This window comes from Acetobacter sp. UBA5411, assembly GCF_002409645.1.
GTDB lineage: Bacteria > Pseudomonadota > Alphaproteobacteria > Acetobacterales > Acetobacteraceae > Acetobacter.
Genome location: NZ_DHNR01000005.1, coordinates 195,070 through 252,740 on the forward strand (window position 1 = coordinate 195,070; position 57,671 = coordinate 252,740).

Sequence of the window (57,671 nt, forward strand, 5' to 3'; positions counted from 1 at the left end):
ACCGCAAAGGATATCATGACGAAGGATATGCCGACCGCAACACCCGATGACAGTATTTACGATATTGCCTGCCGCATGACGTATTCCCGTAATCGGCATGTACCCGTTCTGGAGAACGGAAAACTCGTCGGACTGGTCAGCATTGGCGATATTGTCAAACTCCGCGCTGAAAATGCCGAACAGGAAGCACGTGAACTTCAGGATTACGTGACCGGCAGTGACCATGCAGCCGTCAAGCCTCCCCATGAAGAGTTACCGATGCAGTGCGGAGAAAAGCAAAGCTGATTGCGTGTTTCGACAGATGATATGAAGTGCGGATACCTCCCCGTGGGGGACATGGTGGCATACGTCAGATATCGGACACCCACCTCCTTCCATTAGGATCGAGTGACCGAAAATCGCGCCGATAAAGCAACCTGATCTTCAAACCGGCTAAGCGCGACAGAAACATGCGGTCAACAAAGATCTATTTTGCTTTTGGCCCCTCCTGCGGTCCCCAGCCACCTCCCATGGCCCGCACAAGATCCACGCCACTTATGAGACGGCGCGTATTGACCGTAATCAGGTCTTCCCGCGCCTGGAGTTCAGCCGTCTGGGCAATGACAACCTGTAGGTAGTCAACGGCCCCTTCGCGATACTGAATACTGGCCAGATGGTCGGTGCGCGTCGCCGCCGTCACTCCTTCTTCCTGCCGCGCGGCGGCATCAGCCAGATGATTGAGAAGCGCCAACTGGTCCTCAACCTCCCGAAAAGCCGTCAGTGCTGTCTGCCGGTAACTGGCTGCGGCCTGAGCATATTCCGCGTGTGTAAGGGCCAGATTGGCGAACCTCCGTCCACCATCAAATATGGCCAGTGTGGACAACGCCGGACCAAGCGCCCACACACCGGTCCCGGCCGAAGCCAGCATACGGGTCGTGGTTTCCGAACCACCCATCGCCCCAAGCGTGATGTTGGGAAAAAAGGCTGCCCTCGCTACCCCGATCCGCGCATTGGCTGCCGCCATGTGCCGCTCCGCCGACGCGACATCCGGCCTACGTTCCAGCAGGTGGGCAGGCGCGGTGATGGGAATGACCGGCACGGGCGTCAGCTCATCTCTCGGCGGAATGGAAAAGGTGGAAGGCTGCTCACCGATCAGTACGGCAATGGCATGTTCCACCAGTGCGCGGTCCGCCACCTGCTGCTCCAGTTGGGATTGCGTCGTCGTCAACTGGGTGCGTGCGCGGCCTACATCCAGTTCATTCGACGCCCCGCCAACAAAGCGCTTTGTGGTCAGGTCCAGCGCCGCGGAATAGGCCGCTATGGTCTTTCGTAGCAGACTGACACGGGCATCCAGACCACGAAGCTGGAAATAATCGTCGCCCAGTTCGCCTTCCAGACTGAGGCGGAGTGACGCCAGATCGGCCGCACTTGCCTGTGCATTGGCCCGCGCCGCCCTGACCAGATTACGGATGCGCCCCCAGATATCCGGCTCCCATGAAACGGTGCCGCCGGATTCATAGTCGCGATATTCGTAATAATTTCCGGTGGCGGCAAAGAGCCCGCGTTCACGCTGTGCGCTGGCTGATGCATCGATCTGGGGAAAAAAGTCGGCACGCGCCCGCCTGACCAGCGCCCGCGCCTCATCATAGCGCGCCACGGCGGCGGCCAGTTGCGGGTTACCATGTTCAACCCTGTCCTCCAGCCGGTTCAGATCCTCATCTCCCATGACCGACCACCACGCCCCTCGTTGCGCGGTATCGGCGGGCTGCGCCGGTGTCCACGGCCCGGTTTCCCGAAATGTGGCGGGTATGTCGGGCAATGTGGGCTTGTGGTACCGGGGGGACAGGTCGCAGCCGCACAGCAGGGCGAGGAGGAACAGGATCGTCCAGCCCCGCTCAGCCATTATGCCCACCCTCACGCGGCTTGACTGGATCCCCATCTCCAATATCATCCGGCGGGTTGGTTATGATCCTGTCCTGTGGTGTGAGTCCCGTCACTTCAAGTTCGGTGCCGAAATCGATCAGGATCGAGACGGGCTGTATTTTGGCATGGTCATGTCCGTCCACCAGCGCCACAGTTGTCCCGTCCTTGCGGAAAAGCAGGCTGCTGGCGGGAATGCGCACGGTGGGAGGTGCCTGTGGCTCCGGACCGTGAAATGTAAAGGCAATCTGGGCATAGGCACCCGGTTTGAGAAGATTTTCCCCGTTATCATAAACAAGCTGCACCAGCATCGTTCCCGACTGGGAATCAACCGCATCCGCAGAACGGAGCAGATGGGCGTCAAACTGCCGGTTACGGTAATCGGGCACTGTAAAATGCGCCACAAAGCCCTCCTGCATCCGTGCGGCATAAGCCTGAGGCACACGCACATAAAGCCGCAGGCGGGTTACGTCCGAGACGGTAAAAAGCGGTTGGCTGGCAGCCGTACCGGCGACGATCAGCGCACCGATATCGGTCGCACGACTGGTCACCACACCGGTAAAAGGCGCAATGATACGCTTGAAGGCGGAAAGCGTTTCAAGCCGTTCCACCTCCGCCGCCGCTTCATGCCGCGTGGCCTCGCTGGCTGCCAGATTGCCCCGGCGTTCGTCAGTTTCCTGCTGGGATACGGCGTTTTCAGCATTCAGCCGGTCCCAGCGGCGTGATGTAATCCGCGCCAGATCCCGTTGTGCGGTCCGTGTGCCCAAGGCGGCTCTTGCGCCGGCAAGTTGTAGATCAACATCGGGCGTATCGATTTCCGCCAGAAGCTGACCTGATTCCACTTTCTGTCCGATATCGACATACCATTTCCGAAGATAGCCGTTGGTGCGGGCATAGACCGGAGCGCTGTACCATGCCTGCAGGATACCGGGCAGAACCAGCGTATCAACAGCGTGACCACCCGGATGTACGACCGTCACACTGGGCACCAGTGCCGCAACATTTATCGCATGAAGCTGATGGCGATCATGGATGTGCACGATCGTTCCCACGGCGAGAATGATCCCGAAAACGCATGCCGCTACAGGAATGATCCAGCGCAGACGTGGTTTGGGTCCGGAGGGCGTGACATGGGTTTCAGCCATGAGCATGCGCCCCGTCGGACCCATGGCGCGCCCGCCTGTCGTAGATAACGGCGAAGAGTGAAGGCACAAAAAACAGGGAGGCGCAGGTGGCAAAGATCAGGCCGCCAATGACAGCGCGCCCCAGCGGTGCATTCTGTTCCCCGCCTTCACCTAGCCCCAGCGCCATGGGCAGCATACCGATGACCATAGCCAACGCCGTCATGATGACAGGCCGCAGGCGGGTGCTGCCCGCAGTCAGGGCTGCCTTGAGCGCATCTCCATGCTCCGCCAGTTGGTCGCGGCAGAAGGTGATGACAAGGATGGAGTTGGCCGTCGCCACCCCCATGCACATGATCGCTCCCGTCAAAGCGGGCACGGAAAGCGGGGTGTGCGTTGCAAACAGCATCCAGCATATCCCCGCCAGAGCGCCCGGCAACGCCAGCACAACAATGCACGGATCAGTCCAGCTCTGAAAATTGATGACAATAAGAAGATAGATCAGAACGATCGCACCCAGAAGACCAAACCCCATGCCGGAAAAAGCGATGGTCATGGCCTGATACTGCCCTCGCAGCGTAACCGTGACGGTCTCGGGGCGGTCATGCTCCAAACGATGCAGGGCCGCCTGCACGTCCGAGGCGATAGCCCCCAGATCGCGTCCATCACCGCCTGCGAAAACATCGATCAGCGAGCGGATGTTATACTGCGCCTCGACCGGTGATGTCGTGCCACGCGTGATCGCGCCAAGAGCTCCGAGCACCTGAAGCTGGGGGGTTGAAACTCCGGTTACGGGCAGGCCGATGATATCCGCCAGAGAACTTATCCGGTATTCAGGCATCTGCACCGCAATGGGGTAAGTGACCATGCTGTGCGGATCCAGCCAGTAAAGCGGAGCAGTCTGCACGGTTCCGGCAATGGAGGTCGCGATGGCGTTGGTGATATCCCCTTCCGTCAGACCAAGCTGGTTGATGCGGGTGCGATCTGCCTCAAAACGCAGTTCGGGATAATGGCCGGGCTGCTGGATGCGGGCGTCGACCAGACCGTCAATGGGGCGTATGGCGCGCAATATGCGCTCTGCAAACTGCCGCGTCTCATCAGGGTTGGGACCGGATATCTGAATGTCGATTGGTGCCGGTGCGCCGAAATTGAGGATCTGGGTCGTGATGTCCGACGGCAGGAAGGCAAAGCTGGCCTCGGGGAATGCTTTGGGCAATTCACGGCGTAGAAGGCGGATGTACCGCTCGGTCGGGTGATGATTTTCCTTGAGGGCGACAAGGATGTCCCCATCCTGCGGTCCGATGGTGCCCGATGCATTATAGGCGACATTGATGGCGCTGGTGGGCAAGCCGATATTGTCGGCAATGGAGTCAATTTCGTCGGCCGGAACCTGTTGGCGGATCTCCTTCTCGATACGCTGGAACAGGGCCGATGTTTCCTCGATCCGCATGCCTATGGGGCCACGCACATGCAGGGTCATCGTGCCCGCATCGACCTGCGGAAAGAAGTTGCGTCCAAGAAATGGCAGCAGGCCCATGCTGAGAGCGGCAAAGCACAGGAAACCGGCCACAAACCGGCCACGATAGTCCAGAATACTTCCCAGAAGCGCACTATAGCGGGCACGCAGCGCCTCAAAACGCCGCTCGAATCCCTGCTGGAAGCGTGTGAAGATATTCTGCCTGGGCTGCTTTTCGTCCTCATGCGGGCGCAGCAGGAACATGGCCATGGTCGGCACAAGCGTGCGTGACAGGATGAAGGACATGGTCATGGCGAACATGACCGACAACGCCATCGGCACAAACAGGAAGCCCGCCACTCCCGGCAGGTAAAACATCGGCACAAACACGATGCAGATGCATACGAGCGAGAGAAAGGCCGGGACGATGATCTCTCCCGATCCATCCACGATGGCGGTATGGACGTCCTTGCCCATTTCCAGATGACGCTCGATATTCTCGATCGTGACCGTCGCCTCATCCACCAGAATGCCCACGGCCAGCGCAAGGCCGCCCAGTGTCATGACATTCAGCGTCTCGCCCAGCATGGATAGGGCCACGACCGCCCCCATGACCGATAACGGGATGGAGGTCGCCACGATCAGCGTGGATCGCCATGAACCAAGGAACAGAAGGATCATGAGGCTGGTCAGACCAGCCGCGATTGCCCCTTCGCGCATGACTCCATCCACGGCTGCACGGACAAAAAGAGACTGATCGTTGACGGGCCTGAGTTTAAGTTGCTTGGGCAAGCCACGTGTCGCATCTGGGATCATCGCCTTGATTCCCTCCACAATGGCGATGGTAGAAGTAGCGCCCGATTTCAGCACGGTCAGGAGTGCTGAGCGCTGGCCATCCACATGCACCACGTTCTGCTGGGGCGTGGAACCGTCCCGCACATGGGCCACATCACGCACACGCACCACGGCGCCGTTGATCGTTCGTACAGGCAGCATGTTGAGCAATTCGACCGAAAGAGGCGCATTGTTCAGTCTGAAATTATACTGGTATTCCCCGATTTTTACGAAACCGGCAGGCGTGATCTGTGTCTGGGTGGTCAGGGCGTTGCCCACATCCTGAGCCGATACGCCACGGGACTGTAACTTGCCGGGGTCAAGATCCATCTGGATCTGGCGCACACGACCGCCATAAGGATAAGGCAGGGCCGCGCCCGGCACCGTCACCAGCCGATTGCGGATAAAATTGAAGCCGTAATCATAAAGTTGTTGTTCGGTCATGCCCTCACCCGACAGGGCAAGCTGCACGATCGGCACGGTGGAAGCATTGTAATTCAGGATCAGCGGCGGGGTGGTGCCTACCGGTAACTGGCGCAGGATGGTCTGGGCAATGGCCGTGACCTGTGCGTTCGAGATGCGGATATCGGTGCCGGGCTGGAAAAAGATCTTGATCACCCCGATGCCTGTCAGCGACTGTCCCTCGATATGCTCGATATTGTTGACCGTCGTGGTCAGCGTGCGCTGGAACGGCAAGACAATGCGCCCGGACATGTCCTGCGGGGAGAGGTTACTGTAGGTCCATGCCACCGCAATGACGGGAATACCGATCTCAGGAAAGATATCTTGCGGCGTGCGAATGGCGGAAAGCACACCGGTTATGGCGATAAGGATGGCCATCACGACAAACGTATAGGGACGGGCAAGTGCCAGTAGAACAATTGCATTCATACTACTTGCCTATTTTCTATCGACGATGATGCCCTGTTGTTTAGAGATTATCGGCTTTCAGAGAACGCCCACCGCGCTGACTGGTTTGTCGGTAAGGGCGATAATTTTGAAACACGGATCGCTGTCTGACTTAACTGACAGACGCCCATGGTGGGCACGGAACAGAAAACGGGAAAACTTTTTCTGTTTTCCTGCTTTGTCTGCGAAACAGGACTCACATCGTAAGTGAGACGAGATTGTATGCACAGCACAAGACGGGAGGATGAATTATGCCACGTGGAGACAAATCCGCCTATACAAACAAGCAAAAGAGACAGGCTGAACATATCGAAGAAGGCTATGAAAAGCGTGGTGTTAGCAAGGATGAAGCGGAACGCCGTGCATGGGCTACGGTCAACAAGGAAACCGGCGGTGGCAAGAAGAGTGGATCGGGAAGAGGTCACCCCGTAACACACGAACCGTCACAGAAGGGTGGTAAAGCGGGTGGAGCAGCCTCTGCTCACAGGACAGCGGAAGAACGTTCTGCTTCAGCGAAAAAAGCCTCTGAAACACGTAGTAAAAATACGAAATAGCAGGATGTCGGAGCTCAGTCGGGACGGCCGAATACGCGGCGGAGTTCTTTTTTGGCTCTGTCCAAAATTTGGCGTCTCTATGGGGCAAGCGAGAGACCTACACGATTGATACAGAAAAGAAATAGAAAACCAATATCGATATGGCTCCTGCACGACATACTGAAGGTTTTTTACCAGGCAGAAAAAGCGTATATCAGTCGCGTCACGTCTGCCGGACGGATGGGATGAATCAACCGGTAGACAAGCTGTTTTCTGGTGCGGAATCAGCGTTATACGTAATCGGGCGATGGCCTGATTCGTAAAACCCACTCGACCACACTGCCTTTGCACCAGCGGCGTAGTCGTCTGTGGTGTTATTCCTATTCCAAATCGGGCTGTTCCGCGATCAATACCCTGAAGCCGTATCCGCCCTCGTCACGATGGAAGAAGCGCCTACAGTTTTGCGGAATTCAGCAACGGAGTTCTCGGCCGCCTGAGCAAGCAGGCGAACATCATTGGACACCGTGACCAGATCGGCACCCCAGGAAACGCCCTTTGCGGCATAGGATGCCGTGCCGTTATGCAGCCCCATGCGAATGCCGGCGCCATGGGCCGCAGCAATGACGCGCTGGATCGCTTCGACCATTTCAGGCTCTTCCCGATCGAACCCGGTCCGATATCGGCGTCCGGTCAGGCCCAGCGTCAGATCGGCCGGCCCCACGTAAACGCCATCCAGTCCGGGCGTTCTGACAATCTCATCGAGGTTGGCCATGGCCTGTGCTGTCTCGATCATCGCGAAGCACACGACTTCATTATCAGCAAAGGCGGCATAGTCGCTGCCAAGGGCGAAGTTCGCTCGTGTCGGTCCAAAGCTGCGCGTGCCATTCGGCGGATACCGCACATAGGAAACCAGCCGTTCTGCTTCTGCGCGCGTATTGATCATGGGACAGATAATGCCCCACGCCCCAGCGTCGAGGATTTTCATGATTGAGCTTGGATCCAGCCAGCTTGCCCGCGCCATAGTCGCCACACCGGAGGCACGCACCGCCTGAAGCATGGGGAGCATGCCGGTATAATCGACGGCTCCATGCTGAATGTCGATGGTCACGGAATCATAGCCGGCGGAGGCCATGATCTCGGCCGAAAACGGACTGGATATGGAAAGCCAGCCATTCAATACGGCCCGACCTTCTGCCCAGATGCGACGTATGGGGTTTCTGGGGATAATACTCATCATCCTGTCTCCATCGGTGCCTGTCAGAACTGTGTCCGGGTTTAGTAGATCACGGGTTCTGAGACCTGCTCGCCGAAATTGGTTTGCAGGAAGTCAAAGTCGCATCCCTTGTCGGCCTGCATGATGTGGTGGGCCGCCATCCAGCCATAGCCTCGTTCATAACGCGGCGGGGGCGCTTTCCATTCGGCCCGGCGTCGTGCCATCTCTTCCTCGGAGACTTCCATGGAAATCGAACGGGCTTCCACATCTACAGAGATGATGTCACCCGTTTTCAGAAGTGCCAGTGGACCGCCGACATAGGCTTCCGGTGCAACATGAAGAACGCATGCACCATAGCTGGTACCGCTCATCCGTGCGTCGGAAAGACGCAGCATGTCACGCACCCCCTGTTTAATAAGTTTCTTTGGAATCGGTAACATTCCCCATTCTGGCATGCCGGGACCTCCCAAAGGTCCTGCATTGCGCAGAACGAGAACATGGTTTTCGGTTACGTCCAGATCCTCGTCTTCAATAGCTTTCTTCATCGAAGGATAGTCGTCAAAGACAAGTGCTGGTCCACTATGCTTATGGAATTTCCTGTCACAGCAGGCGGGTTTCATGACACACCCATCAGGCGCAATATTGCCGCGCAGGACGGTCAAAGCCCCTCCAGCCTCGCCGGTAAAGACGGGATTATCCAACGGGCGAATAACATCGTCGTTATAGACATGGGCCTTCTCAATGTTTTCGCCAACGGTTTTACCGGTAACCGTGAGGCAGGACAGGTCAAGAAAGCTCGAAATACGCTTCATCAGGGCCGCAATACCACCCGAGTAATAGAAGTCTTCCATCAGATAGGTCGTGCCTGTGGGGCGCACATTGGCGATGACCGGCACTTCGCGACTGAGACGATCGAAATCGTCGAGACCGATATCGACTCCAGCCCGTCGTGCCATGGCGATGACGTGGATGATCGCATTGGTCGAGCAGCCCATAGCCATGGCAACGGCGATGGCGTTCAGGAATGAGGCGCGAGTTGTTATTTTTGAAGGTTTCAGATCCTCACGCACCATATCTACTATCCGTCGTCCGGAGCTTTTCGCCATGCGGATATGATTGGAATCAACGGCTGGAATGGAACTGGCGCCAGGTAATGACAGGCCGATCGCTTCGGCGATGGCTGTCATGGTGCTGGCTGTGCCCATGGTCATGCAGGTGCCGGCGCTGCGGGCGATCCCTTCCTCAACACCGCGCCAGTCTTCCTGAGTTATCTTTCCAGCCCTCAGCTCATCCCAATATTTCCATGAGTCCGCCCCTGATCCCAACGTTTTTCCATGCCAGTTGCCGCGCAACATGGGGCCGGCGGGCACAAAGATCGCCGGAATATTCATGCTGGTTGCCCCAAGCAGCAGTCCCGGGGTGGTCTTGTCGCAGCCGCCCATCAGCACTGCACCGTCCGCCGGATAGGCGCGAAGCAGTTCCTCAGCCTCCATGGCGAGCATGTTGCGGTACAACATTGTTGTAGGTTTCATAAAGTTTTCAGAGAGCGAGATCGAGGGAAACTCCATCGGGAAGCCTCCCGCTTCGAGCACGCCCCGCTTCACATCCTCTATCCGCTGCTTGAAGTGCATATGACAGGGATTGATATCTGACCAGGTATTGAGGATGGCAATGACCGGCTTGCCTTCCCAGTCTTTCGGATCGTAACCCATCTGCATCGCACGTGAACGATGCCCGAAACTGCGCAGATCAGCCGGACCAAACCAGCGCTCACTCCGTAGTCTGGTTTTGGCGGTGTTTTCTGGGCCAGCGGTCGAGGCGCGCTCTGCGGCGTCTTCAGTCATATATTATTCTCCCTCGTCCATCCCGATACGTGTGCTTGTCGCGTGACGGGTGTTTGTCACCTCAGTTAGGGCGCGACAGACTCAGGCTGTCCAGATTAGATACGGTATGGTTTGAGACAGGATTGATATTGATGCTTCAGCTCACTCAGGTCCGCTGTTTCGTCGCCGTCGCGGAAGAACTCCACTTTGGACGGGCAGCCGCCCGCCTGAACATGACGCAGCCGCCGTTAAGTCGGCAGATTCAGCTTCTCGAACATGTGCTGGGCGTCGAACTGCTGGAGCGTACCAGCCGTGTCGTGCGTCTGACGCAGGCCGGGGCCGTTTTTCTGGCGGAAGGACGACGCCTGCTGCAAAATGCTGAAGATGCGACGCTCGCCGCACGACGGGCAGGACGTGGAGCGCTGGGCCAGATCGCGATCGGATTCACGCCGGGGTGCAGTTACGATTTTCTGCCGCGTCTGATTTCAGCGCTACGCAGTCATTATCCCGACGTGGATCTGATTCTTGAAGAAATGATTACGCGTGATCAGCTCTCGGCTCTGGCTTCGAGTCGATTGGACATCGGTTTTATCCGGCCGCATTTTGATGCGCCAGACATTGAGCTGCGCAGGATCATCAAGGAGCCCATGCTCGCAGCCATTCCGGAAGATCACCCCATGGCCCGGCTGGAAGTCGTGATGCCTTCGGACCTCGATGGGCAGGAGCTCATCATGTATTCCGTACTTGGTGGCGGATATTTTCACGATCTTGTGCATAGGTTGTTGATCAGTTCGGACATTCGGCCGAAGCTTGTTCACCATCTGACCCAGATTCATGCGTTGCTTGCGCTTGTGAAGGCCGGAATGGGGGTGGCCCTGATACCCCAGTCGGCCTCACGTCTTGGCATAAGCAATGTTGTTTACCGCAGTCTTGGCTTTGGAACGGATATTTGCGCCGAACTGTTCATGGCCTATCGGGCTGATAATCCAAGCCTGGTTTTGGGCAATGTGACGAATGTGATCGCTCGTTTCATCGAGGAAAGGGAGCCTTCAGACTAAGCGATATCAGTTTTGAATTGATTCATTTACAGATTGATTTTGATCTTATGACACCCAGAGCGTTGTGTCTTGCGCAGTGATCGTGGAGTTCCAGTGGCTCGTTCGCCAGCAGCAGTCCAGCGTGTTCCAGATCCCGCATCAAGGGAGACACAGGGTGAATATAATAAAAGGGTCATCAGAAACCCCAACCGCCACATTCCCGTCAGAAACCGTAAGCTCCGAACGGCGAACGATGATCCGATACTTCGTTCTCGCGTTCCTGTTTACCATAACAGCAATCAATTACGGTGATCGCGCGACTCTCGGAATTGCACGATCGAGCATATCCCACGATCTCGGGTTAAGCCCGGTTTCCATGGGATATATCTTTTCGGCATTCGGGTGGGCCTATGTGCTGAATCAGGTGCCTGGAGGGTGGTTGCTGGACCGCTACGGCTCCATACGCGTGTATGGCGTAAGCCTCTTCGCGTGGTCGCTGTGTACGTTGGCAATCTCTGGCGCCGGTTATGTTCCGCAGACGCTGGCTTTTCCGGTGCTGTTCCTCCTCTGGGCCGGACTTGGTCTGGTGGAAGCACCAGCTTTCCCAGCCAACAGTCGTATCACCTCAAGCTGGTTTCCCATCGGCGAAAGAGGTCTGGCGACATCCATCTTCAACTCGGCGCAATATGTTGCGGTCGCTTTCTTTGCGCCTCTGATGGGCTGGGTCACGCAACAGCTCGGTTGGGAATACATCTTCGCCATGATGGGACTGCTGGGCGTGCTGCTCGCCGTGCTGTGGCTGGTGACAATGCGTCCTCCCGCCCAGCATCCGAGCGTCAGTGCCGCAGAACTGGCCTATATTCGTGAAGGGGGCGCTCTCGTCGATATCGACGACAAAAGCAAGCAGACGAAACACAGGCTCAACCGCAAGCAGATACAGTTCATGCTCACGGACCGGACTTTGTTGGGCGTCTATGGTGGGCAGTACTGTATCAATGTCATTCTTTATTTCTTCCTGACCTGGTTTCCGTCCTACCTCCATCAGGCGCGCGGGCTGTCACTCACACAGACGGGCTTTGCCGCCAGCGTGCCAGCACTCTGCGGTCTTTTTGGTGCCATTGTCGGTGGAGCGCTGTCTGACAGGCTGCTTCGCTCCGGTCGTTCAGCGAGCTTTGCGCGCAAGACGCCCTTCATTGTCGGAATGGGGCTCGCTTCAACTCTTTGCCTCTGCAATTTCGTGCAGTCACCACTGCTCATTGTCGCCATCATGTCGTTGGCTTTCTTCGGCAAAGGAGTGGCCGCAATCGGATGGGCTGTCATTTCCGACATTGCCCCAAAAGAAGTTCCTGGTCTGGCAGCCGGCATTTTTAACGGCATTGGCAATGTTGCCGGAATCGTAACGCCCATCGCAGTTGGTTACATCGTGTCGCTGACGGCTTCCTACGACGGTGCATTACTGTTCGTCGCTGTGCACTGTCTTGCTGCTATCCTGCTTTATCTCTTTGTCGTCGGAAAGATCCGGCGTCTCGCTCTGCCTGTCTGAGGTAACCTGCGAGCCTTTTCTTCTGAACATGAAAGAAGAAAGGCGCGTCCTGTCAAAAAAATAAAAATACAAGGACGTTGTCATGAATAGTCAAGAATTCGCGTGTTGCGCGGAAAAGCATTATCGCCTTCCTCGCGCATCTTCTTTTCCCCGTGCGGTCTACGCTTCCTCTTTCTGGCTTGTCACCGGAAGTCTTTGCGCTCTTGGGGCAGGAAGAGTCATGGCGCAGACAACCGTGCCCACGGCTCAAGATCGTCCGGTGACAGCAAGGCATGTCGCTGTTCGGAAATCCCAAAGTGCTATCAAGGCAACGACGCAGACATCTGCTGCCCATGCAAAGATGGGAACTGCACCATCGGATGCTGCGTCCACGGGCAATTCCTCTACTGCCGCTCCCGCAAAACTGAGCCGGACCCAGCTTCTGCCACCATTGACGTCCCGTCCTGAACTCTACGGACAGCCTCAGTCTCTCGGTTTGCATCAGCTGCCGGGCGCATTACTGCATCAGGGACCTTGGGGCGTTTTCAACACCAATTCAGGCGCAGCCGCGGGCTTTGGAACCGTTGCGTATTATGCCGTAGCCCGGTGGGCCGAAGACTGGTCGAATCTGCGTGACAAACGCAATCATCTCGACCCGATGGATGCGCTCAAATATATCCCACTTAATAACGAGGGGGATATTTACCTCAGCCTTAGCGGCAACTTCCGTCACCATGGTTTTTATGACCAGAATGCCGGTCTTGGTGCGACGAAACGCTCGCCCTCCTATCGGTCTAACCTGCGTTTCAATATTGGCGCAGACCTGCATCTGACAGAGCATGTTCGTCTATATGGCGAATTGATGAGCGGTGAAGCAGGCGGCATCAATTACTATGGTTATACTGGGCGCTGGCGCAGCAAAATTGACCTGCATCAGGCTTTTCTTGAAATAAAAGGGAATATTCTGGGTGCAAAAACCGGGGTTATGATCGGTCGCTATAAATTTCTGGATGCTCCTGCTTACTTCACCGGCGGAAGTGTCTATCCATCAATCCCATTTTCCTGGAATGGTGTGCGTGGCTACGCATTCTGGAAGCGCTTTCGCGTTGATATCTTCGATTTAACGCAGACGAACGAGCTTCCGCTCAAGCCTTTTGCTGACACAGTCGGATGGCGAAACAGACTTTTCGGAGCCTATACGTCCTATGCTGTTCCGGAATTTAAATTTCTTGGTCAAAAGAGCCAGATTTTCGCTGATACGTTCTACCTCGGCTTCATCGTGGACGATAGTTCGCTTGCTGCCATGCATGGAAATACAACCGGTTCAACGCATCGCGATACACCCGGCACCCGCATCTGGGGCAATGCTGGTCCGATCGAGTTTTCTGTTGGCGGTATGTGGCAAGGGGGTACGTTTCAACAGGCAAAGAACGGTCCTTCCCGGAAAGTGGATGCGTGGGCTGTCAATGCCCAGGCATCATGGCGTTTCAGTCATTGGTGGGGGCGACCTTCGCTTGGACTTCAGTTCGACGATGTGTCGGGCGGTGATTACAGGACCAGTTCGACCAGCACATGGGGCGGGTTTCTGTCGCCTTACTCACCCTCGGCCTCTTATCTCGATCTGAGTACCTATTTCAACATGCAGAATCTGATCAGTATTGGTCCACTTGTAACGCTTACACCAACAAGCAACACGTCATTACAACTGAAATCCCCTGTTATGTGGCGTAACAGTACGCATGATGGGATATATCCCCAGTCTACAGTTGCTTTTCCCTATCGCCCTCGTGGTCATTATACAGGGGTCCTGCCGCAGGCCAGTTTCAACTGGCGACCAACCCGGCATATCAGCTTCAGCCTTGAGGGTGAATATGTCTTTCTGGGCCGTAATGTTTTGCGGTCAGGCGCTGCTCAGGGTGCCTATGTTCAGACAAATCTGGAACTGACATTTTGATATAATAGTAACTTTTCATAACACTTGTGAATTTGGAATTTGTCTCTGCAATAATCAGTGAGGTGTGACAGAAAACTGTTTTTTCTATGCTTTTATAAATGAATTTTGTCAGCCAATGTGATGTTAGTCCGTATGAAAAGCCGATAGAACATCGGCCTTTTTTTTTCGAAACTATATTGTTTCGGAAGAGATTTTTTCTGGAGTTTTCTTGTTTTGCGAAGAAGAAATCATTTTGAAAATCATCAAAAACAGAATGAGGCAGGCTACAGCTGGTACAAGCATGGGGAGATCCGCGCTTCCACTCCAATAGCGCGCCCAAGCTACCAGATTTTGGCCAAGGAATGCTCCAAAGCCTCCGATAGATGTAATGGTTGCGATGCCGACGGCGGCCTTGGCGTCTTTAAGAAATCTGGATGGCAATACCCATAGGCAAGGCAGTAAGACGTAGATGCATGGCCCACCAAGACAGAGCAGAAGAAAGCGGGATGAATTGTCATGCATGAAGACAGAAAGTCCAAAGCAAAAAGCCCCAAGCGCGGAAGCCGCGAGCATTGCGTAAAGCGGGCGGTCTCCTTTTCTTACAGTAGGAACTAAAAAAATCAGAGCCAATGTACCCAAGAGATAAGGAATGGCATTCAGAAATCCGTTGGTTGTGTAGCCTACTGCAAATTCGTTCACCAGAGAAGGAAGCCAGTAGCTCAATCCATAACTGGCTATTGAAATCAGCATGAAGCAAGCAGCGAGTTCCATTACACGGATATCAAAAACAGCACTGAGAGGATTGGCATATCGTGTATCATGTTGAAAAACGTGCTGTCGTTCTGATTCCAATGTGTCGATCAGCCATTTTTTCTCGGTATTGTTTAGAAAAGTCTGGGTTTCTGGGCGTTCTGGAAGAAAGAAAAATACCAGGATCACTAGAATTGTTGGAAAAATTCCTGTTGTCAGAAAGATGATTTGCCATCCCGCCAGAGACGCGAAACCATGCTGACTCAAAAGCCAGCCGCAGAGTGGGCCGCTCAACATGTTGCCAATACTGCTGGCTAATGTAAAATATCCCATCATACGAACACGATGCTGGGCTGGAAACCATAATGATAAATAGTATATTATTCCGAGATATAAGCCTGCTTCTGCTGTCCCTAGAAGAAATCTTAAAATGTAAAACATTAAAACGCTTTTATTAATGCCATTAGTATTGTAATAATTCCCCACGATAATCCAATTCTGGCAATCCATCGTGAAGCGCCGAATTTGTGGAGAAGCATATTGCTTGGCACTTCGAAAATCATATAGCCAATAAAAAATAGTGAAGCACCCGATGCAAATATTGTTTCACTAATATGCAAATCAGCCGCCATCTGCAGTTTTGCAAAACCAATATTCTGACGATCTATATACGCTCCAAGATAGCACAAAGTGGCTAGAGGCAGGATTCGCCATGCAATCCTGTTTATGGTCTGCGTTTCGTTTTCAGGAGTGTCTGACATGTTCTCCACTCTTTTTGTTTGTTGTTTTTGAGGGACTTATTACACGACAACACATAAGCGCTATTTTTCGATGTTAGTTCCTTCTGCATTGGTGTATAAACAAAATTTTGAAAACTCCTTTTTATTTCTAAGTGTATAAACTTTTTATCTGGTTTTAGGGAGCCCTTTCTGATAGGATTAATTAAATTAACAATAACTACTTATTCGTTTTGGAAATTTTTAGAAATAATTTTCGTCAAAGTTGAATTGTTGAATGCCTCTTTGCGTAACTTCTTAAGGTTTAGATAACAGAAAGAAAAATAAAACAATAAAATAAGATTTTTGAAGTTTATGCGTTGTGACGATTCTGGAGTTTTAGCCATAACATGACAGTTAGTCTGATATGGATGAGAGCGTGAAACCTCTTGTTTTCATTTAAGGTTCCATATTAAATTTTAAAACTGGCATCTATAATAAAAAGCGCCATCTGATCGAAAACATGTTCGTAAAACTGAAAGGCTAGCGACGTATTGCAACAAGATACGATCGCTGCGCTTATACATTCATGTCCGCAATCCACATCGCAGCAAGCTGCATCCTTTAGTATGTTTCAATATTGATTTTTTCGAGAGATGCCGTTCAGGGCCATTTCGATTAGTGGCCAGTTTCCACTTCTTGCGGTAGCAGCGACGTAACCATCGGGTCTTACCAGCCAGATACCATTTTCATCCGGTGGCAGATATACTTCAGGCATCAGCAAGGATGAGTGACGAGCGATCATAGCTCGCGCATCCGCACTGTCTCTTGCAGCGATTACAAAGCGGGGAGTATCGCAATGCCCGGAATTTCCTCCTGTAATCAGTCGTTGCCCAGGTCCGGGACCACGCAGTCCGCGGGCAGACCCCACGTTGAGAGGACTGTCAGGATAATCAATCATGATTCCGGACAGTCGGTCAGCCATGGCGCGACGGATCACCGAAATGCTGAAAATCCATTTCACAGCAAAGTTGCGTACTCTCTGCGCCAGATGACGTTTGAGCAGAACAACTGTGGTCATACGTCCGGAATCAGCCAGTATCTGCCGTGCAACACGGCTGCGTTCGATATTGTAGCTGTCCAGCAGGGAGGGATTGGCTTTCTGTCGCTCGACCAACGCCAGCTTCCAGGCAAGATTGAAGGCATCCTGCATGCCCACGTTCATGCCCTGACCGCCGGCTGGACTGTGGATATGGGCCGCATCGCCGGCCAGAAAAACGTGACCCTTGCGGTAATCTTGGACTATACGTTCGTTGACCCCGAAATCCGATAACCACACTGGATCGGAAAGGATAATGCCGCCCGGTCCGCGCCGGTCGACAATTGTCTGTATTTCCTTAAGGCTCGGCGTATGCAATGGCGCAGACCCAAGATCGGCGATGATACGGTAATGGCTCCGTGATATTGGAAAGAACATCACAGCGCCGTCCGGGTGCCAGAATATCGCTGGTTCATCAGGTGGAATGGCAAGACCGGTCACATGCACATCGGCGAGGACAAACCCTGTGGGTAATGTTTCTCCACCGAATGTCAGGCCCAACCTGTTACGAACAAAGGAATGCGCACCATCGCAACCGATGAGCCAACCCGCTTCCAAAACTTCGATCCTGCCTTCCCCATGCATGAGCGTGCATGAAACACCGGCATCCCTGTTAACGAAGTCCCTCAGTTCAGTTCCGCGTTCGACAGTAATGCCAAAAGTCCTGAGATGGTCTTCCAGCAACCGTTCGGTTTCCGATTGCGGAATCATCAGCAGGTAATTGAAGGAAGAAGCAATCGTCCCGAACGGGATGCGGGCGAGTGTCCTGTTGCCTACGTGGATACTGACGGTCTTTGCATGCAACCCGGCAGCCACAAACAAATCCGCACAGCCCGCAGCATCAAGCAGTTCCATTGTCCGGGGCCAGATGGCCAGTGCCCGGGACTGGTTCGTACAGGTCGGTGACTTGTCGATAATCCTGACAGGTACGCCGTACCGGGCCAGTTCGGCAGCCATAATCAGACCGACAGGTCCGGCACCTGTAACGAGAACGGGCTTCGACATGGTTTTTGTCCAAAGGAAAAGAACTGTCCGGTCACATGGACAGTCACAGCATGTTAACGCGAGACGTGCCCTGACTGTTTCTGTCTGCCCAGATGCAATGAAACGCTTGATTGAGATGTCGGCTTTTCAGATCGCGGTCTGATACAGCAGCCCTAAGCGGCTGCACGCGGATACCCAACTCGTTCCGAACGAAGCACGCATCATCACGTCCGAGTGAACATTGCCAATCCAGTCGTCTTGCTTGATGCGGATCAATACTCCCTCGTCTTTTTAGACATAGTTTGTCATACTTCTCATCAGGCAGGAGGCAGACCAGTGAGCGATCTTCCATGGGTTGATTCAAAACCTGAAGCGCCGGAACCCATTCGTGACGGACGGGGCGCGAGTATTCTGGGGCCACGGAATCTTGCACGGGAACGGGAGGTTCCGGATCTTCTGGCTTCGCCGGATACGGATGCCGGGACCATCCCGAATCTGAAATTCTCTTATGCTGACGCCCGAAATCGTCTTGGCTCGGGTGGCTGGGCGCGGGAGATCACCATTCGGGAACTGCCAGTTGCCACGACGCTGGCGGGCGTGAACATGCGGCTCAAGCCGGGCGGATACCGAGAGTTGCATTATCATAAAGAGGCTGAATGGGGCTTCATGATTGCGGGGAAGGCACGGGTGACCGCGCTGGATACAAGCGGGCATCCGTTTGTGGATGATGTCGAAGCCGGAGATATCTGGAACTTTCCAGCGGGAATTCCGCATTCCATTCAAGGACTTGGCAACGAGGGTTGTGAATTTCTGCTTGTTTTCGATGACGCCAACTTCTCCGAGAACGAGACTTTTTTGATCAGCGACTGGTTCGCGCATACTCCGCGGCATATTCTGGCGAAGAATTTCGGAGTGCCGGAATCGGCTTTTGCCAATCTGCCGACGGATGTTGAAAAATCCCGTTGGATCTTCAATGGAACTGAACCGACGGTGGCGAAGGAGGATGCAATCAAGTGTCCGCAGGGACCTTCCTCGATCCGCTATACGCACAAGTTTCTGAAGCAGGAGCCTGCGAAAGCAGCCGGTGGGACCGTAAGGGTTGTGGATTCACGCAATTTTCCGGCCGCCTCGACCATTGCGGCGGCGATCAATGTTGTTGAGCCGGGGCGGATGCGCGAACTGCACTGGCATCCGAACAATGACGAGTGGCAGTATTTCGTTCGCGGCCGGGCACGGATGACGGTTTTCGCTTCCGGCGGGAAAGCGCGGACGTTTGATTACTGCGCAGGCGATGTGGGGTATGTGCCGCTCGGGATGGGACATTATCTGGAGAATATCGGTGATGAGCCGATGGTTTTTCTGGAAGCGTTCAAAAGCGATCACTTTGCCGACTTCTCGGCCAATCAGTGGCTAGGCCTGTCACCGCGTCAGATGGTGAAGGAGCACCTGAATCTGGATGATGAGACGCTATCGAAGCTGCGTCAGGACAAGCCGCTGATCGTGTGATGGCTCCTCTTACCCGTTCTGCTCTGTGTGTTCTCTCGCTGGGACTGATTGCCGGGTATGTGGATGCCGTGGGGTATGTTGAACTCCACGGCATTTTCACGGCTGCGATGACAGGAAATTCCACCACGTTTGGGATTGCTCTGGCGGACGGAGACTGGGTCAGGACGGCGGCTGTCGGCACTGTTCTGGGGTTGTTTTTCTGCGGAGCCTTGGGGGCGAGCCTGCTGCGGCGGGCTTTACCGGCTTACCGGCATGAATGGCTGTGGATGGCGGGGCTGCTGATTGTGGCTCAGGGTGTTCACTGGTCTCATGCGGCGGGGAGCAGTTCCCGCGTGGAAACGCTGCTGCTGGCTGTCGCGATGGCGATGCAGGGCGAGGCGCTGTCGCGTTTTTCCGGCGTGTCGGTCCAGACAATTGTTGTGACCAACAATATTGTGAAATTTTCTGATAATATTGCGGGATTTCTCTTCGGACTCTGGCGGGGAAAGCCGGGGTTTACGCTGGCTTCAGTGTTGCCGGGGCTTGGCTGGGGAGGATGTATTGCCGGAGCCTTTCTGTCGGTTTTTGCGCGGGAAGCGACTTCGGGTTTTTTCCTGGTGCCGGTTCCGTTGCTGACAGGGCTGTTTTTTCTGTGGCCTGACGAGGGGTGATACGGGTTGATGGGTGGTGCTGAAGCGGGAGATTTCTTTTGTGCTGTGAGGATGACTTCAGGAATGCTTGAGGCCCTGCAAGCACTAATGTGAGATTATACCAGTAATGAAAGCAACCGCCGTCTGTCTGGTCCATCTGTTCCTGTTGATTACAACGAAAACCGTTTGCCGGCCTCGACATTAAACTTGCGAGACGAGAACGTCTCGTATATTTACCGTATCAACGAGCATCAGGAAAAATTCATGCCGGACAGAGACGAAAGAAAGAAGGTTTCAGGTCGGCCTGATGGTCGAGTATCCGAGGAACTGGATATTCTCATCCTGAAGACTGCCAGCCGATTGTTTGGAGAACAGGGTTACGCGGCCACATCTGTCGAGCAGATTGCGGCAGTAGCTCAGGTGGGTAAGCAGACCATCTATCGGCGGCACCCTTCCAAGGAAAGTCTCTTCAAGACAGTCATTTCGGAACTGGGGAAAAGTTTCCTCGTGGCGGCAACGCCATCGGACACCATGGTTTCAAGTGATCCGCTACTGACATTGCGCAAGACAATGCGGATGCTTCTTGATCTGGTCCTGAGCCCCGAAACGCTCTCTCTCAGTCGCACATTCATCGCGGAAGGATGGCGTTTTCCCGATCTGGTGAACCATGCCGGAGCGCATATTTTCGACCCCATTGAAGAGCTGACCTGCCGGCTCATGACGGCAGTCTCCGACGCGGGTCTTTTGAAAGAGCCCTGTCATCTGATGGAAACGAGCCGATTGTTTTCCGGTCTTTGTCTGGCTGTTCCTCATCAGAAGATGCTGTTCGGACGGGATGTTCTGATGACGGCCAAAGAACGGGATGATTATCTCGATAATGCCTGGACGGCTTTCATGACGGGAATACTGCGCACGTCCGTTTCCAGACCGACAAAGGTCAAACAGGCATGAATAAACGATCCTTCATATCCGGGACCAGTCTTTGCACTTTCATGCTCGTCGCGCTGTCTGCCTGTCACAAGAAAGCTCCCCCGCCTGAAATCAGGCCCGTGCGCTCCTTGGTGGTTCATCCGGGGACTGATGGAAATGCGGAGTTTCTGACAGGACAGATTGCTCCGCATCGTATTGTCACCCTGTCATTCCGTCTGCCCGGCAAGATCGTTGAGCGTACAGTGGAAACGGGCGACCCAGTGCATGCCGGGCAGCTACTGGCCCGTCTGGACGATACCGAGGTCCGCCAGACGCTGCGTGCTGCCACCGCTGACGCACAGGCAGCCAGAGCCTCTCTTGCGCAGGCGACTCCCTTGCAGAAACGGGCGACGGCTCTTCTCCCCGACCGCGCTATCTCACGTAATGATTACGACGAGGCCGTTCTCCGCTACCGCACCGCCCAGCAGGCTGTGCAGTCCACGGCAGCCCGGGAGCAGATCGCTCATGAGGAACTGGACCATACCCGTCTGGAGGCGAATGCGGACGGTGTGATTACGGAACGTCTGGCTGAAGTCGGGGAAGTCGTCGCCGCTGGCCAACCGATCCTGCGCATGGCCGAGGCTGCTGGTCGTGACGCCCAGTTCGACGTTTCAGGAGATCTCCTGCGGTCCGGTCTGACGGTTGGAGCAACAATGACTGTCTGTCTCGACGCGAACCGTCATGTCTGCACGGATGGGACGCTCTACGAACTCGCGCCGGATGCTGATCCACTGACCCGGACCTATCGGGCAAAGGTGCTTCTTCAGACGCCGCCGACCGCAATGACGCTTGGTTCCGTCGCAGTGGGACGACTTGCCGCCAGTGCTGCGTCCGATATCCATCTTCCACCGTCGGCGTTGACTGCACAGGATGGAAAAACGGCTGTGTGGGTGATTGCGCCTGATACGATGACCGTCACATTACGCCCCGTCGAAGTCTCCCGATACAGCGCCAGCGACGTTACGGTCGTCTCGGGCCTGAAAGCCGGAGAGCGTGTCGTGACAGCCGGCGTGCAGGCGCTTTATCCGAACCAGAAGATCTCCCTGCTGGATGACGCCGATGTCCGCCCCTGAAGAGTCCGGACAGGACGCAAAAACGGGTCACATCCTGAATCTTTCGGAGTGGTCCATCCATCATCGCGCACTCGTTGCGTTTTTCATGATTCTGATCGCCGTTGCGGGCGTCAGATCCTATTTCGCTCTCGGCCGGAACGAGGACCCGCCCTTTACGGTCAAGACGATGGTCGTTGAGGCCATGCTGCCGGGCGCAACGGTCGAGGAAACAACGCATCAGCTGACGGACCGGATCGAAAAGAAGCTTCAGGAAACACCATATTTCGATTACGTCAAAAGCTATACCACTGCCGGAAAGACCACCATTCTGGTCAATCTTCTGGGCAGCACGCCAAAGAGTCAGGTGGCGGATATCTGGTATCAAGTCCGCAAAAAGGTCGGCGATATCAAGCCTTTTCTCCCCTCCACGACCGTGGGGCCATTCTTTGACGACGAATTCGGCGATACCTATGGCATTATCTACGCCTTTACCGCAGACGGTTTTTCCCATCGCGACCTGAAGGATTATGTCGAGACCGTCCGCGACGAACTGCTGCATGTACCGGACGTCGCCAAGATCGAGACGCTCGGCGCGCAGGATGAGAAGATTTTTGTTGATGTCTCCAGCCGACATCTCGCCCGGTTAAGCATTACGGGCGAGATGATCGAAGCTGCCCTGCAGGAGCAGAACGCCCTCGTCCCTTCTGGTACTATTGATACGGGGAAAGAACAGATCCTCGTTCAGCCGACTGGAAAATTCAATTCCGTCGAGGATGTCGCCAACGTGACGATCTATGCGGGCAATCGCAAGATCCGCCTGGGCGACATTGCCACCATTACGCGCGGTTATGCCGATCCGCCGCAAACCCTGTTCCGTGTCAATGGGCAGGATGCCGTTGGACTGGGTCTGTCCATGACCAAAGGCGGCAATGTTCTCGCACTGGAAAAGAACATTGCCGCGAAGATGGCCGAACTTCATGCCCGCATGCCTGTCGGTATCGAGGCACATCTCGTCGCCAATCAGCCTCAGGTGGTCAAGGAGGCAGTCGGAGATTTCACCGAGGCTCTGTTTGAAGCCATCGCCATTGTGCTGGGCGTCAGTTTTCTCAGTTTGGGTGGTCGTGCAGGCACCGTCGTGGCGTTCTGCATCCCTTTCGTGCTGGCGGTCGTGTTCACCAGCATGGAACTGCTGGGCATCGACCTGCAACGCGTCTCGCTCGGCGCACTGATCATCGCCCTTGGCCTTCTCGTCGATGACGCCATGATCACCGTTGAGAGCATGGTCAGCAAACTGGAGGAAGGCTGGAGCCTCCCGCGTGCGGCGACTTTTGCTTATACATCCACGGCTTTTCCGATGCTGACAGGCACGCTGGTTACAGTGTCGGGTTTTGTGCCCGTTGGTTTTGCGCACAGTGTTGCCGGGGAATACACGTTTTCCCTGTTCGCGGTCGTCGGGCTGGCCCTGATCGTGTCATGGTTCGTGGCCGTTCTGGTGGCTCCCCTGATCGGCGTGACCATTCTGCGGGCGCATCCGGATAAAGCAGGTACCAAACATGAGGAGCCTCACAGAGGGCGGATCATGGCGTTCTTCGAGCGCTGCCTGCTCGTCACCATGCGGCACCCCCGCATGACGGTTTTGATCAGTCTGGGCGCACTACTCGTCGCCATGATACTGACACCGCTGATTCCGAAACAGTTTTTCCCGGCCTCAGACCGTCCGGAACTTCTGGCCAATCTCTCGCTACGGCAGGGAGCCTCCATCACGGCGACGAGCGACGTCTCACGCAAACTCGACGCGATGCTGCGCAATGACCCCGATGTCGATCACTGGAGCTCCTATGTCGGCCGGGGAGCGATCCGCTTTTACCTGTCGCTCGATGAACAGCTTCCGAACGATTTCTTCACACAGACCGTCATTGTGACCAAAAGCGCCGAAGCCCGCGACCGCCTCCGTCACCGGCTTGACGAGAGGCTGAGCCGGGAGATGCCTGACATCGTACACGGGCTGTTTCCCCTTGAACTCGGTCCTCCCGTGGGCTGGCCGGTGCAGTATCGCGTGTCCGGCCGGGACCCGGATAAGCTCCGCCATTACGCACAGGACGTCGCGCAGATGATGGCGGCGACCGGCAATCTGCATCTGATTAATTTCGACTGGGGTGATCCGGCGCGAAAACTGCGGATCGATGTGCGTCAGGAGGCAGCGCGTCGGCTCGGTCTTTCCTCAGCCGCCATCGCACGCGCCATTAACTCGACCGTCACAGGCACGACCGCCACCCAGTTGCGGGATAGCATCTATCTCGTCGATATTGTGCTGCGCGCCAGAAAAGAGGAACGGCTGTCCATTGAGAGCCTGCGCAATCTCGATGTCCGCCTACCGAACGACCTTACCGTGCCGCTTTCCTCGGTCGCCACCGTCTCCTACGTGGAAGACTATCCGCTGATCTGGCGGCGCGATCGTCTTCCGACCATGACAATCCAGGCGCAGCTTCGTGACGGTGTGCAGGCAAATACTGCCGTATCCGCACTGGCTGGCAAGATTGCCGATTTCAATGCCCATCTGCCGCCCGGCTATCATGTGACGGTCGGCGGAACGGTTGATGAGGCGGCAAAGGCGCAGAACTCGGTGATCGCGGTCATGCCGGTCATGGCGCTGATCATGATGGCCGTGCTGATGATCCAGCTTCAGAGCTTCAAGCGGCTGGCGCTCGTACTGAGTGTGGCGCCCTTCGGTCTGATCGGTGTCGTGATCGTGCTTCTCGTCACCGGTAACCCTGTCGGCTTCATTGCGCTGCTCGGACTTGTCGCGCTGGTGGGCATGATCATCCGCAACTCGGTCATCCTTGTGAATCAGATTGAGATCGAACAGCAGAACGGCAAGGCCGAATGGGACGCGGTGGTCGCCGCCGCAATGGTCCGTTTCCGTCCCATCATGCTGACAGCCGTGGCCGCCATTCTGGGTATGCTGCCCATTGCCTCAAGCGTCTTCTGGGGACCGATGGCGGACGTCATCATGGGCGGACTTGCCGTTGCTACGGCGGTCACGCTGATCTTTCTCCCCTCGCTTTACGTGCTGTGGTTCCGCGTCAGAGAACCTTCATCCGGGACGAAGGTGACGTCATGAGGAAAACCCTTTTTCTCATTCCTCTGATTTTGGGCGGATGTTCCTGGCTTTCACCTGATTACAAACGTCCTGTCATGGCTCTACCGGCGACATGGAATGGCGTGCAGGCCGTCACACGCGACGATCGCGCATGGTGGCAGCGTTATGGCGATCCGGTGCTTGATCAACTAGAAGAAGAAGCCGCGCACCATAATGACGATCTCGCACTGGCGAAATCCAGCCTGTCACAGGCTCAGGCCCAATACAGCTACGCTTTTGCGAACCAGCTTCCATCCCTGTCTGTCGCGGGCACGGATGCTTACGGGAAATTCGCCAACGGAAATCTCCGGGCCGCCGGTCAGAGTTTCCGTTTTCCCAACAAGACGAGCAATTTCGGTTTTGTTGGTGGAATGCTGAATTACGAACTGGACCTGTGGGGCAAGAACGCCAGCCTCAGTGACGCTGCTAAAGCGGGTGTTCAGGGGGCCGTTTATGCGCAGGAGGCAGCACGTCTGTCGGTGGCCGCCGCTGTAGCGAAGCTCTATTTCAGCCTGCGTGCGCTAGATCGCAATGTCGCCATTCTGAAGGAGAGTGTGCAGACGCAGGACGATATTCTTAGGCTTGTTCAGCATCAGTATGACGTTGGGGCTGTTGACGCCCTGCTGCTGCAGGATGCGACAGAGCGTCGTGACGCCGTGCACGCGGCCTTGCCCGACATGGAGGATCAACGCAACAATGCGGAAAGCGCATTGACTGTTCTGGTGGGGCGTTCACCGCAGGACATCGTTCAGGCGGGAATTTCCAGAGGTCGGGATCTACAGGAACTCAGTATACCCGAGCCAACCCCTTCGGTTCTGCCTTCGGAACTTCTGGAACGCCGCCCGGACATCGCGATGCACGAGCAGATGCTGATCGCGAGTAATTTCAACATCGGCTATGCCCGGGCAGCCTATTTTCCGAGCATCTCGCTGGCGTCGCTTGCCGGGGTGAACAATATCGACATAGACAATCTCTACCGGGCAACCAGCCGCTCATGGACACTTGGTGCGGCTATGGCGGCCCCCGTTCTGGATTTCGGGAGAACGGAAAGCGGTGTCAAACTTGCGAAGGCAAACAAGAATCAGCAGGTCGTGCTGTATCAGCAGTCTATCCGAACGGCGTTCAAGGAAGTGCGTGACGCGTTGCTGGCGCAGAACACAGCGGCGGAACGTGATGCGGATAACGGTGCGCGTGACGGAGCGGCGCAGCAGAAGCTGCATCTGACAACGCTCCGTATGGAACACGGATACGCAAGCCAGATTGACGTCCTAGCCGCGCAATCAACTGTGCAACTGGCAGAATTGTCTCAGATTCAGGCCCGGCTACAGCGGCTTGATGCGTCGGTTGATCTCTACAAGGCGACAGGTGGTGGTTTTACGGCCTTGCCCACAAAGAAAAAGATTTGAATCTTCTGAAAGTACAATCGATCTCGCTGGGAGTATAGTTCCCAGCTTTTATCGCAGAAGGAAATTCATCTTCCAATATTCGCGCCACCATCTGTTTTAAAGCACAATCCGCATGTCGGGATATTTCATCAATCGGATTGTCTCTCAACACAAAAAACCGGAGCCTCATCCGCCTCCCCAAGGGAAACGGACAAGACTCCGGCTCAAAGTAAAAGAACCTCAGACCTGACTGAGCGTCCGGCGTACAGCGACGTGCCAGCCGTCGATCATGCCCTTGCGGGTCGAGGCTTCCATCTGCGGCTCAAACAGCGCGCCGCGCTGCCATTCGGACGCGACTTCTTCCAGATCGTTCCACAGACCCACACCCACACCCGCAAGGAATGCGGCACCAAGGGCTGTCGTCTCGATCTGCTTGGGACGCTCGACCTTTGCCTGCAACATGTCGGACAGGAACTGGCAGAACCAGTCATTGGCCGCCATGCCACCATCGATACGCAACGTGTCAGCCGTGCCGCCTCCGTCCTGCGTCATCGCAGCCACGAGGTCGAGTGTCTGATACGCCACGGATTCCAGAGCCGCACGGGCAATGTGCGCCTCGGTAGCGTCCAGCGTCAGACCGCAGATGAGACCACGTGCATTCGGATCCCAGTGCGGAGCACCGAGGCCGACGAAGCCCGGCACCATGTAGACGCCGTGGCTGTGCGGAATGCGCGTCGCCATATCGTCGGTCTGGGAAGCATGCGTGATCAGATGCAGACCATCACGCAGCCACTTGATCGCCGCACCGGCGACAAAGATGGAGCCTTCCAGCGCGTAGGCCGTCTTGCCTTTCACACGGTAAGCGATGGTCGTGAGCATCCGGTTCTGGGAAACGACAGGCTTCTCGCCGGTGTTCAGCAGAACGAAGCAGCCCGTGCCGTAGGTCGCCTTGGCCATGCCCGGCTTGAAGCAGGTCTGGCCAACGACGGCGGCCTGCTGGTCACCAGCAATACCGGCGATCGGCACGGCGCGACCGAACAGGTCAGGCGTGCTTTCACCAAAAACGCCGCTGCTGTCTTTGACTTCCGGGAGCAGAGCTGCAGGAATGTTGAAGAGTGCAAGAAGGTCATCATCCCACTGCTGGCGATGAATATCGAACAACAGGGTACGGGACGCATTGGTCACATCGGTCGCATGGACCTTGCCGTCCGTCAGACGCCACAGCAGGAAGCAGTCGATCGTGCCGCAGGCCAGTTCGCCTTTTTCAGCCCGCGCCCGTGCGCCCTCTACATTGTCGAGGATCCAGGCGAGCTTTGTGCCTGTGAAATACGGGTCGAGCAGAAGACCGGTGCGGCTGGCGACCAGTTCTTCCTTGCCCTGTTTCTTCAGTTCGGCGCACAGGGCCGCCGTCCGGCGATCCTGCCAGACGATGGCGTTATGGATCGCCTTGCCGGTCTTGCGGTCCCATACGACGATGGTTTCGCGCTGGTTGGTAATGCCAATGGCCGCAATGCGGTCAACGCCGCCAGAGCGTTCCACGGCTTCCTGCGCGGTCGCCTTCGCATCGCGCCAGATGTCTTCAGGATCGTGCTCAACCCACCCCAACTGCGGGTAATACTGGGGAAACTCCTGTCGCGCGACGGAAATTTCCTGTCCGTTCATGTCAAAGACAATGCTACGGGTTGAAGTGGTTCCCTGGTCAATCGCCAGAATACGATCCTGTTTGATCATGATGGCAGCTCCTTAACGGTCAGACAGAAGTTTCGATCGAGGACGCCGCCACAGCAGGCCTCGGCATGAAAGGCTGGATAAGCGTCCGGTACAGTCCGGCTCCGATTACGCCACCAGAAATCGGGCCTAAAATGGGCACCCACCAGTAATTTCCCGGAGATGGCAACGCCTGCGGTCCCCAGCCCGCGAAATAACAGAACAGACGTGGGCCGAAATCACGCGCCGGATTAATGGCCCACGCATCGAGATATCCGGCGGAAGCGCCAATAGCGGCCACGAGAAGACCGATAATCAGCGCACCGGAATTCGCCTCCGGCGCCATTGTGTTGTGTTCGTAGGTAATTGCGAAGATTCCGAAAACCAGCATGGCTGTCAGAATGGTTTCAACCACGAAGGAATGGAGTGGTGTGACGAATTCACCCGGATGCGTGAAGAACACACCCGCCGCTGCACCGTCATGAAGACGATCGAGACCATGCGAAATGGCAAAATGCTCGATGACAGGCGAGAACATCGTGTAGACCACAACAGCACCCAGAAAGCCGCCCAGAACCTGAGCGGCGCAATACGGCGCAACCTTTGCCCATGAAAACCCGCGATATATGGCAAGCGCCACCGTCACCGCCGGATTGGCGTGCGTGCCGGAAACAGCGCCCGTCGCATAAATAGCGATCGTGACGCCGAGGCCCCACACGATACAGACGCCCCAGTATGCCGTCTTGTACGGGCTGGGGTCGTACAGGGTGTACATCGCGGCTACAGAATCCCCGAACAGGATGATTATGAAAACCGCAACACATTCGGCGATCAGTTCGCCGATCAGTTTTTTCCGGGCTGTCATGGTGCTCCGATAGTCGTTAACCGACTTTTTCTTTTATATACGCGCCCACACGCTGACGCTGCTCTTCGGTCATATGGAGACCGATTTTGGTACGCCGCCATAGCACATCCTCTGGCGCGCGTGCCCATTCGTTTGCGATCAGGTAGTCGACTTCGTTGGCCGTCATACCCTGACCGAAATCCTCGCCCATATCGGAAAGCGACTTGGCTGTTCCGACAACATCATAAGCCCGCATGCCGTAGGTCCGCATCAGACGCCATGCCAGCGGCAGGGACAGGAACGGAGCTGCGTCACGGAAACGGTTCAGAGCGGCCTCAAAGCCTCCCGTACCCAGATCACCGCCGGGCAGAGCCGCATCCGCCGTCCAAGAATAGCCTCCCACGGCAGGCAGAACCGGCGCAAGCTTTTCGAGCGCGTGTTCGGCCAGCTTACGGAAAGTTGTGATCTTGCCGCCGAAGATGGAAAGCAGCGGTGCGCCGTCGGTGTTATCGAGATCCAGCACATAGTCACGCGTCACGGCCGATGCATTGGCTGCGGCATCGTCATAGAGCGGACGCAGGCCAGCATAGCTCCATACCACATCGCTCGGCTTGACATCTTCCTTGAAGTAGCGGTTCACGCTCTCACAAAGATACTTGACCTCTTCAGGCGAAATCTGAACCAGACCCGGCTCTTCATTCCATGTCACGTCGGTCGTGCCGATCAGCGTGAAGCGCTGCTCGTAAGGAATGGCGAACACAATGCGCTTGTCCGGGTTCTGGAAGATGTAGCACTGCGGACCGTCAAAGATCTGCGGCACGACAATGTGACTACCCTTGACCAGACGCACGGATTTCGAATTCGGCAGGTCAAGCTGATTGGCCAGCAGACGCGCGACCCACGGACCGGCGGCGTTCACAACACCTTTGGCGCGAACCGTCTTTGTGCCGCCCTTGCGCATGTCCTCAATCTCGGCTTCCCAGATGCCGTTGACGCGACGTGCGGAAACCAGACGCGTGCGGGTGCGGATGTCGGCGCCACGATTGGCGGCGTCCATCGCGTTCAGCACCACAAGACGGCTGTCCTGCACCCAGCCGTCGGAATAGACGAAGCCCTTCTTGTACTGATCCTGAAGCGGCTGACCGGCGGAATGCGTGTTCAGATTGAGCGCCCGTGACTTGGGCAGCTTCATCTTCGGAGCAAGGTGATCGTACAGGAACAGACCCAGACGGATCATCCAGACCGGGCGCTGTTCCGGGGAATGCGGCAGCACGAAACGCAGCGGCCACATGATGTGCGGCGCAATGGAGAGCAGTCGGTCACGCTCGATCAGCGCCTCACGCACAAGGCGGAACTCGTAATATTCAAGATAGCGCAGGCCGCCATGGATCAGCTTGGTGCTGGCGGAAGAGGTATAGCTGGCAAGGTCATCCTGCTCGACCAGCAGCACGGACGCACCGCGGCCCGATGCATCGCGCGCGATACCTGTTCCGTTAACACCGCCGCCTACAATAAGCAGGTCATATACGGTGGAGGAGTCGTCGGCTGCAGCCATCTTCATCGGTCCCGTCTGTTGTTCGAAAAATGTATCGGTATTTTCGTATCCGAACACGAACCTCTTTGGCAACGGAAAAATCGCGACAGGACTCTGCAAAAAGTCGCCACAATTCCATCATTCAGCGGCTCACTGCCTAAAATGTTCGTTTTCGAACATCTTCGCCCACAAGAACAAGCGCGACATCATGGGCTGCGAGCATTTCGCAGATTGGAGCCGGCGGCGTCCGATCCGTGAAAAAGGCCGTCACACCGGCAATACTGCCCGCATTCATTAACGGCCGACGTCCGAATTTGGTGTGATCCGCCAGCAGAAAAATCTTACGGGAGTTGGCGCGGATAAGTTCGGATGCGCGAATTTCTTCGGCATCATAGTCCAGAAGCGTTCCGTCCTCGTCGATTCCGCTGATGCCGATCACGCCATAATCAGCGCGATACCGGCTGAGCATGGTCAGGGAATCCGGTCCGAGAATCCCGCCATCCCGCATACGCACCGTGCCGCCAGTGACCACGACCCGACAGTCCTCGCTGCCTGCCAGCAGGGTCGCGACATGCAGATTGTTGGTGATGACCTGCAAACCCTTGTGACTCGCCAGCGCACGGGCGAACGCTTCCGTCGTTGTGCCTATATTCACGAATAGGGATGCACCGTCGGGAATAGCGGCTGCGGCCAGTTCTCCGATAGCGTCCTTTTCACTGCGATTACGAATCTGCCTTTGGGGATACGCTATGTTTTCCACTGAAGACGGTGCGCTGGCCCCTCCGTGGTGGCGCAGCACCTCTCCGGCTGCATCAAGCGTGCGGATATCCCGCCGGATGGTCTGTACGGCTACGTCGAACAGACGAGCAAGCTCCTCGTTCGAGGCATATCCCTGCCGTTTCACCGTCGCGATGATCGCCTGATGACGCGCCTGCGTGCGGGACCCGTCTCCACCGACATCTCCACGAACCTCAGGCACAGCGCTCACCTTCCAGGGTCATAGATCTTCAAGCACTTCCAGAACCGCCTCGCCATAACGCGTGAGCTTGGTGCTTCCGACGCCTTTGACATCACTGAGTTCATCCAGCGTGCCGGGACACTCCAGCGAGATTTCGCACAGGGTCGCATCCGAGAAAATGTAATAAGGCGGAATTTCCTGCTCCCTAGCTTCAGCAAGCCGCCAGCGTTTGAGAGCGTTGAAGCGTTCCCGCGCATCCTCGGTCAGTTGATCGGCGATCGAATCGCCCTGCCCTGTGGAACGGTTGTTTCGGGCAGAGGCCTCGACAGCATCCTCCCTCAGCCGCACCTCTTCCTCACCACGCAGGATCGGACGGGCGACTTCTTCGTTCAGACGCAGGCCACCATGCTCATCCCCGGTCACCAGAGCGCCACGAGCAATCAGCTGCCGCACCACGCTGCGCCAGAATGTCTCGCTTTTATCCTTGCCGATCCCCCAGACCGACAGACGATCATGACCCGCCCGCGAGATATTATCTGACGGTTTGCCGCGCAGAACGGCGATCACGTGGAGCGCGCCATAACGCTGGCCAGTGCGATAGATGGCAGACAGCAGCATCCGCGCCGCCTGTGTACCGTCGAAAGTCGGCACCGGTGTGCGACAATTGTCGCAATGCCCGCACGGCTCGGTCAGGGTCTCGCCAAAGCAGGCCAGCAGCGCACGGGTCCGGCAGGACGTGCTTTCCGTGAAGGCGATCATCGCCTCCAGCCGGCCCCGCATGATGCGCTTTTCACTATCGGGCGCATTGGACTGGTCCAGCCAGTAACGGGCGCGACTCATGTCCTCGCCGCCGTAAAGCAGCAGCACGTCAGACGGCAGTCCGTCGCGTCCGGCACGGCCGATCTGCTGGTAATAGGCTTCCGGCGAGGCGGGCATGTCGAGATGGATCACCGTCCGCACATCGGGACGATCAATCCCCATACCGAAGGCGATGGTGGCGACGATGACAATCGGTTCGCCTGACCGGAACCGGTGCAGGGCGGCGCGCTTTTCCTGCGGCGACAGACCGGCATGGAAAGCGCAGGCGGGATAGCCTTTCTCGCGCAGGGAGGCTGCGATCCGTTCCGTGCGGGCACGCGATCCGCAATAGACAATGCAGGCGTCACTGCGGTGCTTCTGAAGCGCATCGACAAGCTGCCGCATCTCGCCGCCCTTGGGGCGCGCGGCAATCATCAGGTTCGGACGATGGAAGCTGGCGGACAGAACCTCTGCCTCCGGCATAGCCAGAGCGGTGAGAATGTCATTACGAGTCCGCGGATCTGCCGTCGCCGTGAGAGCGATACGCGGCACGCCCGGAAAATGCTCCGGCAAGGACTGGAGCGCCCGATATTCGGGACGGAACTCATGCCCCCATGCGGAAATGCAATGGGCCTCGTCAATTGCGATGACAGAGATCTGCTGACGCGACAGACGATCCAGCGTGCCGGGAGACAGCAGCCGCTCCGGGGACACATAGAGGATATCGACCTGTCCGTTGAAGAGGTCGCCCCGGATACGGGAAGCCTCGTCGCCGTCCAGTTCAGAGTGCAGAGCCGCCGCGTTGACGCCAAGCTGACGCAGCGCCGCCACCTGATCATCCATCAGTGCGATCAGCGGTGAAACCACCAGCCCCATACCGGGGCGACACAGCGCGGGCACCTGATAGCAGACACTCTTTCCGCCACCTGTCGGCATGAGGACGAGCGTGTCCTCTCCCGCCATCACCCGGTCGACGGCCTGCTCCTGCAACCCCCGAAAGGCCGGAAAGCCGAAAACACGGTGAAGAACTTCACGCGGCGACAACCCGACGAAACGGTCACGCCCTCTTGCGGGTCCGGATGCTTCCGAAGGGAAACCGCTGTCTCTGTGTTCGTCTTCCGACAAGGAGGGCCTTTCCAGCATAGGCGGGATTATTGAGCGAGCAGTTCTATCTCGACACGGCGGGAACCGACGACACCTTGCGCGTTGGAAGGAGGCCGGGTTGTTTCACGAATGCGCCTGGGAGAAACGCCGTCCGCCATAAGCTGTTGCGACACGGCCTTGGCCCGCTGGACAGCAAGAAGCGATTCCGTGGAGAGATCACCATTCTGGCGAGCATAGCCTTCCACAACAACAGTCCTGCCGGAATAATCTCTGGCTTTTTCAGCGACCTTTTCCACGACCGAGAGCGCAGTATCATCCAGCGCCGAGGAACCCTGACTAAAAAAAACGACATACTGCCGCCCCGGCCCCTGATCGGCGCAAGCGGCGAGTGAACAAAGACTGACAACAGAAAGAAGGCGACGCATGATCCACTCCTTGCGATTTGATGGGCCGGAGCCGTCCTGACGTCAGACTGGCCGAGTTCGTTTCTCGTGCCTGCGCGAGAGCAGAAGGTCAATAAAAGAGCGTAACCGGGCTTTCCGCCGGGTGGGATAACGTCCCCGACTTATACCGGGACCGCTTCCCCGCCAGCGATACGCCAGACATGATCGAGCTGCTCAACCCCGGTCAGGCGATGGGCGATCAGGATCACAGTCCGCCCCTGCGCAACGCGGTTCAGGGTAAGGAAGAAGTCCTGCTCAGTCTGGGCGTCGAGACCCGTTGCAGGCTCGTCCAGCACAAGGATCGGCGCTTCAGACAGCAGGGTCCGCGCCAGTGCGATACGACGTCCCTGCCCGCCCGATACCTTGACGCCGCCTTCGCCGAGCCATGTATCGAGCGTGTCAGGAAGCGTGCGCACGAAGTCACCGACAGCCGCTTCATCAAGCGCTTTCCACAGAGCATCCTCATCCGCATCAGGTCTGCCGAGCAGCAGGTTATTGCGGATCGTGTCATCAAACAGATGCGTCGCCTGTGACAGCCACGCGATGTGTTGACGGAGCCAGACATCTGGCAGAGCAGCGATGTCGACGCCGCCAATCAGGATCTTTCCCTCCTGCGGGAAAGCCGCCTTGAGGAGCAGTGCCGCCAACGTGGATTTCCCGGCACCCGAAGGCCCCAGCAGCGCGACCCGGCTGCCCGCCGGGATGTTCAGGGAGAAATCACTGAACACGGCAGGACGATCGGCCCGCCAGTGAAACGCAACATGCTCAAAGGCGATGTCGAAATGGGTCGGCATCACGGTTGCCGGCGTTACAGTCTGCACAGGACGCGGATGCTCATCGGCAATCGCCACCACCCGGTGCGCCGCAGCCCCCATATTTCCGGCCAGCATACCCGCGCGGGTAAGACCCGACACGCCTTCGAAACAGGCGAAGGTCAGGAACATCAGCCCGACACCCTGCACGGCGGGAATACGATCGAACCCGACACCCGCAATCGCGGCCAGCAGAAGAAGCAAGGCTGTCTGCGTGCAGACACTGGACAGCGCGCCGACAAACGCCATGCGCCGCGAGAGCTGGGCCTGACGCGTGAGCAGACGGCTGTTCGCGCTGTTCACCTGATCAATGATCCGCGGCCCTGCGCCGAAAGCGCGGATTTCGCGCATGCCGCTGACAAGGTCCAGCACACCAACGCGAAGCGCCGCCTGTGCGTGGCTGAGACCGGTCCCTTCCTTGCGACTCAGTCGGGCCGCAGCAAGCGGCATGATGAAAGCTGACAGGGCAAAGAGGATACCGATCAGGATACCCAACAATGAGTTGGTATTGCAGATCACCAGTACCAGAACGGGGAATGTCAGGCAGGCTCCAGCCAGCGGCAGCAGAAGGCGGAGATAAAGCCCGTCTAGCGTCTCGATATCCGACACAAGCCGGGACAGCAGATCGCCCGCGCGCCGGAAGCCCAGACCCGCGGCTGCACCCTGCGCCAGAGAACGGAAAAACCACACCCGCAAGGTCGCAAGCGCCCTGAACATGGCGTCATGAGCATACAGACGCTCGGAATAGCGCAGAACGATGCGACCCAGACCCAGCACACGGAGCGATGTGGCGGTGACAAGCACCATCCCCAGCGCAGCTCCGGCGAAACGCAGACCGGCGCTGCTCATCAGAGCCAGCCCGGCGAGAACGGCCAGCAGCGAAAGCACCAGCCCCATGATCAGACGCGCCGCATGCGGACGCCAGACTTCGACAATACGGATCAGAGCGTCACGGTCGGCCCGTTCGCGCGCAGTCACATCCCGGGAAGATGGTCGGCTCATGAACGATCCCCTCTCATGCCGATTTCATGTGCTGGAGAACAGCTCATCCTGCCTCTCCTCCGGCACCGGCAATCCGGCCTTCTGACAGTTCGATCCTCTGTCCCTGAAACACCTGAAGCGCCGTTGAATGACTGGCGAGAATCACGGTGCGATGCTGAGCCAATGTTTCAAGGCTCTCGAAAACATCCCCTTCCGTCACTGGATCGAGGTAAGCCGTCGGCTCATCCAGCAGCAGAACCGGCGCGTTCTTCAGATAGGCACGCGCAATCGCGATGCGCTGTGCCTGCCCACCGGACAGTCCAAATCCGCCCTCGCCGATCATGGTTTCAATCCCGTCCGGCAGACTGTCGAGGAAGCGGTCGACAGAAGCCGCATGAACGGCCTGTTCCAGTTCTTCCTCGGTAGCGTCCGGTCGGGCGAAAAGGATGTTTTCCCGCAATGAGCCGGCGAACAGGATCGGTCGCTGTCCGATCCAGGAGATCAGACGCATCAGACTTGTCGGGGCGATCGTCTGCATATCGACGCCATTGAACGTAATGCGTCCGGAAGTCGGCTTGATGAACCCCAACAGCAGTTCCATCACCGTGGACTTGCCTGCGCCCGATGGACCGGAAAGAATCACGGTTTCTCCGGCTGCGACCGAGAACGAGACATCGTCCAGCGCCCGCCCGCGCGCCTCATCCCAGACAAACGAAACATTTTCAAACGCGATCGCCACACCTTCATTGGCCGCTACGCGAAGCTGATGTGTCTCGCCCGTGGCGGCAACCTCTGCCGGGAGCGCCAGAATGTCTTCGGCGGCTCCCTGCACGAGCGCACGATCCTGATAGGCGAGCGCCAACCCACGCAGAGGCGCGAAAAATTCCGGAACAATCAGCAGCGCAAAGAGGCTGGCCGTCACCATTGAGCGAAATGTCGCGGCATCAGTCGTATGAATGGCGGCCTGAACATGCCGTCCGTCGATCAGTGCAATCAGGATGAGCGCAACGATCATGGCGCAGTCGATGGAAGCGGATGACAGGAACGCTACCCGCAGGATTTTCATTGTCCGTTTGCGCAGATCATCGGCAGCCTGCCCGAGACGCTGGGCTTCATCATCCGCACGTCCCGCCAGAACGATGGTGGCGATGCCGCGCATACGGTCCAGAAAGCGGGCCTGAAGCCGGGTCATGGCGAGGAACTGCTTGCGGGACGCGACAGCAGCGCCAATACCGAACAGCGCCTGCGCGAACGGCACGAAGAGACCGCAGAGCGCCAGAATCAGAGCGGCACGAGGCTGCACGAACGCAGTCAGCACAGCCAGCACGAGCGGCGAGGCCACCCACAGCACGGAAGCCGGAGCCCAGCGGGTGAAGTAGCCATCCAGCGCTTCGATCCGATCCACAGCCAGCGCCGCCAAAGCGCCGCTATGCGCGTGACGCAGCACGGCAGGGCCAGCCCCGACGATTGAGCCGAGCACCTCGTTCCGCAAGCGACTACGGGCGCGTCGTCCTGCCATAGCGGAGGCATTTTCGCTGAGAAAATTGATTGCGATACGAAGAAGCGCGAGGAAGACAAAAGCAGGCAGCGGCCAGACCGGAACAGGCGTTCCTGCGCCATGTCCTGAAGGAGTCACGAAATCTGTCAGCGCCGGGCCGAGGATATTGGCCACGCACCAGAACTGTGCGGCTCCCGTCAGACTGGAAACAATGCCCAGAACAATGGACGGACGCACCGCACGCAGTCCCAGACGCGCCTGCGTCTTGGTCCAGGCCTTTATGGCTGCCTTACTCTCACTCATGCGGCCCCTATACCGAAGACTCGGCTCCGGAAACAGAGGGCATGTGACGTGTCAGCGTCGCATTCCGGGAATTGGAGACCCCTTCTCTCCGTCGTCCCGTCGCACCTGTTTTACGGGACAGGTCACGATAACACGCACCCCGCCCTCCTCCTCGATACGGAGGGTTCCGCCAATCTGCCTCGCAAATCCCCGAACCAGTTGCAAACCAAGCCCCCCTTCATCAAGGCCCGCCTGCAACGCGGCAGTACTCTCGCTGTCATCTTCTACTATCAGCGTCAGACTATCCATTTTACGGGCAAGAGAGACGCGCACGGTTCCAGTCCGACCTGCAGGGAATCCGTAATGCAGAGCATTCTGCAACGCTTCGGCGATAATCAGCACAACCGAAGTCGCCAGATCGGGCGGCAGCACGACATCGCCCGCATCTTCCTCAATCGTCACCCGGCTACGCACATCATCCGGCGTGGCCTGCTGTATCTGTTGTATCAGAACAGGCAGAAACTCGGCCATTTTCAGATCAGCCAGTTCGTCACCTACATAGAGATGACGCTGTAGCATTGAGAGAATTCTCACACGGTTTCGGGCGACCAGCAGCGCCGTGCGTGTATCGTTGTCTGACACCCGATTGGCCTGCAGACTCAGAAGAGAGCCGACAATCTGAAGATTGTTTTTCACCCTGTGATGGATTTCCGCCACCAGCCGCTTCTGGTGTTCCAATGCGGCTTCCAGCTCGGCTTCACGATGGGCCAGTCGCCACGTCGCTGTTCCGAATGCGCCGGAAAGTTTGCGAAACTCCCGCGGCATGCCCGAGGTGTCCGCCACACTCTCGAACTTGCCCTTCCTCAGCCAGCTTTCAACATCCCGCGTCAACTGGTTCAACGGTTCAACAACCAGTCTCCGACCCGCGATCATGATGCCGGCCAACCCCGCAATCAGCAGGACTGCGACCATTGCGATCCATCCGAAAAGCAGAAAAAGCGCCCGCTTTTCTTCCGGAAGCCGCTGAACTTCAATGAGCGCGAAATCAGCCTGACCAACAGGACCGTAAATATAGGATCGGTTGTCTCTGCGTTCTACGATACGCTGATGTTCACCACGATGGCGGGCTTCAATCGCCGCCTGACTGACCGCCACGTCAACGGGCGCTGTCCAGGCACACTGCGGACAAACCGACACCAGCGATTTGTCATCCATGACAAACCAGGCTGACAGGGATTTTGACGAGGCTTTTTCGATCGTCTCATGGGAGGAGGAAGCGTCATCAGAGAGACCCGGTTGCCAGCCAACCGGCTGAATCGCCACCAGAAACCGTTGCTCCTCATCGGTGTCGACTGGGGGGAGTTCCTGAATAACCCTCAGATAGGGACGCCCCCGATACACCATCAGTTGGGCGGATTCTTTGGTGGGTGCAAGGCTGTGAGCAATATCAAGACAATTGGAGTCGGCAGCGTCGGAGCCGGTCAGCGCATCCTGCAAGCCTCCTGTCCTATCAACGACAGCAAGAAGACAGTAACGCCCCTTACTCGCAGCCTGAGCAAGCAACAGCAGATTTCGAAGGGAACTGTCGTCAGCAGTCTCTCCGATCTGCTGCAACATCGAAACAGTACGAAACGTTTCGCTGTCGAGATACTTATCGAGCTCTGAAAACGCCAGCTTTCCACGCTGGATACCAGCCTCATTCAGGCGGATATAATCCTGCCAGATGACAACGCTTCCAAGCGCAGCCACTGGCAGCACAGACCCCATGATGACAACAGCCATCCGGCTTCTGACCGAGTCGAACAGACCAGCGATACCGATCAGAAAAGAAACCAGAAAACGACAGGATCGCCAGCCGCGCTGATGATCATCTCCCGTCATTCTATGTTTGGTGTGTCTGGTGTTGTTGCGTCATTAGCAAGGCACCACCGACCGAATCCTGCCCTGCCCCAGAGAGAAGGCGGGACATCAAAACAAAAACACACGTCCACTCACGTTCACCCAACATAATCTGGGGACACAAACAGACAGCATTCCCTCACTGATCGTCCTCGTCTTCCTCAAGGAGACGCAGAAGCTCTTCAGGGATAGGCTCATTCGCAACATCGTCGAAAAGCTGATGAAGGCCACGCTTCAGCCAGATATCGAACGCGTCGTCCTCTTTCTTGCCGCTTTTCGCGGAAGAACTGGATTTTCGGTTTCTGGCTGACATCGACAACCACCCCGGCAGATATTCAGACGATTCCAGGCATGATGTCGGGAAGCTATCGCCATTCATACAGCAGAACCTCCCCCGTTTAACATTTCATTCTCGGAGCGCCGCCAGCTTCTTACACGACTGCAGGGTTTGTTACCACAGGGCGATTACCGAAATGTTTGCGACGCTCTTCAACTTCGTGCCGCAGGGCCATCGCCTGCTGACGCAGACGGTCACTCTCCGGCAACTCCCCCATCATCCAGGCTTCAAGCTGACGACGGGCGCGGAAAACGCGGCTTTTGGCCGTTCCCACCGCACAACCGGTCGCTTCAGCAAGTTCCTGATAGCTCATACCCTGAAGCACCACCATAACCAACGCCTCACGCTGATCGGCAGGCAGACGGGCAAGAGCAAAACTGAGATCTTTCACAGCAAGGCGATCTTCGTGGTCCGCCTTGGTGGAAAGCATGTCTCCGGGAAGATCATCAATATCCGTCGTCGCTCTGCGCTTACGCAGATCCGAGATGAAGCGATTCCTAAGAATACGATGCATCCATGCCGCAAAGTTTGTTCCGGGAATAAAGCTGTCGCGTGCACCAAGTGCATTGCATACGGCATCCTGCACCAGATCTTCGGCCTGAGCACGATTTCTGGTGAGAGCAAGAGCCTGCACGCGAAGCTTCGGCAGGATAGCAAAGATCTGGGTCTGGAAGGTATCAGCCATCTTTTTTCCCCTATTCTTATGGGATCAATGAATGGCGACACCCATTCGTTCCATCAGACAGAGATTTTTTCGATCACGAGAAAGAGAGGTCTGCTTTATCGGGGTGCAGACCTCGTTATCCCTACTTCAATAACGCGCCTCACAACGACGGGTTTTCGGAGCCAGACCCAAATCTTGAAAAAGATCAGAGCGTAAAGCTGAACGCCGAACTGAACACGGCGGCATTCTTGAAGACCGTGCTCCCGCCGGGGCGCTGGATGTACTGGAAATCAGGCTGCACACTGATGCCGGGCATCACCTGAATCGTATAGAAAAACTCATAGATATTTTCATGAGACTGAATGCCATAAGGCACACCGAAATTCGCCCCCTGGAACGGCAGTCCCGCAGCCTGTGACGCTTCCTGCTGCCTGATGGCGGACCGGCTGAACTGCGCCCACTGGAACGCAAATCCGACCATATCCTTCGGTCGGTTCCACCAATGGCCAGTATCCATGATCACGCCAACAAGGTGATTCTTCATCGCCGAGGTCTGACCTGAGGCATAACTGTACTGACCACCGATGATGAAACCGTTCATTGGTCCATCACCATGACGCACCAGCATCTGGTCGATCATGACCCACATGGAGGTCTGGCCGCTCTGACGCCGCGCAGGCTGCCCTGACGTCACCCAGGCATGACCATAGATATCCCTGTACAGATCGTCATATTTTGAATTGTCATACATCGCGCCGACCTTGTAGTGGCCGATCAGATGGTCTCTTCCGAACTCCGGAATCCACCCCAGTTCTACTTCGGTCGAAAGCTTTCCAAGCCCCGGCTGCGCCCACGCCCAACCTGAAATGCCACCGTTATAGGCGTGGGGAGACACCGCAAACAGACCGCCCATGATGTAGAAATGCTTCGTCGGCATCAGACGCAGCACTGTGCCGATGTTGCCCGACGGCCAGTCGCGACCACCATTCAGATATTTTGTCGGTGTAACGTTACCGCACATCCACACGTTCATGAATGAGCAGCCCCACGGAGAGTTATTGAAAAACGTCCCCGTCGGAATCCAGCCCATCGCCAGATCAACCTTGTTATGGTACATCGATTTTTCAAAATAGGCCCACACAAGATGGGCCACGACGTTACCACGCGCACCGTAAATCTGCTGCACCTGGTTGGCGTTATCGCCAAACTCGGCACTCAGGTTTCTGCCGTGTCCGTTGACCGCCAGCATGTGCAACCAGAAATTGTCTGACCAGTGGCCGGCATTCAGAATTTTCTGCCAGTCGATATCCAGAGTGACACCAACCTGTCCGGCATCCGTCACGGTCTGCTTCTTGCCGCCGATGGGATTGCCCGAAAGACTCTCATAGACATTGACCGCTACGTAAACACCACGCTTCTGCAGCCACGGCTGAATGCCACCCCAGTCACCGAAAAGATGCGAAGTGCCGTAAGGTGGGCCGAATGACGGCGGGCCGTAGGGAGCCTGAAGAAATCCCGGGATGGACTGATAGAGGGGAACGATCTCCTGCCCCTCTCCATACATGGGAGGATTCGAGACATCCGGGGACGGATCGTAAAATACGTTATTTTTTTGCGGCTGATTCGTCTGGTGTGTGTAGGGTGATCGCGCTGCGGCCTCATCAACAGAACCGGCAGTCAGAAAGCACGCAAGCGCACCTACGACAGCCTTGCGGATATCGAAACGGAGCATTTGGGTAACTTTCAACATGACGGTCTGCCGTGACATAATTTTTCCTTGTTAGGGCGTAAATGTTCCGTCACAAAACATGACAAAACATTTCCACACAAAAACATTTCCGTAGGGAGGCTCGGCGAGAGTCCATAAAGCGCCTGTTTTTATCTGTGTAGTGCTCAGAGAAGAAGTGTTGGCACTGTGTCTTAAGTGTCACGCAGGCCTGGAACTCCCGTCAGTGGCCATACAGCCTGAAAATTCAGCGGAACATGGCCGGAATATATAAAACAACCCGTCTGACGGTAAAAAGAACGTTTCCAGTCAGATGCCGATAACACCCTGCAATTGTGACCTTTTTACATATCATCACCTGCGAACGAACCGGCATCAGGGAAGCATCATTCTCTTTCCATATCCAAAGGTCGACTTCTGCCATCAACGATACGACCGCGTAAAAGTTCAATCCGCTACAGCGCCAGAGATATCTTTGATAACACAAGGAATTCCCGCCACGCTCAGCACAACTTTCCTGGCCTGCGCAGCAATAGCCTGATGTAGCCAGCCAGCCTCATCCCTGAAACGACGTGCCAGCGCATTTTCGGGCACGATGCCCAGACCAACCTCGTTACCAACCAAGACCGTCAATGCCTTCCGGTGGGAAAGCACATCAAGCAGTCGCTTTTTCGCAACAGAAATATCACGCTCCGCCATCAGAAGATTTGTCAGCCACAGCGTCAGACAATCGACCAGAACCGGCGTATCTCCTGCTGCGACCAGCGCGTCCGCCAGTTCCAGCGGCTCTTCAACCGTGCGCCAGCCCTCGCCCCGATCAGCCTGATGACGAACGATGCGTTCCTGCATCTCCGCATCCCAAGCGCGCCCCGTGGCCAGATAGATCCATGGCGGAGGAAGCTGTTTCACCACGTTTTCGGCATAGCGACTTTTGCCGGAACGAACGCCGCCCAGAACCAGTTCAATCATTGCCCTTGCCCTCCGAAAACGGCATGTCTCTGTCCATGAGCACGCCCCCTTTTACAGACATAGACAGTCTGCGCGCCCTGTGTCGCGAACCCGCATCCAGCGATACCGTCGTCATAAACCAGATTGCCGAGCGTGAGGCCACACTCACCAAACCAGCCGGCAGTCTTGGGCGACTGGAAGAACTGACCTCATGGCTTGGCGCGTGGCAACGGCGCAGCACTCCACGACTTGAACGCGTCCAGACGATCATCTTCGCAGGCAATCACGGCGTCGCAGCGCAGGGCGTCTCGGCGTGGCTATCGGATGTGACCGCCCTGATGGTTCAGAATTTCCGTAATGGCGGTGCGGCCATCAATCAGCTTTCCCGGTATGCCGAGACAACCCTGACTGTGGAAACGCTGGAAGATCTTCGCCCAACAGCGGATTTCACGCAGACCGCAGCCATGGACGATGAGACGTTTCTGCGGACGCTCATCCGCGGCTTCAAGGCCGTTTCACCCGAAACCGACCTGCTCTGCCTGGGCGAAATGGGCATCGGCAATACAACACCTGCCGCAGCACTTTCGGCCGCACTCTTCGGTGGTGACGGAAAAGAGTGGGCCGGACGCGGCGCAGGCAATGACGATGACGCGATGGCGCGCAAGATTTCAGCCATCAACCGTGCGCTGGAACTCCATCGCACCTCTTTCACCGACCCGCTACAGGTCGCACGGCGACTGGGCGGTCATGAACTCGCGGCCATTATGGGAGCCGTCATTGCCGCAAGAATGCATGGTATTCCCGTGCTTCTGGACGGTTTCGTCTGCACGGCCGCCGTTGCTCCCCTTCATGTCCTGCATCCTGAAGGATTGACACACTGCCGGATCGCGCATTGCTCCGCCGAACCTGGCCACATACGTCTGGCGACTCTTCTGGGACAAAAACCGCTTCTGGATTTTGGTCTTCGTCTGGGGGAAGCATCCGGCGCCACTCTCGCTGTGCCGTTGCTGCGGGCGGCGCTCGCCTGTCATACCGGCATGCACACCTTTGCCGAGGCCGGGATTGCCGGATAATCGCAACAACAGATCGGTTTCGGGGCGTGTCGCCGCCGACCTTCTCGCGGCTCTTGGCCTGTTCACACGCCTGCCTCTGCACTGGCTCGAAAAACACGCGGCAGACGTCAATCTTCGCCGCTCGATCTGGGTCTGGCCACTTACAGGTGGCCTGATCGGCGGGCTGACGGCATGCGCCATGTGGGTCGGCTCTGCCGCACATCTTCCTCCAGCCGTCTCGGCCATCTGCGCTGTCATGGTGCAACTGCTGATCACAGGCGGTCTACATGAGGACGGGCTTGCGGATTGTGCCGACGGACTGGTCGGCGGCAGAACACCGGAGCGCCGTCTGGATATCATGCGGGACAGCCGTATCGGTTCCTATGGAGCCTTGGCGTTGGGCACTGCGGTTGCGCTCCGCTGCGCCTGTATGGCTTCCCTGCCCGCAACTCTCCTGTTTCCATCACTGATTCTGGCAGGCAGTCTCGCGCGTGCGACCATGCTACTGGAACTGAAGTGGGGAAAGCCTGCGCGACAGGATGGGCTTGCCAGCGCCCTGTTTCCTCTGCCTCCCCGACCTTTGGCAGTGGCGCTCCTTACGCCGTTGCTGCTGGCGATGATGCTGATTCCTGCTGATAAAATCGTTGCCCCATTTGCCACGTGCCTATTCGTGACCTTTCTGATGCATCGATTCAGTATGAAAAAGATTGGCGGGTTTACCGGCGATATCCTTGGGGCAGAAGCCGTGCTTGCGGAACTTGCCGTGCTTGTCATCCTGACCGCGCAGGCCGGATAAAACTCCATGAATATTTATAATATTTTCGAAAAAATCTGAAAAATACAGATCTTATTAAAACTCCACTCTGCGAGCTACGGAATTAACTTCACCATACCCAAGGGCATCGCAGGCACACTTAGATCGACGCTCTTTCCTACAGCAAGAGCTTCCAGAACGCGCAAAGGCCCGCCATGCGAGAGGATTGCGCAAGATGGACTAGTCTCACACTCGTTCCAAAAATTCGTGACCCGACCAATGAGTTTCTGACCGCTTTCACCCTGCGGCGGTGTGAACCCCAGTAAATCCGCAGCCCATTCATCCAGGGCATTGCGCGGGATAGTGTCCCAAGGACACATTTCCCACTCCCCGAAACTGATTTCTCTCAGACGTTCATCCAGACGCAATTCACACTGCGTACGCGCAGCCACCCATTGAGCGGGAATACGACAACGCGACAAGGGAGAAGCAAACAGCCTTCGGATGCCTGTTTTTCGCAGGGAAGCAGCTAATTGAAAGGCAAAATCCTCCCAACCGGCAGCAAGCGCGACATCTGCCTGCCCATAACAGATACCCTGAGGCACCGCGACAGACGGATGTCGGGCAAGGCATCGAATAACCATAAGACCTATCTGTGAGGTCTTATTACATCCGGGACAAAGGCATTTCGTAGTGATGGTCGGGCTTGTCACCCACCATCGACAGAACACCAAAATTATCTGACACGAGCTTGAAGGAGAGCGTTACGTTGTTCTGGACGCCGCTCCACTCATCAGCGCTTTTCTGCGACAGGGAGAATGTCTCCTGACCGGACTTCTGAAGGTTCCGGGGCAGACGCACAATGAGACGACTTGCCGGACCGGCAGCCCGATTGGCGACGATTGTCACGACTGTGCCCATGGAAGACCAGTCACCTGAAAAAAATGCTGCTGAATGAACAGATTTTTCGGCAGCTTCCGCTTTCGGGGCGGCCTGAGCCGGTGCATTCAACCCGAGAGACAGACCACAGACAACGACCGAGCAGGCAGCGGCAAAGCGTAAACGCATGATGTTACATCCTTGTTTGTCCGGACATCAAAAAACAAACAAGTTTCTCCAGACATCCCGACCTGAAACAGTTCTCAGCAAGAGATGTGCCTTACCTCCCCCGCCACGTCCACCCTATCCAGTTCAGACAATCTCCCAGACAGACGCACAGCAGCGGATTACGAGGTCCTCATCACAAAAAGTCACCCGCAGACGTGGGCTCCTTCCAGACAGACCTGTTTTCCATCTTCTCTAAAAAAATCGTGATCTGTCATCACATCAGGGCCCCAGACCTATCAAAGAGGACAATCTCCCGGCTTCAGAACACCGAAAATTATGGGAGACGGTGAAATTCTCCCGGTGTGCCCTGATCGGTTTCCACACGAGCCGCCACCCTGTCCACACGCAAGCTGAACAGTTTTGGCAGGGATGTATCGGGGTTTGGACAGTTGCCGGAATGCTTTTCCATCACGTCGATCATCGTGGCCGTTGGCGGGCTGTTGCCGTTCACAATGAACAGCAGACAGTCCGGACGATCCCCCGTCATGCCATTATGCGTAATGGTCTGGCGCAGATGCCTGACCAGCGCCGTATCATCAAACCAGCTCGCCGGTTTGAAAGTATACTGATCGACAAGACGGTCCATGAAGCCTGATTTGGCCAGAACAATCATCAGGAGACTGAGGGGCAGAACCAGAATCAGACGACGCAGGATATGCTGCTTCAGCGAGCGCCCCTTGAAAGGACCACTCGTGAAACGACGGGGACCTTTGCCTGAGTCCGGTGTGACAGGAGACGTCATCAAGTATTTTCTTTCCAGACAAATCCGTCGCGCGCCAGCAACTCATCTGACGAGGCCGGTCCCTGCGTCCCGGCAGGATAGATTTCAAGAGGCCGGATGTTCTCTTCCCAGCCATGAAGAATCGGCTCGATCCAGCGCCAGGATGCCTCGACCTCATCCCGTCGGATAAACAGAACCTGATCGCCACGCACGGCCGCCATCAGCAGATCCTCATAGGAGTCCGGGTAACGGGTGTTGAAGGCCTTCACATAATCCACATCCAGCACGGCTTCCCTGAGGCGATATTGCTCCGATGCAGGATCCTTGCTGGCGAGCGACAGGGAAACACCCTCATTCGGCTGGATGCGCAGCACAAGCTGACTGGGTTCGGGATTGTCGGTAAAAATAGCCCACGGCTGCGGACGGAACTGGATGACAACCGTCGTTTCCTTGCGAGCCATCTGCTTGCCTGTGCGAATGTAGAACGGCACACCGGCCCAGCGGGCGGTCCGGATTTCTGCCCTTATGGCAAGATAGGTTTCCGTCGTGCTCTTCGGCGCACCAAGATCATCCAGATATCCGGGAATCAGCTTGCCATTGACATGGCCCTCGCCATACTGGGCGCGCACGGTATCAGTCGCAATATCATGATCTGACATCGGCTTCAGGGCCCGCAGGATCTTCAGCTTTTCATCTCTGAGATCCATGGCAGAAAAAGCCGTCGGCGGCTCCATGGCAACAAGGCTCAGCACCTGCAGTAGGTGATTCTGCACCATGTCACGCAGGGCGCCTGCACTATCATAATATGGTCCGCGTTTACCCACGCCCACCGTTTCGGCGGCGGTAATCTGCACATGCGCAATGGAGTCCGTGTTCCACACACGTTCAAGGATCGGGTTGGCAAACCGCAGCGCCAGAATATTCTGTACGGTCTGTTTGCCAAGATAATGGTCTATGCGAAAGATCTGCTCTTCCGTGAAATGCTGACCAACACCATCGTTGATCTCAGCTGCCGTGGCCTGATCCGTACCGATCGGCTTTTCCAGAACGATCCGGCTGCTGTCAGTGATAAGCTTGTTATGAGCAATCGCATCTGCGGTCGGAACATAAAGTTTCGGAGCTGTCGCTACATAAAAGACCCGTGGACGATCCTTTTCCGTGGAAAGCTGGCCTCTCAGCCCGGTCCAGTCAGCGTCCTTATCCGACATATCGAGCGAGACATATTCCACCAGCCCCAGAAAATCCTGGATTGTGGCGTCATCATAGGATGCGGTCGCAACGAACCCTTTCAGAGCCTCATGAGCGCGCGTGCGATAGTCTTCGACGCTCAATCCGGAGCGGGCGACTCCGATAATTTTCGTGCTTTTCTCGATCTGCCCGCGCCGGAAACACTCATAGAAAGCGGGAAGGAGCTTACGCATGGTCAGATCGCCGGTCGCTCCGACGATAACAAAATCGAAGGCAACTGCTTCTGACGCAGCCAGCTTTCCTTCGGCCTGAATCCTGCTGGATGAGCCAGTAGCATCCATCCGTTCAGCCATCCCGTTCTCCATTACGTTCTGCCATCCATAAGGTTTGTCCCATGCTCCAGGAAGACAACAAGCCAGCCCGTCACAGGTTCATTCGTGGGAGGCATGAACGTCTGATTGACCAGCAAATCACAACGAAAGCAATCCGCTGGAGGCTCGGGACAGCGTAAGTCTCTTTTCCCGTGAAAGTTTTTTCAGGCTCATATGCCGTGTTTTGTATTATTTTTTACATACAAAACATAGAGTTACAGGAGGCAAGCTCATGTCCGACCATAATTACGGGCTACCCCCGCTTGCTGACTAACCATATAAGGGCCGCTATCTGCGGCTACCCAGTCGTTTCGGCCCATTGAGACCACCGAGGAAATCATGTCTGACGTCCCTTTTGATATTGATGACGATGCCGCCGCCAGCCGCGCCCGCCAGGCAGCTGATCCGGAATCGAATGTCGGTGGTATTGCCGCCGATCGCCTGCGGAGCATAATTGAACGGGTGGAGCGTCTTGAAGAGGAGCGCAAAGCGCTCGCCGGCGATATTAAAGATATTTTCAGCGAGGCAAAATCTGCGGGTTTTGATGTTGCCACAATCAAGCAGATTCTGCGCCTGAGGAAGAAAGAGCCTTCCGAGATTGAGGAGCAGGAAACACTGCTTGATATCTACAAAAGAGCACTTGGAATGTAATTCAGGTTCTTTTTCGTAATAAAAGCCTCCTGCGCTTATAATTTTTAAATTCAAGCGTAGGAGATTATACTTATATAAAAATTATATTTTATAAAATATTGTAAGTATTTTTAAATTATTGGCCATGACAAAAATTGTCTTACATGCCTCACAAGATCTCCTCAAAGATTTCAGCAAGCAAAAGCCCTACAGATAAGTGTCGTTAAATTCGGCTTATCTATTTAACTCGTTATTAATAAATGTTTCGTTATTTAGATAAGGATCAAATTTTTACACAGTGATGCAGGCATGATTCCGTCCAAACACACGCTTCCGCTAACAATGTGGGGACCAGCAGCCCGCCAGGACACGTCTATCGAGTTTCTGGCGCAATCAAATTCTCCAGTGAGAGAACACCCACGCTCATCAGCCTTTAAGGGCATAGCTGTAGGTGCCGCTTTCTGTGTACCCTTTTGGGCTGGCGTCATATGGTTTATGGCTGATCACTTCTCTTCATAAAACCTGCCGCTACTTCTTGTAATACGGACGCGCTTTAATCCTTGGACTTGAAGGACAGGTAGCGGTATCGCTCCACTTGCTTGCATCTTTTACAAAACAAAACCATCGAATGAATGATTCAATGGTTTTGTTTCAAGCACTATCCTCATTTATTACATGAGGAACGATTCATGAACGGTTTTTCTGAAAAGTTTTAGAAAAACCGTTCATAGATTGTAATGACATCCCCCGGAGCGAGATAAGTCTCTTCAGAAATTTTACCCTTCATCGGGCGACCATCCGGCGTTCCTTCTGTTCGGACCACACTTGCCGGATTTTTTATGGCTCGATAGGTATATCCCCCAGCAAGGGCCACGACTGTCTCCATGGTCATTCCGGGAAGATAGTTATACTGACCGGGTTTCTGTACCTCTCCAAGAACAAATACCGGCCTGTATTGAGCCACCTCTACTGAAACACTTGGTTTGTGCAATAGACCACGCGTTCCCAGTTGATTGCCAAGAAACGCAGCAAAATCTGATGGTGTCTGACCTGCTGCTGTAACAGTTCCCAATAAAGGAAACGCAATCGTGCCCGCATCACTGACAGAAAAAGAATTACTCAATTGAGGGTCATTATATGTCAGAACCCGGATCTGATCCCCGGCTCCCAGATGATAGGGACCAGTCACCGGAGGGATCGGTTTTAATCCATGCGTTGGAGAACATGCGGCCAGAAGCAGGCCAGATATGCCGACCACCACAAAGCGCTGTATGAGACTTATCGACATTCTGTAATCGCACTCCATTGCCGAGAAAAGAAAGAAGTAAAGCAAACCGACCGTGGCGATCGATCAACGTGCAAACGCCACACCAAACGTTATGGAATTATTTGTGAATGTGGCATGAGAAAAACCGTTATCGAGTACGGCGGGCACGCCATGCTTTGTGTAACTGGAAGTATGACTATAATTCAAAGTGAATTTAATATCGCGCGTGAATTGCCAATCTAATGCAGCCCTGAAGCCAATCTGATTTTGTTGGCGTGACCTGGTTCCCGCAGTAGATGACCGGGAATCTGTGCGCGCATACGACACGCCTCCATGGAAAAACACATCCTTTCTCAACTCACGATCCCAAACAATTTGCGCACTTGACATAACCTGATTACGTGAAAAAGGAGAAGTCGGATCAAACAACCCTCTCTGACCAGAAAATGTCAAGGTATTCAGTTTATCCGGCATCCATAATATCTGCGCTTCTGCTGTTGGCGTCGTAACAGGGTTACCCCCGCCTCTTATAAAACGACGGGTTTCTCCTCCAGCCAACAAACGATACTGCAGGACAGGATCAGCACGAAGATCAATACCTACAAAACCGCCTCCACTGACATAATCACTTGATAATTGTCCAGTTCGGGGAGTGAATTGAGCTTCGGCGCCTTTCAGGACTGCTATCAACGCATTACCTTTAGAGATTTCGAAACGTCCCTGAAGTGCCTGCATTTCAAGTTGATGGCTTAATGCACCCATATTACGCGAAGCTGCCGGTAAAGCCCCCTGACTTTGACCAAAAGAAAAATTGTCGTACGATGCTGTGGGAATAAGAGCAAAACGTGTCCAGTTTTTACGGTAACTCATCCGCACGTCGTCTGTGGTATAAGGTACAGGATAGCCAACCCCGAAGTTACCAAGATCCGTTGCAGATAGATGTCGCAAAGAATGAGAATATCCGAGAGACAATGTGTCACGACGAAGGTTGAGCATACCTCCCACAGCAGCAGACCAGTCTGTGTAATTAGCAGCACTTAATGACGGATAAGCCTGATTTGTTACAGACATGGACGCTCCAATAGCATGTCTGGACCAATTCGAATTCACTCCCAGTCCGGCCGAAGTAACGAGCGAAGCGCTAGAGGTATGATGGACACCCAAAATACTCGTTCTATAGCCGAACTGTTGAGATGCCGTAGGCTTAAGGATATAAGCTCCAACAGGAATACCAGTGTGTTTATTCTGTACAATTTCTCTCAGAGAAACACTCCCGGTTGAATCTGCAGAGTAACCAGGCAATTCACTTGGGAAGTATTGCTGAGCAAGCTGAGCCCGTGCAACTGGAACATACAAAACAGCCCATACTGCCATAGAAAACAACAGTATATTAAATAAAAACCCTATTTTCCTTTTGTTTTCATTTCGGCATTGAGGTTTGAAAATCATATTCAGGATACACGTTCAGACGAAATCATTGGCACATGCAAAATCTCAGCGTACACATCTACATACCGCCGAGCCACATCCTTCCAATCGTAACTTCGAGCACCTGAAATAGCAAAAGCTCTTGCATCCGCCATGGTTTTAAAATCAGTTTGCCTAGCTTCCATTTTAGCAGCCAAGCCTGCCATATCATTTTCTTCCAGCAACAGCCCTGCCCCCGTCTTGCCAACCAAACGACGAAAGGGAGCTATCCCACTAAGAACCGGAACAAGACCAGCCGACATGGCTTCCACTGCGGCCAGACCAAATCCTTCATGATCTGAAAAGCTCGTAAACCAACTGGCGGAAGCAAGAGCAGCACGCAACTCTTCATCGGAAGGCTCTGAGATAAACTCTACGGCGTCTTGCACGCCGACACGTTTCGCAATTTTTTCCAGATCTGAAACAGACTGTTCCGCAGGTCTTCCAGCGATAATCAGCTTCCATTCCGAATTCTGTTTTTTCAATTCAGCCAGAAGATCAAACAAACGATCAAGACGTTTATGTGGCGAAAATCTCCCAAAGCTTATCAGTGTCCGAACAGGTGTCTTTGAAGCCGCATCAGAGAACTTCGACTGATTGATCCCATTCTCAATGGTAATCAGACGACCTTTTGCCACTTCAGCAAAAATATCCGCATCATTCTGACTGCAGGCGACAACCTTCTCATATGCTGCGATGCTTGCCCGTGTCAGCGTTGCGAACCATAGCTTCTTGAGCTTTGCATAAGCACCACTATGGAAAAAACCACCATGCGTAGAAACAACAAGAGGCTTTCTGACCAGAAACTTTGTCAGTGCAAAGAAATCAAAGAAGAAATCGATTGCATGCACATGAATGAGGTCTGCTCCCCCAATATGTGCAATCACGCTGGGAGCCAGCGGATACCGGGTAGATCCACACCAAGGAACCCGCGTGACCGGAATACCCTGTATGGATTCACGAGGTGGCAACACCCCTTCCCTGTTAAACACTGTGTTCAGTGTGATGACCTGAGCATCAATGCCCATAGCCCTTTGTTCAAAAGCAAGGCTCAGAACAGAATCTTCCAGCCCTCCCACTGAGGGACTGAACTGTCTCACAACATGAATGATTTTCACGCAGTAACGTCTTTCACGCCTGACGCCGATGGGCGATCAGTCGGGTTTCCTGTCGGGTCAACTGAGCACCGCAAAGAAGATTGAAGGAGCCGCTATCAGTACCTGTCACCACAAAGCCTGACAGTCTGGCTCCATAAAGCCGTAGACGCTCAATACATGCAGCCGTTGTTTCCCGAGACGTGCGTCCCCAGCGACAGACAAAAAGCGTCTGATCCGCCACAGAAGCCATCGACAGACCTCCGGCTGTTACACCCAAAGGCGGTGTAACAAGAACGATCACACGATAAGAGCGGGAAAGATCACGAAACAGATCCTGTAATTGTGAAATCTCGGCCCGGTCGAAGATATAGCCACGCGGCGTGCCGGCGGACATGACATCACAGCCTCGGCTCTGATCACGCACAATGACGTTCCGGGCTGCGACTTTTCCCTGCAGAACATCTGAAAGCCCAAGAGAACTACCTGCCTTGTTTCGATCAAGGCCAACGCGACGACTGAAATCGGTATCAATGACCAAGGCCGTTTCGCCAGCTTCCTCTGTGGCTGCAGCGAGCCATGAAGCCAACGTCATCTTTCCATCGCCAGGTAGTGCCGAGGTTATGGCGACAATCCTCGCATCGCCACTACGTGATCCACCACTGGCCATGGAAAGCTGAGCTCCCAGCTGCCTCACAGCTTCAGCGGGCATAGAGAATGGGTGGTCCCGCATAAGATCGACAGGAGATTTCTTCCGACCCGCCTGTATCCGGGGGAAAACAGCCAGCAAAGGCATGCCGCCAAAGCCCCTGAACTCATCCAGATCCGTAAAGCCCGAAGAAAAGAAAATCCGCAGCGCGACCGCACCAACGCCGCCGACAAGAGCGAGGACAATCACGCCCATCATCAGCTTTTTGCGATTGGGAAAAGTAGCCGTTGCCGGAACCGCTGCATGTGAGACAAACATGATGGGAGGCTGAAGAAGGGCGACGCGATCCGTCAGTTGCTTGGCCCGCTCAAGGAAAGCCTCGTATATGCTGCGTGCGCTTTGTGATTCCTGATCGAGAGTGCGGTATTCCGCCTGCGCCCCACTCTGCTTGCCTGACTGGACACGAAGACGATCAAGATCTGACGTCAATTGGTCAACATCAGCCCGTGCAGAAGCAAGTTCTCCATTAATCGAAAGGAGAGCTCTACGGGTGGCGGCGGCCAGATTCGCACGACTGCTGGCAATCTGTTTATCAAAAGCAATAACGTCTGGATGATTGGGACCAAAAGAAGCGCTCTTCTGTGCCCTCTGGCTTTCTTCCTGCATCAACGCCGTCGCCGCCGCCACTACAAGAGGCTGTTCACCCAGAGACAGAAGTGTCTGCGGATCACCACTCTGTATAGCAGCTTTCAAGGTAGACACCCGCGCTTGGGCAGCAGCGTAACGCGTCTGCGCCTGCCCCAGACTAACAGCCATATCGGAGATTTGATGTTCGACAAGCGGTGACCCGCCCGTTGTGTTGACCAGAGCGTGCTGGACATTATAGGCGCTGGCAGCCCGCTCTGCTTCCAGCCAGCGCTGACGAAGCGCGGCAGTCCGGTCATCCAGCCATTCCGCTTCACGCTGCAAATCGCTCCGCTGCTGATTCAACGCCAGCTTCTGGTAATTGGTGACAAACGCATTTGCCACGGCAGCCGCCCGTTCACCTGTATCGGCTTTTGCCGTCACCGTAAGAATACGGGATCTAGGCACCGGTTCCACCGTTACACTTGCCAGCAGACCGTCAATCTGCCGATCAATGACATCAGCGCTATTGCTTGCTGCCTCCGTCCCCGCTGCGCATCCCAGCCTGACACCATGTTCACACAGAAAATGATGCCAGTTATGCGATACCGGCGCAGGCGGCGGCGGAAGTTCTTTCAGAACCAGAGCGGCGACATCTCGTGAGGCAATCAACGCTGACTGTGTGGCAGGTTCATCATCTTCGATAGACTGGCTTGCATCTGATGACTGCGCCATCGGGTCCACAACATGCGTTGTAACAACCACGGTTGCAGGGGCCATAAAAGAGCGCTTCAGAGACAGCACTGCCACTGTGCCCAGAAGAAAAATCCCCAAGGCGACAGTGCTGAACAGATAACGGTGCCGCCACCCCATCGAAAAATAACGCATCGTGAGGCCGTAAGCCCCCGCGGCTACCGGAGGAGGTTCAGCTCTTGGCTGCTCGAAAGTACAGTCCAGTGGTCGATCAAGCATACCAGAAGGATCCTACATCCAACAAAATTCTATCAGTGTTCTCACGTCTCCGTGGATTACACCATTTTTTTACCAAGTAACGCAGACAATCGCCACCACAGTACATACAGGCCAAAACGAGGTAGCCCCAGCAGATATCGACGCCACAGTCTTGTTGGCTCACGGCTCAGTCTGACTAGCCATTCAAGCCCCAGATTCGCAACCCATCTCGGAGGCCGCGATACACGTCCGGCAGCATGATCGACGAGAGCACCAGCCGTGATCGCCACCATTGGCGGAAGTCTGTCCCAATTATCCCACAACCATCGTTCCTGACGCGGCATGCCCATATTGAGCAGAAGTACCGATGGTTTGGCCGCTACAATCTTTGCGAGAACCGTCTCAGATTCCGGGCTGCCAGGAGTGGCGTCAAAAAAACCATGCTGAACACCGGCAGTCCGACAGCCATATTTCGCGGCAAAGGCTGCCGCGCCTTTTTCAGCAACTTCCTGCTCTCCGCCCAGCCAGAAAATATCTGCCTTCCCACCTAGGGCAGACAGCATGTTGCCAATCCATTCGGGTGGCGTTGTCCTGTGCAGATTCTTGCCCGTCAGGAACATTGATGCCAACTGGACACCGGCACCATCGCAAAACGCGATTTCAGCCTTATCAAAAAGCTCTCGGAGCCAAGGCTGCTTTTGAGAAAGCGTTACACAGTGGGCATTCGCATTGATAACTCTCGCCGCACCATTCTGCCTTACAGTTTCTATCAGACAGGCGACAATATCTTCACGAGGAATATCCATCAGGTTCAGCCCCATGACCCCGACGACTGGGTAATCATGGCCACAGAACCGTTTGTACTTTTCCTTGGGCATAACGTCAGAATGCATGACGACTGAAGACCTCCCTGACGATGGTCAGAATCATGATCCTGAAATCAAAGACAAGAGACCAGCGGCGGATATAATCAAGATCGTAAGCCACCCTCTTTTTCAGGTCGTCAATCGTGACAAGCTCACCACGGGCACCATTGATCTGCGCCCAACCGGTGATGCCGGGTTTGACATGATAACGCAAAACATATTCGGCCAGAGCGTCATCCAGCAACAGACCTCCGGCACGGGTGTGAGGCGCATGAGGTCTGGGGCCGACCAGCGACATTTCCCCCTTGAGCACATTCAGCAGTTGGGGAACCTCGTCAATACTCAGACGTCGCAACCATTTTCCGATACGCGTCACACGGGGATCGTCACGGCTTGTCTGACGTTCCGCCATAAAATCCGACATATGAGTATGCATGGAACGGAACTTGTAGACCATGAACTCCCTGCCATTCTTTCCGATCCGGGGCTGTCGAAAGAAAACAGGGCCTTTCGAATCACACTTTATGGCAATCGCAACGCCGATGAGAAACGGGAGGAGAAAGATGGAAACGCAGAGAGCCAGAATAAAATCGACGATCGCTTTCTCAATAAGCTGAACATCGGAAAGCGGCCGTCTCTGAATCACAAAGACCGCATTCTCACCCAGAAATTCACAGGGAAGAACACGGTCAAAACCAGAGACGAGATGGGGCGTGACATAAATATCAGAAAGCACAGGTTTCAGACCAACCGCTACAGTACGAACCTTGGTTTCTGAATCACCCGTTTCCGGAAAAGCCAGAATGATCGCATGCAGCGCCTCCCGACGGCTCCTGTGAATCAGATCATCAAGCGTTCCATCCAGTTTTCGATCAGCATCATAATGTGAATCATCATCGAATTGACCGAAGAGAGAATAGGCCTGTCCTGCATCTGAACACAGGCGGTTCACCAGATCCGTGGCCACAGCTCCCGTCCCCACAATAGCAACCCGACGGCGCAGCTTGGCCACGATGGAGGGCTGGTGCAGGCAGAATGTCAGCACTGACCTTTCGACGGAAAGCGCAATACATACAAACAGCGCCCACACGGCAGCCATTTTCAGTGACGCGATCCCATCCGACAACAGAATGGCCGAGAAACAGACATACGCAATGCATGCAGCAAAAACGGGCGTAATCAGATAACGAATCTGCGCTTTGGCGCGCCTGATTTTTGGAAAGGCAAGCAGCTTTGACTTTTTTGGAAAAAGACAGAAAACTACAACAGCGACCAAACTAGCCGCCTCCACGCCCCTTTCTCCAGAATGAGCAAAAGGGCTCTGCTCAAACCAGTCTGCAACCAGCGTTCCGGCAGCGACGGAAATGGCATCCAGACAGCGGACGACCATCGCCAGAACACTGTGCAGATAAGGGTAAGGCTCCCTCAATAATTGGCGTATAGCCGGAGTCTGCACCAATGGCTGAGTCTCCTCAAAGCCAGAGGCCGCATAACCTGAGTCCACAACCAAGCGCCGGTCACTCATCAGCATCCACTCTCCCGACACATAGCGGACGGCCTTACACCACCCAATCAGTCATCGTCACTGAGCGGTTTAAAAAGATATAACTCCGCTGCAGATTTCTCAAGAGGAGAAAGATAAGCATTTGCAACGAAACCATTTATAAACGCGCCCTTACACCATACGAAGTGAATATTTCAAATCGTTGACGCCTATCTTTATCCGGACGTTTCAAAAAAAACTGAAACCCGAAACGTCCAAAGATATCCGCTCAATGTTTATTCCGATGTCTTATTAATCGTCCCTACCCACAAGGACATGCATAAAAACGACTGGAACGCCGTAACAACCAGCCGTTTTCACCTACATTGAAAAATAACTTCAG

At 55.4% G+C, this 57,671-nt stretch carries 46 protein-coding genes and 1 pseudogene (2 of these 47 only partly in view); 15 read left to right on the forward strand and 32 right to left on the reverse strand.

The annotated features are described in order from the left end of the window. Positions 1–285: the 3' portion of a CBS domain-containing protein gene (locus tag B3759_RS01725; protein ID WP_291363030.1), read on the forward strand. Its footprint begins 216 nt before the window's first position; the window shows 285 of its 501 coding nt (coding positions 217–501); the start codon falls outside the window, past its left edge; the stop codon is at positions 283–285. Positions 286–466: 181 nt separating this feature from the next. Here B3759_RS01725 and B3759_RS01730 read toward each other — a convergent pair whose 3' ends face one another. From B3759_RS01730 to B3759_RS01740, 3 genes are read right to left on the reverse strand one after another with little or no spacing between them, the layout of a single operon-like run. After that, entirely contained in the window at positions 467–1,882 is a 1,416-nt protein-coding gene (locus B3759_RS01730; RefSeq protein ID WP_291363032.1) for an efflux transporter outer membrane subunit, read from the reverse strand. After that, entirely contained in the window at positions 1,875–3,044 is a 1,170-nt protein-coding gene (locus B3759_RS01735; protein ID WP_291363034.1) for an efflux RND transporter periplasmic adaptor subunit, read from the reverse strand. Before B3759_RS01735 ends, B3759_RS01730 begins: the two co-directional genes overlap by 8 nt. Further along, positions 3,037–6,201, reverse strand: a complete 3,165-nt coding sequence (locus B3759_RS01740) for an efflux RND transporter permease subunit (RefSeq protein ID WP_291363036.1) — start codon at positions 6,199–6,201, stop codon at positions 3,037–3,039. The genes B3759_RS01735 and B3759_RS01740 overlap by 8 nt, the downstream gene beginning before the upstream one ends. A 269-nt stretch (positions 6,202–6,470) precedes the next feature. Here B3759_RS01740 and B3759_RS01745 point away from each other — a divergent pair, with 269 nt between their 5' ends. Beyond that, a complete protein-coding gene (locus B3759_RS01745) occupies positions 6,471–6,773 on the forward strand; it encodes a plasmid stabilization protein (RefSeq protein ID WP_291363038.1) in 303 nt (100 codons plus the stop codon). 385 nt (positions 6,774–7,158) lie between these two features. Here B3759_RS01745 and B3759_RS01750 read toward each other — a convergent pair whose 3' ends face one another. Beyond that, entirely contained in the window at positions 7,159–7,989 is an 831-nt protein-coding gene (locus tag B3759_RS01750) for an HpcH/HpaI aldolase family protein (protein WP_408736433.1), read from the reverse strand. A gap of 38 nt (positions 7,990–8,027) precedes the next feature. Next, positions 8,028–9,809: an L-arabinonate dehydratase gene (araD, locus tag B3759_RS01755; RefSeq protein ID WP_291363040.1), complete on the reverse strand. Its 1,782-nt coding sequence runs from the start codon at positions 9,807–9,809 to the stop codon at positions 8,028–8,030. 131 nt (positions 9,810–9,940) lie between these two features. Between araD and B3759_RS01760 the strand changes: the two genes are divergently transcribed. The 3 genes from B3759_RS01760 to B3759_RS01770 all read left to right on the forward strand — a co-directional run bounded on the left by B3759_RS01760 (position 9,941) and on the right by B3759_RS01770 (position 14,301). Beyond that, positions 9,941–10,846, forward strand: coding sequence for a LysR substrate-binding domain-containing protein (locus B3759_RS01760; RefSeq protein ID WP_291363042.1), 906 nt, complete (start codon positions 9,941–9,943; stop codon positions 10,844–10,846). Positions 10,847–11,078: 232 nt separating this feature from the next. Next, positions 11,079–12,368: an MFS transporter gene (locus B3759_RS01765; protein ID WP_291363044.1), complete on the forward strand. Its 1,290-nt coding sequence runs from the start codon at positions 11,079–11,081 to the stop codon at positions 12,366–12,368. A gap of 220 nt (positions 12,369–12,588) precedes the next feature. Continuing rightward, positions 12,589–14,301 (forward strand): alginate export family protein, encoded by a 1,713-nt coding sequence (locus B3759_RS01770; RefSeq protein WP_291363046.1) that lies wholly within the window; start codon positions 12,589–12,591, stop codon positions 14,299–14,301. Positions 14,302–14,472: 171 nt separating this feature from the next. Here B3759_RS01770 and B3759_RS01775 read toward each other — a convergent pair whose 3' ends face one another. Then, positions 14,473–15,540: an MFS transporter gene (locus B3759_RS01775; RefSeq protein ID WP_349679283.1), complete on the reverse strand. Its 1,068-nt coding sequence runs from the start codon at positions 15,538–15,540 to the stop codon at positions 14,473–14,475. Continuing rightward, positions 15,471–15,791, reverse strand: coding sequence for an MFS transporter (locus tag B3759_RS01780; RefSeq protein ID WP_291363048.1), 321 nt, complete (start codon positions 15,789–15,791; stop codon positions 15,471–15,473). Before B3759_RS01780 ends, B3759_RS01775 begins: the two co-directional genes overlap by 70 nt. A 454-nt stretch (positions 15,792–16,245) precedes the next feature. Here B3759_RS01780 and B3759_RS01785 point away from each other — a divergent pair. Beyond that, positions 16,246–16,374, forward strand: a pseudogene (locus B3759_RS01785) (IS5/IS1182 family transposase); the annotation flags it as partial. Between the two features lie 6 nt (positions 16,375–16,380). On the opposite strand, the gene B3759_RS01790 reads toward B3759_RS01785, so the two are convergent. Next, positions 16,381–17,850 carry an FAD-dependent monooxygenase gene (locus tag B3759_RS01790; protein WP_291363050.1) on the reverse strand — a complete coding sequence of 490 codons (1,470 nt, stop codon included), beginning with the start codon at positions 17,848–17,850 and terminating at the stop codon, positions 16,381–16,383. 315 nt (positions 17,851–18,165) lie between these two features. On the opposite strand from B3759_RS01790, the gene B3759_RS01795 reads away from it, so the two are divergent. The 6 genes from B3759_RS01795 to B3759_RS01820 all read left to right on the forward strand — a co-directional run bounded on the left by B3759_RS01795 (position 18,166) and on the right by B3759_RS01820 (position 26,530). Continuing rightward, a complete protein-coding gene (locus B3759_RS01795; RefSeq protein ID WP_291363052.1) occupies positions 18,166–19,335 on the forward strand; it encodes an oxalate decarboxylase family bicupin in 1,170 nt (389 codons plus the stop codon). Then, complete coding sequence (locus B3759_RS01800; RefSeq protein WP_291363053.1) at positions 19,335–19,985, forward strand: YoaK family protein; 651 nt, start codon at positions 19,335–19,337, stop codon at positions 19,983–19,985. Before B3759_RS01795 ends, B3759_RS01800 begins: the two co-directional genes overlap by 1 nt. Positions 19,986–20,228: 243 nt before the next feature. Next, the gene (locus B3759_RS01805; RefSeq protein WP_291363054.1) at positions 20,229–20,915 is read left to right on the forward strand and encodes a TetR/AcrR family transcriptional regulator; all 687 of its coding nucleotides are present in this window, start codon (positions 20,229–20,231) and stop codon (positions 20,913–20,915) included. After that, positions 20,912–22,006 carry an efflux RND transporter periplasmic adaptor subunit gene (locus B3759_RS01810; protein WP_291363055.1) on the forward strand — a complete coding sequence of 365 codons (1,095 nt, stop codon included), beginning with the start codon at positions 20,912–20,914 and terminating at the stop codon, positions 22,004–22,006. The genes B3759_RS01805 and B3759_RS01810 overlap by 4 nt, the downstream gene beginning before the upstream one ends. After that, positions 21,984–25,106: an efflux RND transporter permease subunit gene (locus tag B3759_RS01815; RefSeq protein ID WP_408736434.1), complete on the forward strand. Its 3,123-nt coding sequence runs from the start codon at positions 21,984–21,986 to the stop codon at positions 25,104–25,106. The genes B3759_RS01810 and B3759_RS01815 overlap by 23 nt, the downstream gene beginning before the upstream one ends. After that, positions 25,103–26,530, forward strand: a complete 1,428-nt coding sequence (locus B3759_RS01820) for an efflux transporter outer membrane subunit (RefSeq protein WP_291363059.1) — start codon at positions 25,103–25,105, stop codon at positions 26,528–26,530. The genes B3759_RS01815 and B3759_RS01820 overlap by 4 nt, the downstream gene beginning before the upstream one ends. A 219-nt stretch (positions 26,531–26,749) precedes the next feature. On the opposite strand, the gene glpK is transcribed toward B3759_RS01820, so the two are convergent. The 13 genes from glpK to cobU all read right to left on the reverse strand — a co-directional run bounded on the left by glpK (position 26,750) and on the right by cobU (position 43,065). Beyond that, positions 26,750–28,240, reverse strand: coding sequence for a glycerol kinase GlpK (gene glpK, locus B3759_RS01825; RefSeq protein WP_291363061.1), 1,491 nt, complete (start codon positions 28,238–28,240; stop codon positions 26,750–26,752). Positions 28,241–28,259: 19 nt separating this feature from the next. Then, complete coding sequence (locus B3759_RS01830; RefSeq protein WP_291363063.1) at positions 28,260–29,081, reverse strand: MIP/aquaporin family protein; 822 nt, start codon at positions 29,079–29,081, stop codon at positions 28,260–28,262. Between the two features lie 16 nt (positions 29,082–29,097). Further along, positions 29,098–30,615: a glycerol-3-phosphate dehydrogenase gene (gene glpD / locus B3759_RS01835; protein ID WP_026199990.1), complete on the reverse strand. Its 1,518-nt coding sequence runs from the start codon at positions 30,613–30,615 to the stop codon at positions 29,098–29,100. Positions 30,616–30,751: 136 nt separating this feature from the next. After that, positions 30,752–31,582 carry a DeoR/GlpR family DNA-binding transcription regulator gene (locus B3759_RS01840; RefSeq protein WP_291363066.1) on the reverse strand — a complete coding sequence of 277 codons (831 nt, stop codon included), beginning with the start codon at positions 31,580–31,582 and terminating at the stop codon, positions 30,752–30,754. Between the two features lie 9 nt (positions 31,583–31,591). Beyond that, on the reverse strand, positions 31,592–33,493 hold the full coding sequence (gene recQ, locus B3759_RS01845; protein ID WP_291363068.1) for a DNA helicase RecQ: 1,902 nt from the start codon (positions 33,491–33,493) through the stop codon (positions 31,592–31,594). 8 nt (positions 33,494–33,501) lie between these two features. Continuing rightward, a complete protein-coding gene (locus B3759_RS01850) occupies positions 33,502–33,879 on the reverse strand; it encodes an OmpA family protein (protein WP_291363070.1) in 378 nt (125 codons plus the stop codon). Between the two features lie 140 nt (positions 33,880–34,019). Beyond that, positions 34,020–35,711, reverse strand: a complete 1,692-nt coding sequence (gene cydC, locus B3759_RS01855; RefSeq protein WP_291363072.1) for a thiol reductant ABC exporter subunit CydC — start codon at positions 35,709–35,711, stop codon at positions 34,020–34,022. 43 nt (positions 35,712–35,754) lie between these two features. After that, on the reverse strand, positions 35,755–37,491 hold the full coding sequence (cydD, locus tag B3759_RS01860; RefSeq protein ID WP_291363074.1) for a thiol reductant ABC exporter subunit CydD: 1,737 nt from the start codon (positions 37,489–37,491) through the stop codon (positions 35,755–35,757). Between the two features lie 51 nt (positions 37,492–37,542). Further along, entirely contained in the window at positions 37,543–39,351 is a 1,809-nt protein-coding gene (locus B3759_RS01865; protein WP_291363076.1) for a sensor histidine kinase, read from the reverse strand. Positions 39,352–39,508: 157 nt separating this feature from the next. Continuing rightward, positions 39,509–39,682 (reverse strand): NepR family anti-sigma factor, encoded by a 174-nt coding sequence (locus tag B3759_RS01870; RefSeq protein ID WP_010668318.1) that lies wholly within the window; start codon positions 39,680–39,682, stop codon positions 39,509–39,511. A gap of 118 nt (positions 39,683–39,800) precedes the next feature. Continuing rightward, complete coding sequence (locus B3759_RS01875) at positions 39,801–40,391, reverse strand: sigma-70 family RNA polymerase sigma factor (RefSeq protein WP_291363080.1); 591 nt, start codon at positions 40,389–40,391, stop codon at positions 39,801–39,803. Positions 40,392–40,575: 184 nt separating this feature from the next. Continuing rightward, a complete protein-coding gene (locus B3759_RS01880; protein ID WP_291363082.1) occupies positions 40,576–42,138 on the reverse strand; it encodes a carbohydrate porin in 1,563 nt (520 codons plus the stop codon). Positions 42,139–42,543: 405 nt separating this feature from the next. Beyond that, entirely contained in the window at positions 42,544–43,065 is a 522-nt protein-coding gene (gene cobU, locus B3759_RS01885; protein ID WP_291363084.1) for a bifunctional adenosylcobinamide kinase/adenosylcobinamide-phosphate guanylyltransferase, read from the reverse strand. A gap of 35 nt (positions 43,066–43,100) precedes the next feature. On the opposite strand from cobU, the gene cobT reads away from it, so the two are divergent. Then, complete coding sequence (cobT, locus tag B3759_RS01890; RefSeq protein WP_291363086.1) at positions 43,101–44,117, forward strand: nicotinate-nucleotide--dimethylbenzimidazole phosphoribosyltransferase; 1,017 nt, start codon at positions 43,101–43,103, stop codon at positions 44,115–44,117. Then, on the forward strand, positions 44,107–44,892 hold the full coding sequence (gene cobS / locus B3759_RS01895) for an adenosylcobinamide-GDP ribazoletransferase (protein ID WP_291363088.1): 786 nt from the start codon (positions 44,107–44,109) through the stop codon (positions 44,890–44,892). The genes cobT and cobS overlap by 11 nt, the downstream gene beginning before the upstream one ends. 74 nt (positions 44,893–44,966) lie before the next feature. Here cobS and B3759_RS01900 read toward each other — a convergent pair whose 3' ends face one another. The 4 genes from B3759_RS01900 to zwf all read right to left on the reverse strand — a co-directional run bounded on the left by B3759_RS01900 (position 44,967) and on the right by zwf (position 48,207). Further along, a complete protein-coding gene (locus B3759_RS01900; RefSeq protein ID WP_291363090.1) occupies positions 44,967–45,494 on the reverse strand; it encodes a histidine phosphatase family protein in 528 nt (175 codons plus the stop codon). Between the two features lie 22 nt (positions 45,495–45,516). Further along, a complete protein-coding gene (locus B3759_RS01905) occupies positions 45,517–45,918 on the reverse strand; it encodes a hypothetical protein (protein WP_291363092.1) in 402 nt (133 codons plus the stop codon). A gap of 313 nt (positions 45,919–46,231) precedes the next feature. Next, positions 46,232–46,699, reverse strand: coding sequence for a hypothetical protein (locus B3759_RS01910; protein WP_099349313.1), 468 nt, complete (start codon positions 46,697–46,699; stop codon positions 46,232–46,234). Then, positions 46,699–48,207, reverse strand: coding sequence for a glucose-6-phosphate dehydrogenase (zwf, locus tag B3759_RS01915; protein ID WP_291363253.1), 1,509 nt, complete (start codon positions 48,205–48,207; stop codon positions 46,699–46,701). The genes B3759_RS01910 and zwf overlap by 1 nt, the downstream gene beginning before the upstream one ends. Before the next feature lie 369 nt (positions 48,208–48,576). On the opposite strand from zwf, the gene B3759_RS01920 reads away from it, so the two are divergent. Then, a complete protein-coding gene (locus B3759_RS01920) occupies positions 48,577–48,888 on the forward strand; it encodes a DUF2312 domain-containing protein (RefSeq protein WP_018307807.1) in 312 nt (103 codons plus the stop codon). A 691-nt stretch (positions 48,889–49,579) separates the two neighbouring features. Here B3759_RS01920 and B3759_RS01925 read toward each other — a convergent pair. From B3759_RS01925 to hpnR, 7 genes are all read right to left on the reverse strand, one after another. Next, entirely contained in the window at positions 49,580–50,155 is a 576-nt protein-coding gene (locus B3759_RS01925; RefSeq protein WP_291363097.1) for a polysaccharide biosynthesis/export family protein, read from the reverse strand. A gap of 63 nt (positions 50,156–50,218) precedes the next feature. Further along, on the reverse strand, positions 50,219–51,583 hold the full coding sequence (locus tag B3759_RS01930; protein WP_291363098.1) for an outer membrane beta-barrel protein: 1,365 nt from the start codon (positions 51,581–51,583) through the stop codon (positions 50,219–50,221). A 2-nt stretch (positions 51,584–51,585) separates the two neighbouring features. Continuing rightward, positions 51,586–52,719, reverse strand: coding sequence for a glycosyltransferase family 4 protein (locus B3759_RS01935; RefSeq protein WP_291363100.1), 1,134 nt, complete (start codon positions 52,717–52,719; stop codon positions 51,586–51,588). 13 nt (positions 52,720–52,732) lie between these two features. Continuing rightward, entirely contained in the window at positions 52,733–54,940 is a 2,208-nt protein-coding gene (locus B3759_RS01940) for a GumC family protein (protein WP_291363102.1), read from the reverse strand. Between the two features lie 56 nt (positions 54,941–54,996). Then, positions 54,997–55,812 (reverse strand): WecB/TagA/CpsF family glycosyltransferase, encoded by an 816-nt coding sequence (locus B3759_RS01945; protein WP_291363104.1) that lies wholly within the window; start codon positions 55,810–55,812, stop codon positions 54,997–54,999. Then, complete coding sequence (locus tag B3759_RS01950; protein ID WP_291363106.1) at positions 55,802–57,310, reverse strand: exopolysaccharide biosynthesis polyprenyl glycosylphosphotransferase; 1,509 nt, start codon at positions 57,308–57,310, stop codon at positions 55,802–55,804. Before B3759_RS01950 ends, B3759_RS01945 begins: the two co-directional genes overlap by 11 nt. 357 nt (positions 57,311–57,667) lie before the next feature. Then, positions 57,668–57,671 carry the final stretch of a hopanoid C-3 methylase HpnR gene (gene hpnR, locus B3759_RS01955; RefSeq protein ID WP_291363108.1) on the reverse strand. 1,535 nt of this gene lie beyond the right edge of the window, so only the last 4 of its 1,539 coding nucleotides appear in the window; the start codon falls outside the window, past its right edge — the gene reads right to left on this strand; it ends in the stop codon at positions 57,668–57,670.

Coding starts and splice junctions, on each gene's coding strand:
- B3759_RS01765 (WP_291363044.1), top strand. CDS start 11,079: ATGATCCGATACTTCGTTCTCGCGTTCCTGTTTACCATAACAGCAATC.
- B3759_RS01945 (WP_291363104.1), bottom strand. CDS start 55,812: ATGCATTCTGACGTTATGCCCAAGGAAAAGTACAAACGGTTCTGTGGC.
- B3759_RS01760 (WP_291363042.1), top strand. CDS start 9,941: ATGCTTCAGCTCACTCAGGTCCGCTGTTTCGTCGCCGTCGCGGAAGAA.
- B3759_RS01740 (WP_291363036.1), bottom strand. CDS start 6,201: ATGAATGCAATTGTTCTACTGGCACTTGCCCGTCCCTATACGTTTGTC.
- glpD (WP_026199990.1), bottom strand. CDS start 30,615: ATGGCTGCAGCCGACGACTCCTCCACCGTATATGACCTGCTTATTGTA.
- recQ (WP_291363068.1), bottom strand. CDS start 33,493: ATGCTGGAAAGGCCCTCCTTGTCGGAAGACGAACACAGAGACAGCGGT.
- B3759_RS01950 (WP_291363106.1), bottom strand. CDS start 57,310: ATGAGTGACCGGCGCTTGGTTGTGGACTCAGGTTATGCGGCCTCTGGC.
- B3759_RS01780 (WP_291363048.1), bottom strand. CDS start 15,791: ATGTCAGACACTCCTGAAAACGAAACGCAGACCATAAACAGGATTGCA.
- glpK (WP_291363061.1), bottom strand. CDS start 28,240: ATGATCAAACAGGATCGTATTCTGGCGATTGACCAGGGAACCACTTCA.
- B3759_RS01870 (WP_010668318.1), bottom strand. CDS start 39,682: ATGTCAGCCAGAAACCGAAAATCCAGTTCTTCCGCGAAAAGCGGCAAG.
- B3759_RS01930 (WP_291363098.1), bottom strand. CDS start 51,583: ATGATTTTCAAACCTCAATGCCGAAATGAAAACAAAAGGAAAATAGGG.
- B3759_RS01925 (WP_291363097.1), bottom strand. CDS start 50,155: ATGTCGATAAGTCTCATACAGCGCTTTGTGGTGGTCGGCATATCTGGC.
- B3759_RS01790 (WP_291363050.1), bottom strand. CDS start 17,850: ATGTCGAAGCCCGTTCTCGTTACAGGTGCCGGACCTGTCGGTCTGATT.
- B3759_RS01940 (WP_291363102.1), bottom strand. CDS start 54,940: ATGCTTGATCGACCACTGGACTGTACTTTCGAGCAGCCAAGAGCTGAA.
- cydD (WP_291363074.1), bottom strand. CDS start 37,491: ATGAGTGAGAGTAAGGCAGCCATAAAGGCCTGGACCAAGACGCAGGCG.
- B3759_RS01800 (WP_291363053.1), top strand. CDS start 19,335: ATGGCTCCTCTTACCCGTTCTGCTCTGTGTGTTCTCTCGCTGGGACTG.
- B3759_RS01745 (WP_291363038.1), top strand. CDS start 6,471: ATGCCACGTGGAGACAAATCCGCCTATACAAACAAGCAAAAGAGACAG.
- B3759_RS01775 (WP_349679283.1), bottom strand. CDS start 15,540: ATGGATTGCCAGAATTGGATTATCGTGGGGAATTATTACAATACTAAT.
- B3759_RS01850 (WP_291363070.1), bottom strand. CDS start 33,879: ATGCGTCGCCTTCTTTCTGTTGTCAGTCTTTGTTCACTCGCCGCTTGC.
- B3759_RS01815 (WP_408736434.1), top strand. CDS start 21,984: ATGACGCCGATGTCCGCCCCTGAAGAGTCCGGACAGGACGCAAAAACG.
- cobT (WP_291363086.1), top strand. CDS start 43,101: ATGAGCACGCCCCCTTTTACAGACATAGACAGTCTGCGCGCCCTGTGT.
- B3759_RS01770 (WP_291363046.1), top strand. CDS start 12,589: ATGGCGCAGACAACCGTGCCCACGGCTCAAGATCGTCCGGTGACAGCA.
- B3759_RS01730 (WP_291363032.1), bottom strand. CDS start 1,882: ATGGCTGAGCGGGGCTGGACGATCCTGTTCCTCCTCGCCCTGCTGTGC.
- B3759_RS01810 (WP_291363055.1), top strand. CDS start 20,912: ATGAATAAACGATCCTTCATATCCGGGACCAGTCTTTGCACTTTCATG.
- cydC (WP_291363072.1), bottom strand. CDS start 35,711: ATGAGCCGACCATCTTCCCGGGATGTGACTGCGCGCGAACGGGCCGAC.
- B3759_RS01830 (WP_291363063.1), bottom strand. CDS start 29,081: ATGACAGCCCGGAAAAAACTGATCGGCGAACTGATCGCCGAATGTGTT.
- B3759_RS01880 (WP_291363082.1), bottom strand. CDS start 42,138: ATGTCACGGCAGACCGTCATGTTGAAAGTTACCCAAATGCTCCGTTTC.
- B3759_RS01865 (WP_291363076.1), bottom strand. CDS start 39,351: ATGACGGGAGATGATCATCAGCGCGGCTGGCGATCCTGTCGTTTTCTG.
- B3759_RS01900 (WP_291363090.1), bottom strand. CDS start 45,494: ATGGTTATTCGATGCCTTGCCCGACATCCGTCTGTCGCGGTGCCTCAG.
- B3759_RS01920 (WP_018307807.1), top strand. CDS start 48,577: ATGTCTGACGTCCCTTTTGATATTGATGACGATGCCGCCGCCAGCCGC.
- araD (WP_291363040.1), bottom strand. CDS start 9,809: ATGACTGAAGACGCCGCAGAGCGCGCCTCGACCGCTGGCCCAGAAAAC.
- B3759_RS01750 (WP_408736433.1), bottom strand. CDS start 7,989: ATGATGAGTATTATCCCCAGAAACCCCATACGTCGCATCTGGGCAGAA.
- B3759_RS01875 (WP_291363080.1), bottom strand. CDS start 40,391: ATGGCTGATACCTTCCAGACCCAGATCTTTGCTATCCTGCCGAAGCTT.
- B3759_RS01735 (WP_291363034.1), bottom strand. CDS start 3,044: ATGGCTGAAACCCATGTCACGCCCTCCGGACCCAAACCACGTCTGCGC.
- zwf (WP_291363253.1), bottom strand. CDS start 48,207: ATGGATGCTACTGGCTCATCCAGCAGGATTCAGGCCGAAGGAAAGCTG.
- B3759_RS01820 (WP_291363059.1), top strand. CDS start 25,103: ATGAGGAAAACCCTTTTTCTCATTCCTCTGATTTTGGGCGGATGTTCC.
- B3759_RS01910 (WP_099349313.1), bottom strand. CDS start 46,699: ATGACGTCTCCTGTCACACCGGACTCAGGCAAAGGTCCCCGTCGTTTC.
- B3759_RS01905 (WP_291363092.1), bottom strand. CDS start 45,918: ATGCGTTTACGCTTTGCCGCTGCCTGCTCGGTCGTTGTCTGTGGTCTG.
- B3759_RS01805 (WP_291363054.1), top strand. CDS start 20,229: ATGCCGGACAGAGACGAAAGAAAGAAGGTTTCAGGTCGGCCTGATGGT.
- cobU (WP_291363084.1), bottom strand. CDS start 43,065: ATGATTGAACTGGTTCTGGGCGGCGTTCGTTCCGGCAAAAGTCGCTAT.